Below are 57,671 nucleotides of genomic sequence, written 5' to 3'. Positions count from 1 at the left end.
AAGTTGCTTGAAAATACCGCTTATACTCAGCTTATCGATATATCAAGAGATGTTGGCAGCACTAACCATGTTGATACACCAAAGATGATAGTTCGTGTTTATCACGATGCTAAATTAGCAGAAGTGTTAACTAGTCGACAGATTTATCAACTCAGTCCAGTATATGATTATCCAAATATACGTATGCACCATCGTGATGAGAAGTTTCAGGTCAATGCTTTTCTTGAAGAGTTATTAAGGATTGATAACCACACGAGTGTTGTTTGTTTGGCTGAATCTTAGGGTTTATTTATAGTGTTAAAAGAGGCTATCTCTTATTCTCTTGGTGAGGATGCAAGTGTAAGAATCGTACAAGTTACGGATCCGCATCTTTTTGCCGATCCTAGCGCTCAACTTTTAGGGGTGAATACTGCTAAAAGCTTAGATTCTGTGCTTGATACTATCAGAGCTGTACATTATCCAGCGCACTTTATGCTTGCGACTGGCGATATCAGTCAGGACTACTCCGGTGAGTCGTATCATAATTTTGTGCGTGCAATAGAGCCCCTTGATCTCCCATGCCATTACCTACCTGGAAATCATGACGATCCAAGAGTCATGCGACTTAATATGCAAGGGCCTAGGGTATATGGACAGCGAAGAGTACTCGCTGGTCGTTGGCAAATTATCATGCTTGACTCTACGGTAAGAGGTAAGCCTGGCGGCCATATGGCCGATTCTGAAATTGAGATCATCAAAAGTGCTGTTGCTGATCAGCCAGATCGACATACCTTATTGGTTATGCATCACAACCCTATTTTGGTTAATTGCCAATGGCTAGATCAACATTGTATGGATAATGGTAGCGACTTTATCGAACAGGTTTCACAAATTCCTCAAGTAAAAGGTCTGCTATGGGGTCATGTTCATCAAGAGTTAGACCAAAATCATCAAGGCACTCATGGTCCTATTCGTTTGATGGCGACACCTTCAACCTGTATTCAGTTTAAACCGCAATCTTCTTATTTTGCGCTTGATGCACTACAGCCAGGTTATCGATTATTGGAGCTTAAAGCTGATGGCACTATGCTGACTAACGTTTACCGTGTGCCTGGTGAAATGTTTTCTCCAGACAGAGAGGCCAATGGTTATTGATCTTCTAGAAGCTTGAAGGTTCAATTTAATCCCTGTTGTTAAGTAAAAATTCGTGCATTACTCCCCCTTTGGTTGCTTTCTGCTTGGTAGAAACGTAAGCAAGTGTTAGCATTCTATTGATCATTTATTAAAAGTTACTCCTAACGCTCCTTCTATAGTGAACATGACTGTTATGTGATACTAGGAGTAACCCATATATGAGGAATTATGCTGCTTTATATCCATGGCTTTAATAGTTCCCCGTTGTCAGATAAAGGGGTGGTAACTGCAGAGTATTTAGCTGCTAATTATCCCAATCTCAAAGTTCATCAGCCTCAATTACCATCACAACCTGCTGAGGCTATGGCGTTACTCTCTAATTTAGTTGCTGATGCGGTCAGTCAGGGGGAGGATGTCACCTATATAGGCTCTTCTTTAGGTGGTTATTTTGCAAGTTTTCTTGCGGAAAAATACGGCGGACGAGCCGTGTTGATCAATCCCGCTGTGACGCCATTTGAGTTATTTGACGAGTTCATTGGCCCGCAGCACAACCCTTATACTGATGAACATTATCAAGTAATACCTGAACATAAAGAGCAGGTAGCAAGATTTAATACTGAAGTTATCATCAATCCAGACCGCTTTTTTGTATTATTACAGTCGGGTGATGAAGTCCTAGATTACCGGCAGGCCGTACAAAAGTACCATTGCTGTAAGTTGCTGGTTCAATCCGGTGGCGATCATAGCTTTCTAGGCTACGAAAAACAGATGCAGTCAATTTGCCAGTTTCTGTTTTCTTGACAAGTAACCATATAGGCCCGCAACATGGCCTTAATAACTATAAATTGTGTGTGCCATGACAAACCAATACACCTCTGATGCCATTGAAGTCCTTAACGGACTCGACCCTGTAAAACGCCGTCCAGGTATGTATACCGATACCACTCGCCCGAACCACTTAGGGCAGGAAGTCATCGATAATAGTGTCGATGAAGCCCTGGCAGGACATGCTAGTAAGATAGATATTATCCTACATAAGGATAACTCTTTAGAGGTTATCGATGATGGCCGTGGTATGCCTGTCGATATTCACCCTGAAGAGGGGATCTCTGGGGTGGAGCTTATTTTAACTAAGCTGCATGCTGGTGGTAAGTTCTCCAATGACAACTATCAGTTTTCTGGTGGTCTTCACGGTGTTGGTATCTCAGTTGTTAACGCACTTTCGAGTCGTGTTGAAATTACGGTTCGCCGAAATGGCATTGTGTATGATATTGCATTCGAGAATGGTGATAAGGTTGAAGATCTAAGAGAAACAGGAACTTGTGGTCGCAGAAATACTGGAACCCGAGTGCACTTTTGGCCAACGCCGAGTTATTTTGATTCTGCCAACTTCTCAGTATCTAAGCTAGTTTATCTATTAAGAGCGAAAGCCGTACTTTGCCCTGGGCTTAAAATTAAGTTCAATAATAAGCAAACTGGCGAAGTGCAAGAGTGGTTTTATGAAAGTGGTTTAACAGACTACCTAAAGTCAGCCGTTAAAGATGCCATCATGTTACCCGAAGAGCCATTCGTTGGTAGCCTGAAGGGAAATAGTGAAGCGGTTGATTGGGCTATTACTTGGCTGCCAGAAGGTGGCGAGTATCTGAATGAAAGCTACGTTAACCTTATCCCGACGCCATTAGGTGGAACACATGTCAATGGCTTTAGGCAGGGCTTGCTTGAGTCAATGCGAGAGTTTTGTGAGTTTCGGAACTTGATCCCTCGGGGAATCAAGTTAACCCCAGAAGATATATGGGATCGTAGCAGCTTCATTTTATCGATAAAGATGCAGGATCCCCAGTTTGCAGGCCAAACAAAAGAGAAACTTTCAAGTCGCCAAAGCGCAGCTTTTGTTTCCGGCATTGTACGAGATGCATTCAGTTTGTGGCTTAACACGCATACGGAGCAGGCAGAAGCACTCGCTGAAATGTGTATTAACAATGCACAGAAGAGATTAAAGTCAGCTAAAAAAGTTGCACGTAAAAAAGTGACTTCAGGCCCCGCTTTGCCTGGCAAGTTAACAGACTGTAGTGGGCAAGACCCTATGCGTGGTGAGCTTTTCCTTGTGGAGGGTGACTCTGCTGGAGGAAGTGCTAAACAAGCGCGCGATCGTGATTTTCAAGCGATTATGCCACTACGTGGTAAGATTCTGAATACTTGGGAGGTTGATGCGACTCAAGTGCTAGCTTCTCAGGAAGTCCATGATATTTCCGTCGCCATTGGTTGTGACCCTGATTGTGATAATATTTCAGAGTTAAGATATGGAAAGATCTGTATTTTGGCCGATGCTGATTCAGATGGTCTGCATATTGCGACCTTGTTATGTGCACTATTTATGAAGCACTACAAGGTACTTGTAGAAAAGGGGCATATTTATGTGGCGATGCCGCCTCTATTTCGAGTCGATGTCGGTAAAGAGATCTTTTATGCACTAGATGAAGCAGAGAAAGAGGGCATTCTCGATCGTATTGCGGCAGAGAAGAAGAAAGGCAAAGTTCAGGTGACTCGATTTAAAGGGCTAGGTGAGATGAACCCTTTACAGCTTCGTGAAACAACCATGGATCCGAACACTCGTAGGCTAGTACAGTTAACCATTGATGATGCCGAAGATACCCTAGCCATTATGGATATGTTACTTGCTAAGAAACGCTCAGGTGACAGGAAGACTTGGTTAGAGACAAAGGGCGATCTTGCTGATTTTTAGTGAACTGCCAATAATTAGAATAATTAGGCTATAAAATAATAATGTTGTTGAATCAGAAAAAAAATCAACGAATCTGGTGTGTATTTTTTGCTTGCGCTTCTGTGTTATTTAGTCAGCAGTTACTTGCATCTACACAGCCTATGATGATCACTGTAACCAAAGGCTTTGGTTTAACGCTCTATGCCTCTGAACTTGGCGATGCTAAGCAGATGGCATTAGGAGATATGGGAACCCTTTTTGTTGGTTCTCGTAAGAAAGGCACTATTCAGGCATTAGTCGATAGTAATGCTGACGGCCGCGTTGATAAGCGCTATATGATAGCCAAAGGGCTCGAAAACCCAGAGGCAATCGCTTTTCATAATGGCGACCTCTATGCTGCTGTCGATGAGCGGATTATTCGTTTTGTTGATGTTGAAAACCGACTGCGTCGACCTGGACGAGGTAAAGAGGTTTACGACCGCCTACCAGAAGAAACGAGTAAAAGTCGACGCGCGATGCATTTTGGCCCTGATGGACGTTTATATGTCGCTATCGGTGCGCCGTGTAATGTTTGTGAGGCAGAAGCACCATTCGGCAGCATAATCGCCATTGATATCAAATCAGGAAGCAGTGAGCAAGTCGCTACCGGTGTTCGCAGTGTTACTGGGTTTGACTGGTCTCCTAAAGACGGTGCTTTATGGTTTGCAGATCAGGGGCGTGACTGGATGGGCGATAGATTGCCGCCCGATGAGATAAATCGAGTTGAGCACAGTGGTGAGCATTTTGGTTTCCCCTACATACATGCATCATCAGTGGTTGAACCTGCATACGACAAACCCAAAAACTTAAAGGTATCGCTACCTGTCTTTGAACTCCCTGCGCACGTCGCGCCTATGGGGCTTCATTTTTATCGCGGTACTCAGTTTCCAGCTAAATATCACAACCAAATGTTTGTTGCCGAGAATGGCTCCTGGAATCGCTCCAGTAAGATCGGTTATCAGGTGGTAATGCTAGAGATTGAACAGAAAAAAGTGGTAAAGAGAAGCACTGTCGTTAGCTTTTTAGATGGTGAGTTTCCAGTTGCTAGACCCTATGCATTATTAACGGCCCCAGATGGTGCCATGTATATATCTGATGATCTTAAAGGTAATATTTACCGCCTTTATCATAAAGATATCGCCGAAGAAAAACAGCAAGCTGCTCAAGCACAGGATAATGAAAAATGAGTGATGCGATAGACTTAAGTTTAGATGGTGTAGAGCAGATGCCTATGCGTCGCTTCACCGAAGAGGCTTATCTAAACTACTCCATGTACGTCATCATGGACCGAGCTTTACCTCATATCGGTGATGGATTAAAGCCTGTTCAGCGCCGTATTATCTATGCCATGAGTGAGCTAGGTTTATCGGCCCAATCAAAGCATAAAAAGTCTGCCCGTACAGTCGGTGATGTTTTGGGTAAGTATCACCCCCACGGTGATAGTGCCTGTTATGAAGCTATGGTATTGATGGCTCAGCCATTTTCATATCGCTACCCTTTAGTAGACGGTCAAGGTAACTGGGGGGCACCAGATGATCCTAAATCATTTGCTGCGATGCGTTATACCGAGGCTAGGTTATCTAAGTTTTCAGAAGTATTGCTTAGTGAGTTAGGGCAAGGAACGGTTGATTGGGGCGTTAACTTCGACGGCACGATGAAAGAGCCATTGGTCCTTCCGTCTCGTTTACCTCATATTTTGCTCAACGGAATTACAGGTATTGCAGTTGGTATGGCTACAGATGTGCCACCGCATAATACCCGTGAACTTGTTTCTGCATGTGTTGAGCTTTTAGATAACCCAAAAACTGAACTTGAACGCCTGATGGAGCTGGTTCCGGGACCTGACTACCCCACTGAAGCGGAAATTATTACCCCTAAAGCGGATATCGCTAAGATCTACTCAACAGGCCGTGGCTCGATTAAGGCACGCGCTGTTTATACCATTGAAAATGGTGAAGTGGTTATTACAGCTTTACCACATCAAGCCAGTGGCGGAAAAATCTTAGAGCAGGTAGCCGCTCAGATGCAGGCAAAGAAGTTGCCAATGGTGGTGGATCTGCGCGATGAATCAGATCATGAAAACCCTGTTCGCATCGTTGTAGTACCAAGATCAAACCGAGTCGATTGCGATCAACTTATGGCACACCTTTTTGCCACAACAGATCTCGAGAAAAACTTCCGTGTAAACCTGAATATTCTTGGTTTAAATGGACGCCCTCAAGTTAAAGGTCTTAAACAGATTTTGACTGAGTGGCTGGAATACCGCTTTAACACTGTGACACGTAGGATAACTCACAGGCTTGATAAAGTTTTAGCGCGTTTGCATATCCTAGATGCCTTGATGGTGGCCTTTCTTAATATTGATGAAGTCATTGAGATCATTCGATATGAAGAAAACCCTAAAGCTGAGTTAATGTCACGGTTTAAGCTAACCGATGTACAAGCTGATGCCATTTTAGATCTTAAGTTACGTCACTTGGCGAAACTAGAAGAGATGAAAATTAAGACCGAGCAGAGTGAACTAGAAGCTGAGCGAGATAAGTTACAGCTATTACTGAGCTCAGATCGTCGAATGAAGACACTGATTAAAAAAGAGTTAGTACGTGACGGTGAAACATACGGTGATGATAGACGTTCGCCATTAATCGAACGTAGCGAATCTAAAGCGCTCACTGAGCAAGAGTTGGCGCCAGTTGAAGCTGTGACTGTAGTGTTATCTGAAAAAGGCTGGGTTCGTTGTGCTAAGGGCCATGACATTGATGGTACAGCACTATCCTATAAATCAGGGGATGCTTTCCTTTGTAGTGCTGCAGGTAAGAGCAATCAACCTTCGGTGTTTATTGGCTCTACTGGGCGTGCATTTGCTACTGAGACTCACACCTTACCTTCAGCAAGAAGCCAGGGGGAGCCGATTACAACACGCTTTAACCTATCGCCAGGTGAGGTGATGGAGCATTTGATTCTGGGAGATGATAGTAAATACTACTTACTGGCATCAGATGCTGGTTACGGGTTTGTCGGTTCCTATAAAGATATGGTATCGAGAAATAAAGCCGGTAAAGCTCTGCTTAGCTTGCCCGCAAACGCTAAAGTGATAAAACCTCAGCTAGTTAACAAAGATAACGTTGAGTCAATTCTAGCTATTACTAATGAGGGCAGGATGTTGCTCTTCTCGATGGAAGCTTTACCTCAGCTGTCTAAAGGTAAAGGTAATAAGATTATCGGTATACCGACTGAAAGATCTAAGTCTCGAGAGGAGTTACTGACTCACTTACACGTGGTGCCAGAGGATACTTCAGTAACCTTGTGGGCTGGTAAGCGTAAGCTGACTCTGAAGCCTAGTGACTTAGAACATTATCGCGGCGAGCGTGGAAGAAGAGGGGCAAAACTCCCTCGAGGGCTGCAGCGAGTTGATAGTGTAGAGCTCGGTGAAGGTACGAGTGATACGCTTGAGCCATAGGTATAATTTAAGAACAATAAAAAAGCTGCCATAGGCAGCTTTTTTATTGGGAGTTTTTGATGTTTATTATGCTTTAAGCGACTTCATAATAGTTTGGCTCAACATCAAGCTGCCTTTGAATGATCTGGCTTGCCATTTTAGTACATTTCCCACATTGACTACCCACACCAAGACGCTTTTTCACATCGGCCAAAGAGATATCACCCTGGCTAACGGCCTCTTTTATTTGTGTATCGGTAACAGCATGGCAAAGACAAACGTACATTTAATAGGCCTCCCTCAATAGATGACAGAAGTATAAATGAAAACGATTCTCAATGCTAATACCGAAAGAGAATAAGTCAAATTAGTTTATTCGATAGGGGTTATTAAAAATTGTGAACAGCTTCTAAAAATTAAGTAAAGTGGCTATTTGGTCTATTAATCAGCATTGATCAGTATATTTAAATGACACGGGAGACTCATTACTACAGCGAAAAAGTACAGTTAAGTAATTTTGAACTGAGATAAAAAGAAAATGAAGCCAGGTCTCGGCTTGAGGTATTACTAATAACCTCGTTCAAAGTTTACTTCATGGGAGAGTTGCTCGCCTTTTAATAGCTTGTGATAGTTATTGGTAAAAATCTCAACCACTTGCTCTGGAAAGCTGGGCGCAGCGATATGTGGGGTGATCACAACGTTATCTAACATCCATATTGGGTGGTTTTTTGGTAGCGGCTCCTGATTGAACACATCGAGTATGGCATGTTGCGATGTTTGGGTGCTCAGTTGTAGATATAAGGCATCAAGATCGAGTACATCGCCTCTACCTAAGTTAAACAAGATTCCATCGGTTTTCATTAATGACAAAGTTTGGCTATTCAGTGCGCCTCTGGTTTCAGGTGTGCTTGGAAGGATACTGGCAATCGCATCAGCACAAGATAAATATTTAGGTAGATTTGCAAGGGTATCAACCTGATCGAAGCCTCTTGTTGGTTTAGCTCCTCGATTAATCCCTGTGACATGCATGCCAAAGTGTTTTGCCGTTTGTGCTATATGTTTGGCAATATTCCCTGTGCCTAGTAAAAGAAGGTGTTGATTTTGTAGCGTTTTAAAACTGCCTGGCAACCAGAGCTGTCTCTCTTGCTGTTGTTTGTATTTGTGATGTTCTCTTTGGTGGGCCAGTAGATAGCCAAATAGATATTCACTCATTAAAGGACCGAAAATACCTCTTACATTGGTCAGTTGATAATCTTTTCGTTGCCTAGGTGTCACTAACGCATCTACCCCTGCCAGAGTGGATTGCATCCAAGAGATATGTGTTGCATGTGGCAGCAATGGTGCTGCAAGAGAGGGCTCTGCTAACCAGATATTTGCTTGTGACACGTTGCGTGTCTCATCCCCAAGGATCTCTATTTCGGGGAGGTGACAGGATTCAAGTAAACGTCTATATCGCTCATTATCACTGGTTAATAATAGTAGCTTGTATCTCTGCATCACTCCCCCTATGCTAACGGCTTATCCCGATTGGCATCACCACAATTATGGACCGTGTTATGGAACATATTATTTCAATTTTTCATCAGCTTGGCTCTTTGCTCTACCCCTGGCTTAATGAGATTGCTACTGCAATGGTTGCCTGCTTTTTGATCGTTTTCGCAACCGATATCAATCGCTTTCTAAGCCGAAAGCTTATCGGGCGTTCCTTTGTACTCAGAACACTGGCTTTTGTGTTGGTAAACGCTTTTGGTTATGGGTTGCTTATTGTGACTTTAAGTCCGTTTCTAGCTAAAAATATGGCGCAGCTTTCAGCTCACTGGTTGTTAGTTTTGGTCGTTAGTATATTTACCATTATTGGTGCTTGGGCGCAGCGGCATAAACAAATTTAGCTAGGCTCAGCTATAGTTTAGGATGAAATCGAATATTTGCTCAATAATTTCAATTCCAAAATGAAGGCGTGTAGCGAGGTGTTTTAACTTGAGCTTAAAAGTTTCATTGCTTTGTCTGGAAAGTTGGTGAAAATGCCATCGACTCCTATCTGTGCTATCTGCACCATATCAGCGCTATTATCAACCGTGTAAACAAACACCTTACTTCCCTCTGCATGAGCAAGGCTTATCATCTCTTCATTAATAAAGCTTAGGCTGAGATGGATTGAGTAAGCGTTTAATGCCTTAATCGTGTCGATATAATTGAGCGTTATCCCTTCAAAAAGTGGTGCTAAATAGGCGTGAGGAAATCGCTGGCGAAATTGGAGTAACTGCTGGTGATTAAATGATGAAATGAGCAGGTCTTCAGGGGGGAATTGTAGTTCTTCAATTAGCTTAGTGTAGATCGTGATGAAGGGGACTAAGCTATTCAAGCCCTTTAATTCAATATTAACTGTGCATTGATACTCACTAAGATACTCCATGACCTGCCACAGAGTTGGAATAGGCTCACCTGCTACATTAATTGAGTCTAGATAACTGCGACTTACCTTTTCAATCAAGCCTGTACCACTGCTGACATTATCTAGACGTCGATCATGAAAGACATACAGCTCTCCCTCAACATTGTGAATATCGAGTTCAATGGCACGGCTACCAAGCTCTATAGCTTTACGCATGGCTGCCATGGTGTTTTCTGGTGCATACCCGCTAGCACCTCGATGAGCAAAAATGATCATTAGCTTCTAATGAGCCCCTGCGTTTCCTTACTTTGTGGATTATTAATGTGCACTTCTAGCTGTGGGTAAGCAAGCTCAAGCTGGTTTTCTTGTAGCTTTTTACTGATCTTTTTATGAAGCTTATGCCTTAAGGGCCAGCGTGTGTTCATATCTTTCGCGTAGGCTCTGACTTCGTAGTCTTGGGTATGCTTACCAAAACCGGCAAACCACACTTCAGGCTCAGGGCTCTCTAGTGCATCATCACACTCTTTAACTGCTTGGTATAGCGCTGCTTCTACGCGAGCTGGATCTGAGTCTCTTGCAACAGACACATAAACTATAACCCTTGTGATGGGATCTGAGAGTGACCAGTTTATCAGCTGTTCAGTGATAAAGGCTTTATTAGGAATAATGATCTCTTTTCTATCCCAATCAATAATCGTGGTGGCACGTATTTGAATTTTACTGACAGTGCCAGTGAGATCTCGAATCGTTACTGTATCGCCGATTCTCACTGGCTTTTCAAAGAGAATGATTAAACCTGAGATGAAATTTGCAAAAATCTCTTGTAGACCAAAACCTAGGCCGAGAGAGAGTGCTGCAACTAGCCACTGTAATTTTGACCATTCCATCCCTAATGTCGAAAAGCCACTCAAAATACCGATGAAGATCACTAGGTAGCGGCTGACTGTAGTTATAGCAAACCCTGTTCCTTGTGTTAGGTCTAACCTTTGTAGGATCGTGAGCTCAAGTAAACCTGGAAGGTTGGTGGCAATCATCAATGAGAAACCGACAATGATTAAGCCTAGTAGCAGAGATTTAAAGGTTATAGGGAGTTGTTGCTCAATACCATTGACCATGCTGTTACTCGTCCAGAGTGTTATTCCGTCGAGAAGCGAGAAAAGTGCGGTATGGGTCTGAGTCCAGAGTCCGACTAAACTGGCTAAAAATGCAAGCAGTAGCAGTGAGCGAACCAGGCCTAGTGACTGACTCGAAATGGTCTCTAAATCAACGACTGGTTCTTCGTAAGTATCGAGTGAATCATTACTATTTTGCGGGTCTTCATCACGCTCACGTTGCAGTAAGATCTCTGCACGTCTAGCCTTTGCTCGATCAAAAGCGATTCTTCTGCGCTCAATTAGCATCCAACGTTTAATGAGTTGGTAGAGCAACATAAATCCTAATGATAGGAGTAGTGATAGCTGTAGCTGAAGTAACACCTGAAATGCGGTGTAGTAGTAGCCTCTAAATGCTAAGACTGCGCAGATAGGAGGCACGAGTAGTAACACTGCCCATAGGAAACGCTGCAACAGTTTTTTGTTTTTATCAGCTTGATGTTGATGCTTGTCTTTTTTGGATAAAGACAAAATATCTTTGTAGAAGCCGAAGAGAATAATACAAAAAACAATGAAGGCTCCTCTACCTAAGCTGTTTCGCAGTACTGAGTTGTCGATAAACTCAGTAAAGCCCATCACTGCCAAGAAAGGAATGGCCATCACAAAGAAGGTTTTAAAGCGGATTTGTCCGTCTCTAATTATCGATTGCTCACCTTTAAAGTGACCGATTAGTAGACCGCGATCAAGTGCTAGCAAGTAAGTGAAACGGTAGAGCAGATAAAGCAAACCAATAACCAAAGTTGCCATACCTATGGCAGCGGTTAAGTTCTTGCTAGAAAGAAGCAATATAGCCCCAGCTGCGATCACCGGTAGTGGTTTAATGACACTGTAGGCTAATGAATTAATTAAGGCTCTAAAGGTAAAGCTGAACTGATCTTGAGTAACATTACCGACATAGGTAATGTCATTTGCCATTGCCTTCTTGAATTTAGGCGTGACAAGATCTTGCGCGACTAAGCAAAGTACCAGCAAGATTATCCACCACGACCAATAGTGGCTTTGCTCATCAAATGATTTAAAGGTATCTGGCCAAATCGCTTGTCCTGCAAGCCATTTTACACTCTGAAATAGGTCAGTTACCCAGAGTTTATCAATTGAGTTCGCGTTCGGAACCCAAAACAGATGTTCATTCAAAATATTACTTAACGCGATATTTTGCTGAGTTAATTGCTCGTTGATCACTCTTAAGTCTGTGAGCTCACTGAGATAAAGATCTTGGCTCTGTATCAGCTGTGCAATTAAATCATGTTGAGAAGCTAACAGTTTTTTCTGAATGCTTGTATAGGATTCACTGCCGGCCTGTTGTTGCGTATTAAGGGTTTGATCTTGATCTAATTGGTATCTCGCTAACCTGGCTTGGGCAATCTTCGACTGTAGCTTTTCCTGATTAGGCGGAGAGGGTAAAGACTGTAGCATTTGCAAAAAACGTTCACCAAAAGCTGAGTTAAGCTTAATTAAACCGACTTGCTGTTGAATATTATTGAGTTGTTTAGCTTGAAGTTGATAGAGGTTTTCTGCATCTTCCTGCTCAAGTACGACTTCATTTGTTTTATGGGTTAAATCTTTTAATTGCTCCGCATAACCTTTATTTAGTCCACTTAAGGTTTGTGTTAAAGGGTCTACTTCTGTTGGTGTTTCAATAAGGCTGTTAGCTATGGTTGCATCGGTTCTTTTTAGGCGCTGCTCGGCAGTCGCTTTATTGATGCTTTCTATTAGCCCTTCCTGTTGAGAGAGTTGTTGCCTTACGAGCAGCATCTGCTGTTGGTTGAGGTTAATACGTTTTTGGCTGCTGGCTAGCTCAAGCTCCAGTGTTGATAGGGTTTGGGTATAGAGGTGGCGTTGTGCTTTTAATAACTGCGCTTGTATACCCTCTGAATCACTCAGTTGGTTTTTTTTGTGTTGAGCTAATGCTTTTCGAGCTGCTGAAATTTGAGATGGTAGCTGGTTATGCTGCTTAATGAGTTCTGTGACTTTGATATTGAGATCTGCATAGACCTCTTTCAGCTCAGAAAGTCGTAAATAAGCCAAAGAAGCTTGTTGGGTAAGCTGTCTTTTTTTAGAGCGAACTAAAGGGGCTTGTGCTTCTTTTAGTTGCTGCTCTAGGTTCTGTTTGTGCTCTTGATATTGATTAATTAGCGCTACATGGTTTTCTTCGAGTTGTTCCTGCTCTTTAATATTACGTTCAATATGCTCAAGCTTTTGCTCTGCCGTTAAGTTGGCTGAAGGTTGAGAAAGCCCTAGGCGCTTATTAATATCAAGTGGAGAACTAGCAAAGGCACTGAAGCTTAATAATGTGATAAGTAGTAGAAGGGCTGTGCGTATATTAGGAAGCATATTGGGATGCAGGCTGAAAAAGAGACAGGGGTATCTTAACAATAAACCATAAATTATATAGCTTCTTTTTTTTGGGAAAAGTTGTGATATTCATCAGAAAAAAAGAAATAAATACATATTTGCAGAGTATGCTTTGTATTTATGCTTACGGATTTAATTTCTCTTTGCTGATTTTCTACTTTGTGTTGTTTCGAATATCGCGGTTGCAACCACTAAGGTACCACCAATAGCCGTTTTTAGATCAAGCTGTTCACCTAAAAATATTAGGGCTAATACTGCACCATAAAAAGGTTGTAAACAGGAGACTAAGCTAACAGTTTTAGCACTCAGATGGCGAAGCGCTGAGGTAAAAAGCGAGTGGGGAGCGGCTGTGAATACAACACCTAATAATAAAATCAAACCCCATACGCCTTGCTCAACTTGAGTGATATCAACACTATGCCAAGGTGCTAAAAATAATACTGCTACAGCGGTTTGGTAGAACATTGCTTTAGTGCCTGAGTAGGCCGAAAAATATCTTTTATGAAGAATGTTTCGAGCAGTAAAGAGTGCTGCAGACAAGATCCCAATTGCTATGCCTAGTGTGACATCGTTTCCTAAGTTGGCTTCAGGTATGAGTAGCATTACGCCAATTAATACCGTTATCCCGCTGAGTATATCTACACCTTGTATTTTCTGACCTGTGAATAAGGGTTCAATGAGCACTGTCATAACAGGGTAAGTAAAAAAAGCAATCATACCGATAGCAACTGATGAAAGCTGCATTGAGGCAAAATAGGTCACCCAGTGAAGGCTGACAATAATGCCTAAGCCTATAGCGATAAAGTAATCTTTTGATGCTTGTAGTGAGAGGTTTCCCTTACTTGCTTTAACTATTATTGCTAATACGACTGCTGCAACAGCACAGCGAAGGACTGTGATATCGAGAGCGCTTAGGGGGATGAGCTTAGAGAAAAGCGCTGTGCCACCAAAAAGTAGCACAGCGAGGTGTAATTGGAGTAATCCTGAATGTTGAGTGTTAGTTGCTTGGTTCATCAAGGCTCCATCTATACCTAGGGAGTAAAAACCTGATGACCAGACTTAGTCAGGTTAATCCTCTATCTTTGCAAATGCTTGTCCCATTCGGGTAACAGCTTTAGGCTCTACATTATCGGCGAATTCGTCGAGTGCATCTTTGGCAAATAGCATGACCACAGTGCTGCCCAGCTTAAATCTTCCCATCTCTGCACCTTTATCTAATGTCAGTGCGTCTGGACCTTCAGTTGGGTATTCCCATGTGAATACGTTTTTACCCGTTGGTGGGGTCACAGTACCAGCCCATACCGTTTCGATACTGGCAACTATGGTTGCACCTACTAGTACCATAGCGATAGGGCCAATCTCAGTTTCGAATATTGCAACGACTCGCTCGTTACGAGCAAATAAGCCAGGAACATTTTCAGCAGTTAATGGGTTGACTGAAAAAAGCTCACCTGGGACATAAGTCATCTTAGATAACGTGCCCTTAACTGGCATATGTATGCGGTGATAATCTTTCGGCGCTAAATAGATCGTAGCAAAATCACCATCTTCGAAGCGTTTAGCATCATCGGCTTGATTACCAAGTAGTGCAAGTGATGAATATTCATGCCCTTTAGCTTGAAATATTTGTCCGTCTTTAATTGGCCCTAATTGGCTCACAGCACCATCGACAGGGTGAACAATATATTGTTCATTATCATATATTGGGCGCATGCCGCTTTTTAGCGGGCGGGTGAAAAACTGGTTAAACGTTTTGTAAGCTTCAGGCTCACTTTGTGCAGCTTCACTCATGTCAATTTTGTATTGCTTGATAAACCATTTTATACATGCGGTAGTCACCGCACCAAGCTCGGCTGCGGCAAGTTTACCAACAAGACGAGATACCAAATGCTTCGGCATGATGTATTGCAATGCAATTTTCACTTTATCCACGTTTTTCTTCCCTTAATTTTTTGAATGATCTTTGCATCAATTGAGTATTACTCATCGCCAGACCTGAAATGTCTCGCGTGACGTTGTTCATCCAGACTTGCAATAATTCTGTGATAATTGTTGTAACGATCTTCTGCTATGGCGCCATCTTTAAATGCTGCTGTGATGGCGCAACCAGGATCACTTTTATGTTTACAGTCTCTGAATTTACAGGTTCCTAGGTATTCTCTAAATTCGACAAAACACTCACTGACTCTTTCTGCTGGTAAATGCCAAAGGGCAAATTCACGTACACCAGGAGAGTCAATCAAGTCACCACCGCTAGCAAAATGCAAAAGCTTAGCTGTAGTGGTTGTATGCTGGCCTAAGCCTGAGTTTTGAGATACATCACCAATAAGTAATTCTGCATCTGGCATCATGGCGTTAATAAGCGAAGATTTACCCACGCCCGATTGGCCTACAAAGACGCTGACCTTCTTGTCTAACAGATCTTTGATCGCATCAACACCTAAACCTGATTTACTACTGACTTTATAGACGGAATAGCCAATATCTTGATAACGTTGAAGAGCAGCATCAACAGCGGGGCGCTCTTCATCCGTTAGAAGATCTGTTTTATTGAGTACGATGATGGGTGATATGCCAGTATCTTCGGCAGCGACTAAATAGCGATCGATGATCTGTGTCGTAAAGCTGGGTACAACCGAAGAGACAATTAAGATTTGATCGATATTGGCAGCGATAATCTTGATGCCGTCATAAAGATCTGGCCTAGAGAGTAAGGAATGCCTTGGATGAACGGCTTCAACAACACCAGAAATGCCAGAGTCAATATCTTGAGCTAGCCGAGCAATCACCTTGTCACCAGTGACTAGACTTTGAATATTTCTGCGGATATTACAGCGTACGACCTGACCCGTTTCAGTTTCAACATCTGCATGTTGTCCAAAACGTGATATAACAGTTCCGAGCTGTTCTGGCCCAAGTGAACTATCCTGTAGTTCAGGGGCGTTGTTAGCTGAATCTTTCTTTTGCAGCCTTTTTTCTTGATTGGCTCGCATTCGGCGTCTTTGACCCTGACTTAGGGGTTTCTTTTTGCTCACAGGTTTGTCATCGTAAATAAGGTGATTTTGCGTTACTTAAAAAAGCAGTATGATACACGGTCTTAAACAAAAAAGCCTGAATTTAGGCAAACAGGAAGAATAAGGCAGATCAATGGTTGCAGATGCAAACAATCTCATTTGGGTAGATTTAGAGATGACAGGGTTAGAACCCAATGTTGATAGAGTCATCGAGATCGCAACGATAGTGACAGATTCAGAGTTAAATATCCTCGCTGAAGGGCCTGTTATCGCCATTCATCAAACTGATGAACAGCTAGCAGTAATGGATGATTGGAATCAAAAGCATCATGGTGAATCTGGCTTAGTGGAGCGAGTGAAAGCTAGCCAATACAGTGAAGATGATGCTGTCGCAATGACAATTGAGTTTATTTCTAAATATGTACCACAAGGTGTATCGCCTATGTGTGGAAATAGCATAGGGCAAGACAGACGCTTCATGAATAAGTATATGCCCAAGTTAGAGGACTATTTTCACTATCGAAATATCGATGTCAGTACTATAAAAGAGCTAACCCGCCGCTGGAGCCCTGAGTTAATGGATGGCTTTACTAAGCAAGGAACTCACAAAGCCTTAGTTGATATCCAAGAATCCATTGCCGAATTGCAGTATTATCGCGCTAAAGTATTTAAAATTTGACCAATCAGTCAATTTATTTTCAAGAAGGGGTTGCAGCAATATGAAATTCTCATATAATGCGGCCTCAACTTTTACTGCTTGTGCAGAATAAAGTTGATATGCGACATTAGCTCAGTTGGTAGAGCGATACCTTGCCAAGGTATAGGTCATCGGTTCGAACCCGATATGTCGCTCCAAATTAAAAATTGAAGCGACATTCGCTCAGTTGATCTCCTCGAGAGAGTTGATACCTTCTTTTTGCCAAGGTATAGGTCATCGGTTCGAACCCACTCTTTATGAAAAGAATGGTCGCTCCAAATTAAAAACTTAGAGATTGACCAAGGTCTTTAAGATAAAAGTTTTAAGCGACATTAGCTCAGTTGGTAGAGCGATACCTTGCCAAGGTATAGGTCATCGGTTCGAACCCGATATGTCGCTCCAAATTAAAAGCTTAGAGATTGACCAAGGTCTTTAAGATAAAAGTTTTAAGCGACATTAGCTCAGTTGGTAGAGCGATACCTTGCCAAGGTATAGGTCATCGGTTCGAACCCGATATGTCGCTCCAATTTAAAAAGATTACGCGACATTAGCTCAGTTGGTAGAGCGATACCTTGCCAAGGTATAGGTCATCGGTTCGAACCCGATATGTCGCTCCAATTTTTCTTCTAATTTCATCTTTTCTGAAAATAATCATCCCAAAGCTTGTCAAAACTTCTTTAGCTCAGTTGTGCTTGTAGAAATAGTCGATACTCAACTTTTAGCTAAATTAAAGCTATCTTGAAATTATAATAGGTTCGAATCCACCTCTTTTAAAAAGGCTGACTCCAACCTCCATCTTTCTAAAGCCCCCTCAACCTAAACACTAACTCCTACAATTTCACTGCTTTCTACTCGTTAGGACCTGGTGTCCTAATTAAGTCTCATAGCTCTCATTATTTTATTAATTTCCGCTTGTATCACCTTATAGCCTTTTACGTGACGGACAACGAAACTCTTTAACAATCTCTAATGTAGCTGACTAAGAAGTAGCAAAGTTTGAACTTGTTCAAGTATTCATTTTCAATTTGTCCCCATAATGGTCACATAGATGATTAATTGAGCCAGCTTTTGGCAAGTATTTTTGGAGTGCGATAATGCGATTTCAACAGTTAAGCGAACTACTAGGTTATGTTGCAACTTGCCGAATTGAGATGGCTAAATTATATAGCCGTTTACAAGTTGAAGCCGATTCAACCAGAGTCAAAATGATGCTTGAATATTTTCAGCAGCATCAGAAATCAGTGTCTGAAAAGCTAGAGAATTATATAGATGAAGCGCCGAAGAAGGTGTTAGATACTTGGTATAAAGATATCAGCTTCGAAGACTTTGTTAAAAGGTGTCATGACACTGTATTGACAGCCAATATGTCCGAAGAGGATGTATTAGATCTTCATCTTAATTTGGATAATCGTTTGATTGACCTACTACAGAAAACTGCTGAGCACTCTTCATGTTCAGATATCGCTGGTGCACTTAATGACCTAGTTCGAGTTGAGAAGATCCAGCAGCAAAGACTCGTACACAGTAGCATTCGAATGGATGACCTATAAGCTCAATTTTAATGATTCTATAATGTAACTTGCGTTTTAATGCGTAACGAAAAAGGTGCCTAACGGTGCCTTTTTTTATTTGTTAATTAAAAAGTGCGTTATCGAAACATAGTTACAAAATCAAGTAATCGATAGATGAAACGAAGTTATTACTGGCAAGGTAAATCCTGTTAATGGGATTTATTGTTCAAGATCAACTTATGCGCATCTAACTAAGATTTTCAGTGAATCTATTTGAGAGTTTAGGCTCTAATTACACTAATCTTACCTTGTGTGTTTATTAACCATATTTCGCTCTTAAGGAGAGCTTTTAATGCTAGAGAACTGTTCAGTACTTCCCCACAATATGTATACCAGCAAGCAGATACAAGAGGCTGAGAACCAGTTCGTTAGCAGTGGTACATCTAGCGTTATTGACCTGATTGAATCTGCTGGTGCTGCTGCGTTTATGAAGGTGCAATCAATTTTCCCTGCTCCTTGTCACATATTAGTGATTGCAGGATATGGTAATAACGGTGCTGATGCATTTAGTTGTGCACGTAGATTACTTGAAGCGAGTTACTCAGTGGCTTTAGTTGCCATAGAGCCTGAGTCTAACTTGAGCAAAACTAGGCCAGAGCTTAATGAGGTGCGGCAGCAGTTTATAGATGCAGGTGGTGAAGTTTTATCTTTTTGTGGGGCGCTACCTATAGATGCCAAAGTTATTGTTGATGGCTTACTAGGTACAGGAATTACCCGGGAGTTACGGGATGGTATTAAGCAGCTTGTACAGCTGGTTAATGACAGTCCAGCATGGGTGTTGAGCTTGGATGTCCCTTCTGGGCTAAACCCAGACACAGGCAGTGGACTAACGACTATCAAAGCTGATATGACGCTCACTTTTGGTGGATTAAAGCGCGGCCTGCTCACAGGACATGCAAGGCATTGCTGTGGTGAACTAGCGCTAGCTGAGCTTGGCTTAAGTGAGTTTTTACCTAAAACTGATTTTTCAAGAGTATCCCTTAGCTACATTAACGATAGGCTAGCTCCGAGAGATAGAGATACTCATAAAGGCCTGTCAGGTAAGGTCACCGTTATCGGCGGTGATGTTGGCATGTCTGGAGCTGTGAGACTTGCTGGCGAAGCATGTTTAAGGTCGGGCGCTGGGCTAGTAACAGTAATATCGCGCCCTGAACATCAGCATACTGTAAATGCCAATCGACCAGAGCTTATGTTCTGGGGCTGTGAGCTTGTCGATATGGAGGTGTACTTAAGGCTTGGCTGGGCACACACATTAGTGATAGGTCCAGGGCTTGGTAAACAAACTTGGGGTTATAACTTACTAAAAGCTGTTGGACTAAGTGATAAGCCCTGTGTGATTGACGCCGATGCTCTGAACCTATTGAGCGAAGAACACACTAGGTGTGATGGCAGGGTGCTGACTCCTCATAGTGGAGAGGCTGCACGCTTACTAGGGGTTAGTATTGCAGAAGTTGAACGAGATAGGTTCGCAGCTGTTAGAGATATTCAGCAAAAATATGGTGGTGTTGTGGTCTTAAAAGGGCCTGGAACCCTAATTTATGATGGAAAGCATTATTATGTGGCTCCTGTAGGCAACCCTGGTTTGGCGAGCGGAGGTTGTGGTGATGTGCTTTCTGGCATTATTGGCGCTTTAATGTCTCAAGGTTTTTCGATATTAGATTCGGCTGTTATGGGGGTGGTTGTTCACGGAGAAGCTGCTGATAGAGCCGCCGTTGCGGGAGAAAGGGGCATGTTAGCGAGTGATCTTATGCCGCATATTCGTTCTCTGGTTAATAACCTTTAATAAACCAAGAGTGAAATCTGTTTAGCTGATAGGCTAATTGGTATAAAGTAACAGGTTAGAATTAGTTTTAGATAGGTAAACTCAACAACATGTCATCGGTTAAGGTTTTTTTGAATAGTGAGCTTGATACAGTCGAGCTTGGGACACGCTTAGCGCAGTTAGTTTCGCCCCCCTTAACACTGAACTTAGCGGGTGATCTTGGTGCAGGTAAGACGACCCTGAGCCGCGGTTTAATTCAGGGGTTAGGTCATACAGGCGCCGTTAAAAGCCCTACCTATGCACTTGTTGAGCCTTATGAGTTTGCAGATATAGATCTCTTTCACTTCGATCTTTATAGACTGAGTGATCCTGAAGAGCTTGAGTTCATGGGGATTAGAGATTATTTCACCGATCGTAGTATCTGTATTGTTGAGTGGCCTGATCGTGGCCATGGTTTAATGCCAACTGCTGATATCAGTATTGAAATTAAGTATGTTGATGCGAGTCGTGAGGTAGAGATAACCTCAGGCTCAGCTAAGGGACAAGCGTTGCTGAGTAAATTTAAATAATAATGATAAGAATCGATAAGCTTCTAAAATCTACTCTTGTTTTACTTTCACTAATGGCTTCTTTTTTTGCCCACAGTGCGAATAAGCTTGATGGTGTTCGTATCTGGGCGGCTCCAGAGTCGACACGTATCGTGTTTGACCTTAGCAAGACACCTGATTATACCTACTTTAATTTAACTGGGCCTTACCGGCTGGTCGTTGATCTTAAAGGGACTTCGACAGCATTTAACCTGAGTAAGCTTGCTAATAACAGTAAGCTCGTTAAAAAGGTCAGGATCAGCAAACCGCCTTCAAAGGGGACGCTGCGTTTAGTTATCGATCTTGTAAAGCCTGTTAAAGCGAGTCTATTTGCTCTTCCTCCAACATCACCATATGGGAATCGATTAGTTGTTGATTTGGACGATAGCGGCTCAAGTTCTGCGAGTAAGCAAAGTCAGCCGAGTCAATCAAAGCAGCAGCTTCGTGACGTTATTGTTGCCATTGATGCTGGGCATGGTGGTGATGATCCCGGATCTATTGGTCCTACAGGGATCTATGAAAAAACAGTTGTTTTGCAGATAGCCAAAAAAGTTGAAGCTAAAATTAATGCCACACCTGGTATGAGAGCTGTGATGACTCGTACGGGGGACTATTTTGTGAATCTTAATAAGCGTTCTGAGATAGCTAGAAATAGTAAGGCTGACCTTCTTGTGTCCATTCATGCTGATGCTTTTACATCTCCACAGCCAAGAGGTGCATCGGTATGGGTACTATCTATGCGACGAGCTAATAGTGAGATTGGTCGATGGCTGGAGCATAAAGAGAAACACTCTGAGCTGTTAGGCGGGGCTGGTGAGATTATTCAAAATACTGATAATGAACAGTATTTAGCAATGACTTTACTTGATATGTCTATGGATCGCTCAATGGCAATTAGTCATAATATTGCTGATGATGTCTTGTCTCACCTGGGGAAAGTCACCAAATTACACAAGCATAAGCCAGAGTCGGCAAGCTTTGGCGTATTAAAGTCTCCAGATATTCCATCAATATTGGTTGAGACTGGTTTCATCTCGAATCATAAAGAGGAGAGACTACTGTCACAAAGAGACCATCAAAACAATATTGCTAAAGCGGTGCAAAAAGGTGTGCTGAGATATTTCGAAAGCAACCCACCTGTGAACTCTTTAATGGCAAGCAAGGGCTCAATTAAACACAGTGTGCGTAAAGGTGAGTCTTTATCTGTGATTGCTCACAAATATCAAGTTACCGTTTCCAGTATAAAAAAAGCTAATAACTTGAAATCTAATAATATTCGAATAGGACAGAAGCTAGCTATTCCTCGTGCGTAGCTTATTAAGCTTGTGTTCGGTTCATGTACTAAATTTAGTACCTTAATTGAGAGCTGAAATTATGACAATTCAGATACTTCCACCTCAATTAGCTAACCAAATAGCAGCTGGTGAAGTTGTTGAGAGACCGGCTTCAGTCATTAAAGAGTTAGTTGAAAACAGCCTAGATGCAGGTGCAACTCGTGTCGACATTGAGATTGACAAGGGTGGAAGCAAGCTGATTAAAATCCATGACAATGGCTCAGGAATTCCTAAAGAGGAACTTGCGCTTGCACTGTCACGGCATGCTACTTCTAAGTTGAGCACATTAGATGACCTAGACGCTATTTTGAGTTTTGGTTTTCGTGGTGAAGCACTTGCCAGTATTAGTTCCGTCTCTAGGCTAACACTGACCTCTCGGACTGCCGAGCAAAGCGAAGCGTGGCAGGCCTATGCTGAAGGCTCTGATATGGCGGTTAAAGTCATACCCGCCGCTCATCCCGTAGGCTCTACCGTGGAAGCGGTCGACCTTTTTTTCAATACGCCGGCAAGAAGGCGCTTTCTAAAAAGTGATAAGACTGAGTTCACTCATATTGATGAGTGGCTTAAGCGTATTGCGCTTGTGAGAAGTGATATACATTTCACTTTAAAAAATGCGGGTAAGACAGTTAGAAACTATCGTCCAGCTAAATCATCAGAACAGTATTTACAACGCTTAGCTCAGGTCAGCGGTAAAAAGTTTGCTCAGCAAGCAATTGAAGTCAATTGCGAGCATGAAGGGCTTAAACTCAGTGGTTATATTCAGTCACCTTTCTTTGAGTCTCCTGCGTCAGATACGCAATACTTTTATGTTAATGGTCGACTTGTTCGTGACCGGTTAGTTAATCATGCTGTTAGGCAGGCGTTCTCTGAGCATGTTACAGGGCCCTCAGCGAGTTATGTGCTCATGTTAGAGCTTGACCCCCATCAAGTCGATGTGAATGTACACCCAGCTAAGCATGAGGTGCGTTTCCATCAAAGCCGCTATGTTCATGATTTTATACTGCAGGCGCTCCAATCTGCCTTAACTCAAGTTGGTGATAGCCAATCTGTTGGTCATTCGCCTATGGAAGAGCCAAGTTATCAGAGTATTAAGCCTCACCACTATGAGGTGAACGAGTCTAACTCCTATCAATTGACTCCGTCACAAGGGGAGCAGAGCCATAGGGTTAGTGAATCCTTACCAAGTATCACCGCAGCAACTCCAAAGGCGCATGGACAAACTGCCGCTTCAAGTTTTAATCGCTCAGTCGGTCGTCCTCAGGCTGAGCTGCCATCTGCAGCGAGTATTGCTTCATACCGTGCTCTGTTAACCACACCAGATGTGCCTGTTGCACGAACCGAGAAGCCAATAAGCAGTGAGGCAAGTCAAATGCCTCAAGTCCTAGCCGATAAATACTGGGTCATAGCAGAAGGCGAGAAGCTCTCTCTATTATCGATTTCGCAAGTATCCCAACAATTATTGCAATATCAGCTGCTGGCCAAGCTTGAAAGTGGCCTAATTAGTCAACCTCTATTGATGCCAGTATCAATTGCAATGGACAGTGACTGGCAAGAGACACTGGTTCAAAGAGAACAGGTGCTACGAAAACTTGGCATTGAGCTAACAATTCGTCTTGGGCAGTTGATTATAAAGAAAGTGCCCCCATATTTAAGGAAGAGCCAATTAGTCAGTGTTATCCCAGACTTATTGCAGTGGCTACGATTTGAAGAGCCTAGTCAAGAAGCACTAGCAGCTTGGTTCGCAAAACATGGTGAGTTACAGATTGAGTCTGTATTGCAAATATGGCAAGAGTTCCTTAAATGCAATACAGAAGAGCAACAAGCGTTATTTGAAAAAGCTATCTTTTTACCTTGGGGAACATGGTTAGAAGATAATCAGTAAATTATTGAGTCAATTTGGGTTGATTCCGAGTTATTGGGAATATTAAGCGAGTGACTGAAGCAAGATTACCAAAAGTGCTAACTCTTATGGGGCCGACTGCCTCAGGGAAGACCGCGTTAGCTATGGAGCTCGTCAAAGAACATAACTGTGAAATTATCTCAGTTGATTCGGCTTTGGTTTATCGAGGTATGGATATTGGTAGCGCTAAACCAACAGCTGAAGAGTTAGCGCTTGCGCCTCATCGCTTGATTGATATTCGAGATCCGCTGGAGACTTATTCTGCTGCAGATTTTCGTAATGATGCTTTAGAAGAGATTGCAGATATAGTGAAGATGGGTAAGACCCCTTTACTTGTCGGCGGCACCATGCTCTATTTTAAAGCCTTGCTTGAAGGGCTCTCTCCTTTACCTGCGGCTGATGAGAATATTAGAGCCGCGATTGTTGAGGAAGCTGATTTACACGGCTGGCAACAGTTGCATGACGAATTAAAACGACTGGATCCTATCTCGGCCGAGCGGATACATCCAAATGATCCTCAACGGCTCATTAGGGCGTTAGAAGTCATTAGGATCAGCGGCAAAACAATGACTGAGTTGACTCAAACTAAGAGTGAACCGCTGCCATATGATGTCGTTCAGTTTGCGATTTCACCAAAAGATCGAAAACTGTTACATCTTTCTATAGAAGAAAGATTCAAATTGATGTTAAATCAAGGATTCGTAGAAGAAGTTCAAGCCCTCAGAGATAGAGGAGATCTTCATCTAGCTCTACCATCAATGAGGTGTGTTGGTTATAGACAGTGCTGGCAGCACCTCGATGGTGATTATGACTATAATACTATGGTCGAAAAAGGGGTAATTGCTACTAGGCAATTGGCTAAGCGTCAATTAACATGGCTGAGAGGATGGCCAGAGTTAAATTGGTTGGAGAGTGGGTTAGATACTAATCTAACTAACATATTGCGACATTGTCGCTAGCTAATTCTTTCTCGCTATATAATACTAAATTTAAACAAGAAAGTTTGTTGTATTAGTTTTACTACTTATTATTAATAAAAAGGAAATTATAAAATGGCAAAGGGGCAATCTTTACAAGACCCGTTTTTGAACGCACTACGCCGTGAGCGCGTTCCTGTTTCAATTTATCTTGTTAATGGCATTAAGCTTCAAGGTCAAGTTGAGTCATTTGATCAATTTGTAATCTTGCTAAAGAACACTGTAAGTCAGATGGTATACAAGCACGCTATCTCAACAGTTGTACCAGCACGTCCATTTAATGTGAGCAATCATCACGCTACGCCAGCACAAAATGGCCAGCAAGATGAAGCCGGAGAGTAATTTTGTTAAGGAGTAAGCTTTTTGTTTGATCGTTATGAGGCGGGTGAGGATGCCGTTCTTGTCCATATTGATTTCTCCGATGAAGATCGCAGGGAAGACTTAGTTGAATTGCAGCTTTTGGTTGAATCAGCAGGTGCCCGACAAGTTGGAGTGATCACTGCGAGTCGCCGTTCACCAGACCGAAAGTTTTTTGTTGGTTCTGGTAAGGCTGATGAGCTTGCAGCTATGGTTGCTGCGACAGAGGCTAATGTAGTCATTTTTAATCATGCATTAAGTCCAGCTCAAGAGAGAAATCTCGAGATGGTATGCCAATGTCGAGTATTAGATCGTACAACGCTTATTCTAGATATATTTGCCCAGAGAGCACGAACCTACGAAGGTAAGTTACAAGTGGAGCTAGCGCAGTTGCGCCACATGTCGACTCGCCTTATTCGTGGGTGGACGCATCTGGAACGCCAAAAAGGTGGTATTGGGATGCGAGGGCCTGGGGAAACTCAGCTCGAGTCCGATAGACGATTACTCCGTGGTCGAATAGTTACCATTAATAAGCGTTTAGCAAAAGTTGATAAACAGCGAGAGCAGAGCAGAAGAGCGCGCCGTAGAAGTGATATGGCGACAGTTTCATTAGTTGGTTACACCAATGCGGGTAAATCAACTTTGTTCAACTCGCTGACAGTTTCAGAGGTTTATGCTGCTGACCAACTGTTCGCTACATTAGATCCTACCTTGCGAAAGCTGGATTTAAAGAACGGTGGAGTGATCTTAGCTGATACCGTAGGTTTTATTCGCCATTTGCCACATGATTTAGTGGCGGCGTTTAAAGCAACGCTACAGGAAACCCGAGAAGCGGATCTATTGCTCCATATTGTTGATTGTCATGACGAAAATATGGGGGATAACTTTGAGCAAGTGCAGAGTGTGCTGAAAGAGATTGGCGCAGAAGATATACCTCAACTTGTCGTCTGTAATAAGATTGACTTGTTAGAGGAGGTAAGCCCTAGGATCGATTATGATGACGAAGGCGTACCTACAAGAGTATGGGTTTCGGCCCAGCAGAAAAAAGGCTTGGAGCTCGTAAAAGAAGCTATCAATGTAATTGTTGGTAAAGTCGTTTTAGAGTTATCCTTGCGGATCCCGGCAAATGCTGGGCATTATCTTGGTCAGTTTTACCGACTTGACGTGATACAGCAGAAAACGTACGACGATCTGGGGAACTGTATTTTATCTGTTGATATACTCGAAGCCGACTGGCATCGATTGTTAAAACAGAGCGATGGAGAGTTAGAGACCTTTATTATTGAACCATCAGTAGTAGAGTAGTTTTTTTTAATCTCGTTTATTTCATACACCTATGGAGTGCTAAATGGCTTGGAACGAGCCCGGTAACAAGGGAAATAAAGACCCTTGGGGAAATAAAAGTGGTAACGATAAGGGACCACCTGATTTAGATGAAGTGTTTCGTAACCTTTCAAAGCGCTTTGGCGGCGGAAAAGGCAATGGTTCAGGACCAGCTGTAAGCTCATTCGGTCTTATCATTGTGTTGGGTATCGCTATTGTTGTGTGGGGACTTTCTGGTTTCTACACAGTAAAAGAGGCTGAGAAGGGCGTAGCACTAAGATTTGGCCAATATATTGGTGAAGTTGACCCTGGATTACAGTGGAAGGCGACATTTATCGATGAGGTGTTTCCAGTTAATGTGAGCACAGTTCGTTCGATCCCTGCTTCTGGCACAATTTTAACCTCAGATGAGAATGTGGTTTTAGTTGAGCTAGATGTTCAATATCGAGTGACAGATCCTTATCTTTTCTTGTTCAGTGCTGTTGATGCAAATGAAAGTTTGCGTGAAGCCACTGATAGTGCGCTACGTTATGTGGTCGGACACAATAAGATGGATGATATCTTGACCACTGGTCGTGATCAGATCCGTCGTGATACTTGGGAAGAGGTCGAAAGAATTATCGAGCCTTACAAGCTAGGTATCAATATTGTTGATGTGAACTTCTTGCCTGCACGTCCGCCTGAAGAGGTTAAAGATGCTTTCGATGATGCGATTGCAGCTCAGGAAGATGAGCAACGCTTTATTCGTGAAGCAGAAGCTTATGCACGTGCTATCGAGCCAAAGGCCCGTGGTCAGGTACAGCGCATGGAGCAGCAAGCTAATGCTTATAAAGAGCGTGAAATCCTAGAAGCTAAAGGTAAGGTTGCACGATTTGCATTGCTTTTACCTGAGTATAAATTGGCCCCAGAAGTGACGCGTGAGCGTATGTACCTTGATGCAATGCAAGAGGTAATGAGCGGCACGAGTAAGGTTTTAGTTGATGCTAAAAACAGTGGCAACATGATGTATCTACCACTGGATAAGTTGATGCAAAAAAGTCAGTCCGAAGGTCAGCCAAAAAAAGTAAGTAACAACTCAAGTGCGAGTTCGTCTGCAGCTTCATCTTATGGTTCACCTAGTCACGCTAGTATACCGTTAGATTCACGTCCAGCTCGTGGCGAACGTCAGGGGAGGAATTAATCATGGGTAGACTTGTTGCGATTATTGCTGCTGTCCTCGTTGCTGTATTCTTATCATCGATTCTAGTGGTTAACGAAGGTGAAAGAGCGATTGTTTCACGTTTCGGTAAGATCCTGAAAGATGAGGGTGTAACACGCATTTATGAGCCTGGCTTGCATCTTAAGATACCTATGATCGATAAGATCAAGTACCTTGATTCGCGTATTCAGACAATGGACGGCGCGGCAGACCGATTTGTAACTTCAGAGAAGAAAGATCTTATGGTCGACTCTTATGTGAAGTGGCGAATCAAAGATCACGAGAAATACTATCTTTCGACCAATGGTGGTATCAAAGCCAATGCCGAGTCATTACTCCAGCGTAAGATCAATAACGATCTTCGTACCGAGTTTGGCCGCCGTACCATTAAAGAGATTGTTTCGGGTAGCCGTGATGAACTTCAGGAAGATGCACTGAGAAATGCTGCTGAGAGTTCTGAAGATCTAGGTATTGAAGTGGTTGATGTTCGAGTTAAGCAGATTAACTTACCTTCTAATGTGAGCTCAAGTATTTACCAGCGTATGCGTGCTGAGCGTAACGCGGTAGCGAAAGAGCATAGAGCACAAGGTATGGAACAGTCTGAGATCATCAAGGCAAAGACTGACGCTAATGTGACCATCCTGCTTGCAGATGCACAGCGTCGAGCACTTGAGGTTCGAGGTGAAGGGGATGCAACAGCAGCTAAGATTTATGCTGATACATTTTCTCAAGATCCTGAGTTCTACAGCTTTGTGCGTAGCTTAGAGGCCTATAAGTCAAGTTTCGAAAATGATTCTAACGTGATGGTGCTTGAGCCTGATAGTGAATTCTTCAAATATATGAAGAGCCCACTGGCGAAATAAAGCTATTTGAATTAAAAGCCCGGCTTATGCCGGGCTTTTTTTTGCTTAATAGTGATAACTTACTAATTTAGTGAGATATGCTATTTCTTTTTTACCACTTATCTATGGGTTTATTTGTTTTATTTGTATAGGAAGCTGAATGTTTTTTGAGCTGGAACAGCTATTTTCATTACATAGTTAACTTTGTTATCTGATTTACTATGATCTGGTTCTAATTTTTGGCTATAATGAGCCCCGCCTCAAGTTTCGTTTTTGACTTTTGGGGTAAAACCCAAAGTTTAAAAATAATCTAAAACAAAAATTCCAACACTCTCTGGAGATAAGTGGATGAGCAATGCGCCAGTCGATACCGGACGTCGCAGATTTCTGACAGCAGCAACCGCCGTAGTAGGTGGTGCAGGTGCCGTCGCTGTAGCGGTTCCTTTTATAAAGTCATGGAATCCGAGTGCCAAAGCGAAAGCTGCAGGCGCACCGGTTGAAGTAAATATAAGCAAAGTAGAGCCAGGTCAGTTGATCCGTGTTGAATGGCGTGGCAAACCTGTCTGGGTTGTACGCCGTACAGAAGAGATTCTAAACAACCTTGCCACATTAGATAGTCAACTGCGCGACCCTGCATCAGCTGAGGAGCAACAGCCTTCTTACGCTCAAAACGCAGTTCGTTCAATCAATCCGGAGTTCTTTATCGCAGTGGGTTTATGTACTCACTTAGGTTGTTCTCCTACTTACTTACCAGATACGTTCGGTGAGCAGGTTGAAGGTGTTCCTTCAGGCTTCTTCTGTCCATGTCATGGCTCTAAGTTTGATATGGCAGGTCGTGTATTCTCAGGTGTTCCTGCACCATTGAACTTAGTTGTTCCACCACATCAGTATATCGATGAAGGCAATGTCATCATCGGTGTCGATAAAGGAGCAGCATAATGATTAAGAATGTTGTTGATTGGATCGATGCTCGCATTCCTATGACGGCGACGTATAACCGTCATGTTGGCCAGTATGCGACACCAACAAACTTTAACTTTTGGTACTTCTTCGGCTCACTAGCTATGTTAGTTCTGGTTAACCAGTTACTAACAGGTATCTGGTTGACCATGAACTATGTACCAACAGCTGAAGGCGCTTTTGCGTCAATTGAATATATCATGCGTGATGTTGAGTACGGTTGGTTGTTGCGTTATATGCACTCCACGGGTGCTTCAGCATTTTTCGTTGTGATCTACTTGCACATGTTCCGAGGTATCATCTACGGTTCTTACCAAAAGCCAAGAGAGCTTCTCTGGTTGTTCGGTATGCTGATCTTCCTCGTACTGATGGCTGAAGCCTTTATGGGCTACCTGCTTCCTTGGGGACAGATGTCCTACTGGGGTGCTCAGGTCATTATCTCTCTGTTTGGTGCCATTCCTGTCATAGGCGATGACCTGACTTTGTGGATACGAGGTGACTTTGTTGTCTCTGGTGCAACACTAAACCGCTTCTTTGCACTGCATGTTATCGCATTGCCTTTAGTGCTAGTGGTATTGGTATTCTTACACTTAATTGCGCTACATGAAGTGGGTTCAAACAACCCTGACGGTATCGAAATTAAGAAGAACAAGGATGAAAATGGTTGGCCAAAAGATGGTATTCCATTCCACCCTTACTACACAGTAAAAGATATCATGGGTGTCGCAGGCTTCCTGATAGTCTTCTGTTATGTATTGTTCTTTATGCCTGAAGGTGGCGGATACTTCCTAGAGAAGCCTAACTTTGAAGCTGCAAACCCTATGAAGACCCCTGAGCACATTGCGCCAGTTTGGTACTTCACACCATTTTACGCAATCTTGCGTGCAATCCCTGATAAATTATTAGGTGTTGTTGGTATGGGCTTAGCGATAGCTGTGCTATTCGTTCTTCCTTGGTTGGACCGCTGTAAGGTTAAGTCTGTTAGATACCGTAGCTTGACTCATAAGTTGAACATTGGTCAGTTTGCAGTTTCGTTTGTTATCTTAGGCTACTTGGGTGCAGTTCCTGCTACTCCAGCGCTTACGATTGCTGCACGAATATTCACAATCACTTATTTTGGGTTCTTCCTATTCCTATGGATCTACAGTAAGAATGAGAAGACTAAGCCTGTTCCAGAGAGGTTGACTCACTAATGAAAAAATTACTTATAGCATTAGTTACCTTAGTTCCATCTCTAGCATTTGCAGCAGGTGGTTCGAATGTGCACCTAGAGAGCGCTAATATCGATTTAAACGATAAAGAGTCTCTGCAGCGTGGTCTGGAACATTTCCAACATAGTTGTGCAGGCTGTCACAGCACGCAATACCAACGTTATAGCCGAGTTGCTGATGACTTAGATATCTCTATCGATGATATGCGTGCAAAGTATATGTTTGATGAGAATGCTAAGCCCGGCGATCTGATGGAAAATGCTATTCCTGAAGACGGCGCAGCTAAGTGGTTTGGTTCAACTCCTCCAGACCTTACTTTAGTGGCACGTGTGCGTGGTGAAGATTGGATCTATACTTATCTTAAAGGTTTTTATAAAGATGAGTCACGCCCATTTGGTGTAAACAATACAGTGTTCCCATCAGTGGGTATGCCACATGTACTTGAGCACCTTCAAGGTGTGCCAGTGAAACAAGAAGACGGTACACTAGTGTCAACTGGTGGTTCTTTGAGCGCTGATGAGTATGATCAAGTTGTTCGTGATATTACTGGCTTCCTGGTTTACTCAGGTGATCCAGTAAAACTTGAGCGTGAAAGCTTAGGTTGGTGGGTCATGGGCTTCCTGTTTATCTTCTTCATAATCGCTTACTTGTTGAAGAAAGAATACTGGAGAGATGTACACTAACGCTTATAAAGGTTAGACTGTATTATCCGCATAATGTAAACGGGGGGCTTTGCCCCTCGTTTGCTTTATGTTTTTTTGCTTTTGTCTTATAAATTTCGGAGGGTATCAATGGCTGTTGCTGCCAATAAACGTTCAATCATGACCCTGTATTCAGGTGGTGATGATCTATATAGTCATCAAGTCCGTATTGTCTTAGCTGAAAAAGGCGTTACTGTAGATGTACTACAGGTTGAGGCAAGTGAGATGCATGAAGACCTGATCGAACTGAACCCTTACAATACAGTTCCTACTTTAGTTGACCGTGAGCTAGTACTTTATAACTCACGTATCATCATGGAGTATCTGGATGAGCGTTTCCCGCACCCACCACTAATGCCTGTGTACCCAGTTTCTCGTGGTCAGACTCGTCTGATGATGCATAGAATTGAAAATGACTGGTATACCTTAGTTGATCGTATCAGAAGTGGTGATCGTGCAGATGCTGCTCGTAAAGAACTACAGGAAAGCCTAACCGCTATCGCGCCTGTGTTTAACGAGATGCCATACTTTATGGCTGAAGAGTTTGGTTTGGCTGATTGCTACCTTGGGCCGCTGTTATGGCGCTTGCCAGTATTGGGTATCGAATTAGATAACCGTACAGCGAAAGAAGTAAAAGCCTATATGACTCGCCTTTTCGATCGTGAATCATTTAAAGCTTCACTTACAGAGACCGAGCGCGAAATGCGCATGGGTATGTAATGAAACCTATGACCCCAAATCGCCCATACTTGCTGCAAGCATATTATGATTGGTTGATGGATAATGATTTAACTCCGCATGTTGTCGTTGACGCTTATGTGCCGGGTACCCAGGTTCCTCAACAATATGTTAAAGATGGTCAAATTGTACTTAATATTACTTCAACTGCAGTTGCTAACTTGCAGATAGGACATGATTCTATTGAGTTCAATGCCCGTTTTGGTGGCGTACCTCAGCAAGTTGTTTTGCCAATGGCTGCAATTGTTGCTATTTACGCACGAGAAAACGGTGCTGGTACAGTCTTCGATACTGAAGATGCTTACCAGCTTGAAGCTGAGCCAGAAGATGCTGGTTTATCAGTCGTTAATCCTGAGATGAAGGAACAGCTTGATGCTTCAAGTGACGAGCCTTCAGCTGTTGAAAGTACGCCTGATGAGAAAGCGCCTGAGCCAAAGCGACGTGGTCACCTCACACTTGTTAAGTAATACTTACATGTGCACATTAAAAGCCAGTCGTTTGACTGGCTTTTTTTTTGATTGTGAAGTGAAGTTCAATTGTGCGTGTGGTAGCATCTGCGACCTTAAAAAATAATAAACCTAGTCAGTATTGGGCAGCTCTATGGTCTTAATGATCGATAACTATGATTCTTTTACATTTAACTTAGTGCAGTATTTTCAGCAGTTAGGTCAAGAGATTGTGGTTAAGCGAAATGATGAGATTACCATAGAGGAAATTGAAGCGTTGGCGCCGCAATACCTAGTGATCTCCCCCGGTCCCTGTACGCCTAATGAAGCAGGTGTTTCTCTTGCTGCTATTGAGTATTTTTTTGGTAAATTGCCGATACTAGGTGTTTGCCTTGGGCATCAGGCTATTGCTCAGGTTTTTGGTGGTAGCGTTGTTCGTGCCGCTAGGGTTATGCATGGCAAAACCAGCCAAGTTAATCATCAAGGTCACCGTCTTTTCGAGTCATTAAATTGCCCGTTGACTGTTACCCGCTACCACTCATTGATTGTCGAATCTCTACCTGAAAATTTCATTTTAGATGCTTGGTTTGATGACCCTGAACATGGCCGAGAGATCATGGCTATGAGTCATAAAACTTTGCCTATAATGGGGGTTCAGTTTCACCCCGAATCAATACTTACTGAGCAGGGGCATGAGTTACTACAAAACTTCCTTAATGGCGGCGCTTACCCTAAGGATTAAGCTTAACTTACTCCTCACTATCTTCCTCCATGCTCTTTTAGTATTTGTTACAAGATTTCTAAAGATTAACAACTAATCCTTATCCCTTTTATGATATAAATATCGGCAAAATAATATCAATGACGTGGTATGACTTTCCATATCGGGAGATCAGGATCATTGAAAACAAAAGGAAGGATAATGACAAGTCTGCTTCGAAACTCAGGACTTAGTGTACTGGCAATCGCTATTTTAAGTGGTTGTGCGGTTACAGACTCCAATAATCAAACTGATTCTTTAGCCAATAACCTCGCAGCTTCCCCAGTACTTGCGACACCACCTAAAGTTAACGAGCAACTTACCCTGAAGCAGATTATGGCTAATCCTGATTGGATGGGTCTGCAAGCGAAGGGGGCTTATTGGAGTGATGATAGTCAATCTGTTTACTTTGCGAGACAAGCTCATAACTCTGCAACCAGAGATTACTATAAGCAGCCTGTATTGCAGGGAGCAGCTTCAAAGCTGACACTTGATCAGCTTCATCTTGCCGATCAGAAGCGTGGCGTCTTAAGTCATGACAGTAAGCGTAAGGCTTATATCTATCAGGGAAACTTGTTCGTAAAAGAGTTAGCCACAGGTAAGGTGTCTCAACTAACTCGGCAAAACGATGCTATCGATGGCGTGAGGTTTCTAAGCAGTGGAGATATCGCTTTTTGGCAAGGTGAGGATATATTCAGAATCCACCAAGATAGCGGCATGATTGAGCAATTAGCTAATATTAAAATGGCTAAAAAACCTGAAGGTGTGAAAGATCCTGATAGCTATATCGCCAAGCAACAACACAGATTAATTAAATATGTGGCCTTGCAACAAGACAAAGCGAAGCAGCAACAAGCGTATAAGCAGCAGCTAGAAAAAGTCGATCCCACTATTGCTTCAAAGACTTGGTACCTTGGTGATAGTGAGGTTGTTAGCGACCTCAGCCTTTCTCCTAATGGCCGCTACATCGTATTATCTTTAATCAATAAAGATTACAGTTGGCGCGCTGAGCACGACATTATGCCAAACTATTTAGGTCAGCAGGGTTATGTCGACGCGGTACCTGCTAGAGCTCGAGTCGCAGAGGACAAGGCACCTGGTGAGCGTTTGGTTTTACTCGACCTAAAGACTCATAAAAAGACTGATATTACTATTGAGGGGCTAACAGGCTTCGATGAGGATGTTCTAGCCACCGTTAAGCAGGAAAATGCTAAAGCGATTGGTGAAAAATATAAAAGTGAGACGACTCCACGCAAACTTCAATTGATGCAAGATTGGGGCTGGTCGCAAAGTGCTATTCAGTGGCAGACAGATGGCTCTGAAGTCGCAATTATGCTTGAAGCCGTTGATAACAAAGATAGGTGGATTGCCACACTTAACTTAGACAAGGGGACGCTAAATACTGAGCATAGGCTGCATGATAGCGCATGGGTTAATTATAACTTTAACCAATTTGGCTGGTTACCTAATAGTGAAAGCCTCTATTATCTATCAGAAGAGACTGGTTACTCTCATATCTACCTAAAACAACAGGGTGAAGAAGCTGAACCACTTACTCAGGGGCAGTTTGTTGTTAGTGATATCACCTTAGGCCCTAAGGCTGAGTTTATCTATTATAAGGCTAATAAGTCTCATCCTGGGATAGACAATGTTTATCGTGTGAATATAACCACAGGTAAAGATGAGCAGCTAACTCAGTGGGATGGTCAACTAGACTATGAGCTAAGTCCTGATGGGAGCTATTTATTGCTTAACGCATCACGACGTACAGAGCCCGCTGAACTGTTTATTAAACCTATAGGTGGTCAGCGTAAGCAGCTTACTCACTATACCAGTGAGGAGTTCCAAAACTATCCTTGGCAGGCACCAGAAGTTGTCGCAGTGCCGTCTACCCATGGTGCAGGTGAAGTTTATGCCCGTGTATTTTTACCCCAAGGATATGATAAGAATCGTGCAGAAAAATATCCTGCTGTGATTTTTAACCATGGTGCAGGCTATTTACAAAACGCACATTATGGCTTCTCAGGTTATTTTCGTGAGTTTATGTTCCATAACCTACTAACCCAGCAGGGCTATGTGGTGATGGATATGGATTATCGTGGTTCAAAGGGGTATGGGCGAGATTGGCGAACAGCGGTATACCGAAATATGGGTCACCCAGAAGTGGAAGATCTTAAAGATGGGGTGAGCTGGATGGCTGCCAATGCCAATGTTGATACAGATAAAGTCGGAACTTATGGCGGTTCATACGGTGGCTTCCTTACCTTTATGGCACTATTTACTGAGCCTGAGCTTTTTCAAGCTGGCGCAGCGCTTCGTCCTGTGACAGATTGGGCACATTATAATGCCCCTTATACGTCTAACATCTTAAATACACCAGATGTAGACGCTATCGCTTATGAGCGTAGCTCTCCTATCGAACATGCTCAAGGCCTAGAAAAACCATTGCTGATAATGAGTGGTGTATTAGATGACAACGTCTTTTTCCAAGACAGTGTACGTTTAGTTCAGCGCTTGATTGAGTTAGAGAAACCAATGTTTGAAACGGCTATCTACCCAGTTGAACCACACGGCTTTAAGCAGCCTTCAAGTTGGCTTGATGAGTATCGCCGCATCTATAAGTTATTTGAGCAAGAGCTTAAGTAAGTTTGATGAGGTAAACGCGCATAAATTAATTATTAGGCCTCCTTTGTGAGGCCTATTTTATCAGTGTGCTTCGTATTAAGGAGGGATGACTCATATGATAAGTAAACTGTTAATCAGTGTTATGTTAATGCTGACTCTAACGGGCTTATGTATTGCTGAAGATATAGCGATTGATGGCTTGTGGGCTGATATCAACAGTGCTGACTTTACGCGTGGTACCATGATAATAGCTCAAGATGGTGATGCTATTCACGTTAGTCACTACGTTGAGTATAAGGGAGTCGCTATGGTGGAGTACGGTATTGGTACACGGCAAGGTGACGAGTTAGATTATCAAGTTGTGGTAACGCGCCCAATCCCAGGTTGGGTAGAAAAAGGTAGGCATACACTGACCTTATCTGCTGATGGTCAACAGCTTAAAGGGCAATACCATTCAACAGCGGGTAGCGGGCCACTGCTTTTTGAGCGAGTAGGCAAGTAATACATCTAGGTATTTACAGATATTTAGCGGCGTTAGTTAATTGTAATTTCTGCAAAATATCGACAATTGATGCTAAATTATAGGTATAGGGTTTTAAGGGGAATAGCTGAAAGTGGCAATATCGGTTGCTGGCGGTGTTAGGCCAGGAAAAATTATTGAGATAGAGCATAGGTTGTACCAACAACTTATTGTTGGCAAACAAAAATCGAACTCTATGTTTGATGAGCTTGATGCTGAATTAGAGGCTGACGCGAATAAGCTCGCTATTGAAAGAGAGGCTGTTTTAGAGCGGTTAGCTAAGCAAATTGAAGCAAAGCAGGTTTTTGAAGAGGTTTCTGCTCAACTTATCAATACAGTCAGTAATGCTGTAGAGCATAGGTTAACCTCCCCTGAACAGGTCCTAACTCATTCAGGCATCAATGAAAATCAGTTGTTGATGTTAGAGCTATTACAGGCAAAAAATATCGACATCAATAGGCTAAGGCCTTTAATCGAGGAGCAGCAGTGGCTGGTAAGAGATCTTATCAATATGGTCAATAGCTCCTCTTTTAGGCATAGGCGTCCACAGCGCTCAGATGTTCAGGTAACTGATATTAAATTGGTTATCAATTTTATTGGTATTGAGAATATTAAACTGTTAATTCCATACTTCTGTATAAGAAACTGGCTACCTTCAGGGCATGCAAACCTGTTATGGACCACGAGAAAGCTATGGCGCTACTCAGTGGTAAGCGCTATTGCAGCCAGAGCCTTGGCCAAGCTTCATGAACAAGATGGCTCATTTGTATATACTTGTACGCTACTGAGCCAATTAGGGCCATCAGTCGTGCTTAAAAACAGTGCGAAGCTTTTCGAGCAGACATGGGGTACTTGGCTTAGGGAAGCGAGTGGCAGTAGAGATAAAGAGGTGTATGACGCGGTTGTGGCAACAGAGTTTCCTGCAGAAAAGGTCTATCAGCTAGTGCTTGAGCATGGTAATGCTTTGAACTGGCAACTGCTACACCACCTGAATTTTGAAGCGAGTCCTATGGCTAAGGTATTGGCTGAGCTTGATAATAACTTAAGTTATAAAGAGCTCTCAGTAGAGGCGGCAATGGTCGCTCGAGCAAACTGTTATGCCAAAGTCGTCTTATTGGAGGAGCTAAGAAAGATAACGCCTCATGAGCGAAGGATGATGTTTGATTATTATGAGTTATCTGAGCAGGAGGTGATACGCCTCAAAGGCCAAAACTTCCGTAAGCTTGATATTATCTAGTTCAGTGAACAGTACTTTCTGCTTAGCGAGCACAGAGATATATTTTTAAAAGGGCGTTAATTCTTGGCTTGCTAGTTAGCCATGAGATTTACTCTCTCCTTTCTGGTCTTTTTCTAATCAAAAAACATTTTACTGCTCGTTTATCATTACAAACCTAATGCTAACTATGCATATATCGTGAATAGTTAGTGTGTTTGGGTGTAAATAACTTTTTTTATGACTAGTTATGCTCTAAACCCCCGCTATAAACGCTTGTATAATTCTTATAGTCCAATCTTTATGCATTAAATATGCGAACGTGATCCAAGTTGAGTGTAAGAAACTGGTATTTTGATCACATTTTCGCTATTAATGTTCTTTAAGTAATGTAAACAAGCACCGCCACTAAGTGTTTTTATAATGAAAAAAGGCGGCAATAGTGGCTTATAGAGCCATTAACGATAATAAAGGATGAGAAGGTATGAGCGTCAACAATACACTGACAAGAGCCCAATTTGATGAAGTCATGGTGCCTAACTATGCGCCATCGGCAGTTATTCCTGTACGTGGTGAAGGTAGCCGAGTTTGGGATCAAGATGGTAACGAGTTCATCGATTTTGCCGGCGGTATTGCCGTTAACTGTTTAGGCCATTGTCATCCAGCTCTTGTTGGTGCACTAAAAGCACAAGGTGAGAAGATCTGGCACCTATCTAATGTTATGACCAATGAGCCAGCTCTTGAACTTGCGACTAAGCTCGTAGAGGCTACCTTTGCCGACCGTGTTTATTTTGCTAACTCAGGCGCAGAAGCAAACGAAGCAGCACTTAAACTTGTTCGTCGTTACGCTATGGATAAGTTTGGTGCAGAGAAAGATCAGATCATTGCTTTTGATAAAGCATTCCACGGCCGTACCTTTTTCACTGTGAGTGTTGGTGGCCAAGCTGCTTACTCTGATGGTTTTGGTCCTAAGCCTCAAAGTATTACTCATGTTCCATTTAACGATATTGCAGCGCTAGAAGCGGTTATTTCTGATAAAACCTGTGCAATTATGATGGAGCCTCTACAAGGTGAAGGCGGGATCATTGATGCCGACCCTGAATTCCTTAAAGCCGTTCGTGCACTTTGTGATAAGCACAATGCACTATTGGTATTTGATGAAGTGCAAACGGGTGTTGGCCGCTTAGGTGAGCTATATGCTTACATGCGTGGTGATGTCGTACCTGATGTGTTGACCACAGCTAAAGCGCTAGGTGGTGGTTTCCCTATCGCAGCCATGCTTACAACGAAAGAGATTGCAGATCACCTAAAGATTGGCACCCATGGTTCAACTTACGGCGGTAACCCGCTTGCTTGTGCTGTTGCAAATGCAGTAATGGATGTTGTTAATACTCCAGAAGTTCTTGATGGTGTAAAAGTGCGTGAGCAGCTTATCCGTGACGGTCTTAATAAGATTAACGATAAGTACCAAGTATTCTCAGAAGTGCGTGGTCAAGGGCTACTGCTAGGTGCTGTGCTTAATGACGAGTATCAAGGTCGAGCTAAAGAGTTTTTAGTTGCTGCGACTGGCGAAGGGCTGATGAGCCTAGTTGCTGGTGCCAATGTTATTCGTTTTACTCCTTCATTAGTTATACCTCAGGCAGATATCGCTGAAGGTTTAGTACGTTTCGAACGTGCTGTTGCTAAAGTCGTTGCCGGCTAAATGAGATTGAGGGTAGGGCGAATTGCTTCTACCCTTTTTTATCATTGGCATACTTGAACCTTAGCTCGTTAGGACTTGTCTTATATAGGTAGTCATACTAAAGACAAGCTTTCGGTTAAGCGACGAGTATCAGTGAGGAGATATAGATGTTAATCATACGTCCGATCCGATCTAGCGATTATGAAGCGCTTTATCAAATTGCCGAAGAGTCAGGTCATGGCTTTACCTCTCTTCCAGTAAACGAAGATTTACTGAGAAGCAAAATTGCCCGCGTTGAAGCCTCCTTTGAAAAGCAGATCGAAAAGCCGTTCGATGAAGGCTATTTGATGGTGCTTGAAGATACTGCAACGGGTGAAGTGGTTGGCACTTGTGGCTTAGAAGCTGCTGTAGGTATGGAGGATGCGTTTTATCATTACCGTTTAGGTACTGAGGTGTACCACTCCGAGCAGATTGAAGTCCGCAATGAGGTTGAAACATTAACCTTATGCCACGATTACACTGGTGCCGCGGAGCTTTGTACACTATTTTTGCGCGACACTTACCGTAAAAATAATAATGGCAGAATGCTATCTCGTAGCCGCTTCCTGTTCTTAGCGCAACATAGCGAACGCTTCGGGGAAACCGTTATTGCAGAGATGCGCGGTGAAAGTGATAGTGAAGGCAACTCTCCATTTTATGACTGGCTTCAAAAACACTTTTTAGGTATTGATTTCGTTGAAGCAGATTACCTTTCAGGCTTAGGTCAGAAAGCATTTATGGCTGAGATGATGCCTAAGAATGCTGTTTATGTGTGTTTGCTGCCAGAGGATGCTCAGAAGGTGATAGGTGAGGTTCATGCTAATACTCGACCTGCTTTAAACCTACTGCAAGCGGAAGGCTTTAGATGCCGTGGCTATGTCGATATTTTCGATGGTGGCCCCACAGTTGAATGTAATCTTAATGATATTCGATCTGTAAAAGAGAGCCGTTTATACACGATTAATATAGGCAATGCTCCGCAGTCTGATACCAGCTTTATTATATCAAATACTCAACTAGCTAATTATCGTGCAACCTCAGCTAAACTTCTGATCACAGAAGATAGCGATGAGGTGACTATCTCTGCAGAACTTGCTCAAGGTTTACTATTACAGCAAGGCGATCAGATCCGCGTTTTGGCGATGTAGGAAGAAAAAATGACACAATTTATCAAAGGTCAATGGGTAGAAGGCCTAGGTCATGAAGTGACCTCAACAAACCCTGCAAATAAAGAAGTGATTTGGACTAGTAAAACTGCAACTGCTGAACAAGTTAATAGTGCCGTTGATGCCGCTCGCGATGCACAGTTTGATTGGTTTATGCTAGGTTTTGAATCACGTCTTGCCATTGTTGAAGCATATAAAGCCCAGCTTGAAGAGAGTAAAGCTGAAATTGCTGAAGTTATTGCTCAAGAGACGGGTAAGCCTCAGTGGGAAACTGCAACAGAAGCAGGTGCCATGATAGGTAAGATTGGTCTGTCAGTTGCGGCGTACCACAAGCGTACCGGTAGTAGTGAAAATGATATCCCTGCAGGCCGTGCAGTACTACGTCATAAACCTCATGGTGTTGTGGCGGTATTTGGTCCTTATAACTTCCCTGGCCACCTTCCAAACGGTCATATTGTACCAGCGCTTCTTGCTGGTAATACCGTAGTGTTTAAACCATCAGAGTTAACCCCAAAAGTTGCGGAGTTGATGCTGAAGTTATGGGACAAAGCGGGTCTGCCTACAGGTGTAATCAACTTAGTTCAGGGCGAAGTTGAAACAGGTAAGGCACTGGCTTCGCATCCTCAAATTGATGGATTATTCTTTACGGGTAGCTCAAGAACGGGTCATATCCTGCATCAGCAATATGCTGGTGAGCCTGGCAAAATTTTGGCTCTTGAAATGGGTGGTAATAACCCGCTTATTATTAAAGGGGTTAAAGACACCAAAGCTGCAGTTCATGACATTATCCAGTCGGCCTTTATCTCTTCAGGTCAGCGTTGTACATGTGCACGCCGACTCTACGTTGAAAAGGGCAGTGAGGGCGATGAGCTACTTGTTCAGCTTACAGAAGCTGTTAAACAGATAAAAGTAGGCGCTTGGAATGCTCAACCTCAACCATTCATGGGCTCAATGATCTCAGAAACTGCTGCAAAAGGCATGGTTGAAGCACAACGTAATTTACTTAACCTAGGTGCAAGCTCTTTAGTTGAGTTGACTCATATCGAAGAGGGAACAGGGCTTGTTTCTCCTGGCCTTATCGATGTAAGTAAAGTTATTGAGTTACCTGATGAAGAGTACTTCGGCCCGCTTTTACAAGTGATACGATATAGTGATTTTGATGAGGCGATCAAACTTGCTAATGATACTCGATATGGTCTTTCAGCGGGTATTTTGGCTGATAGTCGCGATGATTATGATTACTTCTTAGCGCGTATTCGTGCTGGTATCGTCAATTGGAATAAACAGATAACAGGCGCTTCTGGTGCTGCACCTTTTGGTGGCGTCGGCGCCTCGGGTAACCATAGAGCGAGTGCGTTTTATGCTGCCGATTACTGTGCCTACCCTGTCGCTTCAGTTGAAGCCGATGAGGTTAGCTTACCCGCTAACTTGAGCCCAGGTTTAAGTTTATAAGCTGGTTACGAGTATATGGGGAACACCTTGAGGTGTTTCCCTTTTTTATGTACAGAAAGTATGAAGCTTTCTGGTTACTTTAAGCTGTATTTAGATCTTGAAAAATAAAACCAGCGTATGAATTGATGTCATTAAGGAAAAATGATGCACACAGATATTAATGAATTGTTTGAAAACCTTTGGAGTGATTACCTAAAGATGACGCCTTCAGCTGTTAAAGTTCATCAGCTGCTATCTAAAGGCGAAACCATCATCAATGACCATATCGCACTGCGTACCTTCAATATTGCCAAGGTTAATTTAAGTGTCTTATCTGCTCATTTTGAGGCATTAGGCTACAAAGATTGTGGTGATTATCATTTTGAAGCCAAGAAACTAAAGGCAAAGCATTTTGAGCACCCTGATGCGACACAGCCGAAAGTGTTTATCTCTGAGCTATTGGTTGAAGAGTTTAGTGACGAATTACAAGAAACGATAACCGCTTTGATTGAGCAGGTTGATGTTGAAGCGACTAAAGCGGATAACTTCATCTACTCAGGACGTCATTGGCAGCTGGACTCAGCGACTTATGATGCGTTGCTTGCTGAAAGTGAGTATGCGGCTTGGGTTGCAGCATTTGGTTATAGAGCGAATCACTTCACAGTGTCTATTAATCATTTACCAGAGTTTAGTAATATTCTGGATGTTAATGAGGCGCTTAAAAATGCTGGCTTCGTTCTGAACTCTGCTGGCGGAGAAGTAAAAGGATCTGCAGAAGTGCTACTGGAGCAATCATCTACAATGGCTGACCGTATTACAGTTGACTTCAGAGACTCTCAGAAAGAGATCCCAAGCTGCTTTTATGAGTTTGCACTACGTTACCCTAAAGCTGATGGAACGCTTTACACAGGCTTCGTGGCTGCTTCTGCAGATAAGATATTTGAGAGCACTAACGCCAGCTAGGTATATTGCTTAATCGCTTTATTAAAGAGGTGGCCTGAACGATGTGCAGGCCACCTCTTTAATACCAATTGCATTAAAGGAGTCTTTTACTAAAACGCTAAGCTGATTTTGAGCCCACCTAAGTCGCTGTGCGAAAAGGTCAGTTCAATTTCATATTGCTCTGCAATGTCTTTGACGATGGAAAGGCCAAGGCCGTGGCCCATCGTTGCTTCATCCATTCGTTTGCCACGATTGGTGAGTAACTCTAGCTCTTCAGTTTCAACCCCTGGCCCATCATCCTCAATGATTAAGGTGATAGCCTCTCCATGGGTCATGGCTGTAACGTCTACTCTGCTGCTCGCCCATTTATGGGCGTTATCAAGCAAATTACCGATTAACTCCATCCCGTCTTCACGATGAAGTGGTAGCCTAGGTATCGTTTCTGGAATGCTGATGTTGCATTGTAAGGCTTTGCTAAAGTGTACTTTACTCAAGGTATTACAGAGGTCTTGAAGATCTTTAGGCAGCTGCATTTGGGCTGCAGGCAGCATATCCCCAGTGATCCTCGCTGAAGCTAACTTACGTTCAATCATCTTATGTACGAGATCGAGTTGCTTTTGCATTGCAATCGCAGCTTCAGGATCTTTTAGCCCTAATGCTTCAACTTGCTGCTGCATCACTGCCAGAGGGGTTTTTAATCCATGACTTAGGTTACCAATATTATTCCGGCTACGTTCTATCTGTTTACTAGAGTATACAAGTAGCTCATTGTAAGTCGTCGCTAGTGGTCTAAGCTCCGGAGGAATATTGTTGACCTCTAATGAGGTGATCTCTCCCTCTCTCAACTTCGATAATACTTGTTGGATTTGATGGACAGGTTTAAAAGATTGTCTTAAAACAAGAAAGATCCCGGTTATCATAGCCAGCAGCATGGCCAAGTTGACACCCAGTTTTGTTCCATAGATTTGGGTGAAAATTTTGCGTCCAATACTAAGATCTTGTGCCACGGTTAGTGTCGCAACAACATCAAGTGAGTTAGAGCCCAAACCTAGTGATAACAGTTGGATATCATGGTTCTGCGGACCTTTGGTCTGCCAAACTCGGCTTTCCCCTTTCTCAAGCATTTTTATATCAAGCTTTTGATCCCAAAGGGAGCGGGATCGCACCTCTTGCCCAGCCATATTCAGTTGGTAATAACGGCCGGAGAAAACGGGTTTATAAAAACCAGAAAGTTGGGTTTGATCTATGGTCAGAGTATCGTCTTGAAATTGAGTTGCGAGTAGAACTTGCTCAAGATCTTCCTGTAATCTGGCGATGATGGAGTCATGAAACGCTTGCCTCAGCATCGTTTCGAAAAAACCGATGCCGATTGCAGTTGAAATAATAACTAAAGCAGTAAGCCATAGGCTCAGCTTAGTACGGATTGAGATCATTCTTTGATGCCGTGGAAGATATAACCTTGTCCACGTCTAGTCTCAATGGCTGTTTTACCAAGCTTTTTTCGTAAGTGGGTGACATACACTTCAACGACGTTACTCTCTTTCTCATCATCAAATTGATAGAGCTTATCGGTGAGTTGCGATTTAGAGAGTAACTTCTTAGGCGACATCAAGAATATCTTAAGTAGCCTAAACTCCATTGCTGTTAGTTCGAAGTTTCTGTCTTCTACCATCACAGACTGTTGGTTTTCATCAAGTGTGATGCCAGAAAAGCTAAGTTCTTTGGTTGGTGAGCTTGCTTTACCGTGGGCGCGGTGAATCAGTGCATGGATTCTGGCTAGTAGCTCCTGAGTGTGGAAAGGCTTCCCTAAGTAGTCATCTGCGCCTGCATTAAAGCCTTCAACCTTTTCATGCCATTGGCTACGAGCTGTCAGCATGATAACTGGAGTATTAAAGCCTTGGTTACGCCACTTTTCGAGTAGCTCTAGCCCATTACCGTCGGGAAGGCCGATATCTAGAATGACACAATCGTAATTTGTCTCTTTTAGGAGGTAGTCTGCTTCTGCTGCTTTATCGGTAACGTCAGTGACATAACCTGCAAGCTTTAGCTGCTTTTCTAGTTCTTCTACAAGTAGTGCATTATCTTCAACGAGCAGTAATTTCATAATAACCTGTCATTTCGTTATGGCCAGAGCTAGTCTTCAAAAGCTCTACAACCTGATGGCAATGGTTTATAGGGATCAGGGCGTCCAGTGCTTGCATCTAGACTCAGATCTATAATTTGGCCACGTTGGGATTTAATTTGCAAATCATAACGCCACTTTCCCTTTTCTTGATAGAGATGGGCATCGATGAGCTTACCATAACAGAAATGTTTACTCTTGGAGAGAGTGACATCTAAAGAAAGGATTTTTCCAGCGCTAACTAAGTGTTTTGCTTGGTAGTGTTCTAGCTCGATTAGGGCTGAACCTTGTGCTTTTTGAATTGAAAAAGACGCAAGAGCTAACAAGATGATGAACAGTGCCCTTGTCATTAAAATGTCTCCAAAAAAAATGGCCTGAGATTATCTCAGGCCACTTTATCGAAGCTGTCTTAAACCTAACTTAATGTTAGCTTATCGGGTACCGTATACCACGATGGTTTTACCATGTGCTTGTATAAGGCTTTGCTCTTCAAGCATTTTTAGGATTCGACCAACAGTCTCGCGAGAACAACCTACAATTTGACCAATTTCCTGACGTGTGATCTTAATCTGCATTCCATCAGGGTGAGTCATTGCATCTGGCTGCTTAGCCAAGTGCAGTAATGTCTGGGCAATTCTTCCAGCAACATCCAAGAAGGCTAAGTCACCAACTTTCTGACTTGTGCTGTGTAGGCGGTATGCCATCTGAGAAGAAAGTTTCATCAAAATTTCAGGGTTTACCTGAATAAGTTGTTTGAACTTCTTATAAGAAATTTCTGCAATTTCACATGGCTGTTTGGCGCGAACCCAAGCTGTACGTTCAGCTTGCTCTTCAAACAGACCTAGTTCACCGATGAAGTCACCTTGGTTTAGGTAAGAGAGAATCATCTCTTTGCCTTCTTCATCTTTAATTAAAACCGCTACAGAACCTTTGACGATGTAGTACAGCGTATCTGATTCTTCACCAGCGTGGATCAAAGTGCTCTTGGCTGGGTACTTATGAATGTGACAGTGTGATAAAAACCATTCCAAAGTAGGATCTGGTTTAGGCTTACCAATAAGAGCCATGCCTATGTTCCTCGACTGTTTAAAATTAATACAAGAATGTTCTTGTTGAGCAGTTTACGTTAGTTTACTCAGCAAAACCTAGATAAAGGTCTAACTTTAGAATAAATGAATCTTCGTAACTCACTTACAATAAAGTTTATTTTGATACATTAGTAATATATGTCAACTAATACCATGTAAATATGTATAAAACGGCTTGATTAGGCTATTAAAATGGGATAATTCAATGTTCTTGCCTAACTTAGGCTGGTAGTTAAAGTGATAATGTATGGAGAAATACGCTTTTTTCTCGACTTTGTCTTATAAATCTGGCTAACTCAATGAAATAGTATTTTTTGTGCTAATTGGCTTCTCAAATTTATTTTGTTATAAAGCTGATTTCACTATTGTTTTTGGGTCGTAGCATTACGCTTTATCACTTAGGCGTGTTTTATCAGGAGTTGAAAATGAAATTCTATCCAATTATTTTAACTGCAGGTCTTATCTCTACTTTGTTGACCAGTAGTGTTGCTCATGCATTTTCAATTCCTCAGCCTAAAACGGCCGTTTCAGCTAGTAAAGTCGCACATATTCAGCTCAAAGCGGCTGAAGGAGAGAAAGAGGCTGAGTTTCTACTTGGGCTGATGTATCTTTCTGGTCGATTTGTACTAGAAGATCAAAAGTTGGGCGTAGAGTGGATGGCTGCAGCTGCCCAACAGGGTCACCCTAAAGCTCAGCAAACGCTAGCAGACCTCTCTTTTGAAGGAAATATCATTGAACGCGATCTTGTTACAGCTGAACATTGGTATTTGTCATTAAGTGAGCAAGGCAACAAGTGGGCTAATTTCAGATTGGGCTTCATCTATGCTGCTGGTGGAGAGGGGATCGAAAGAAACTGCGGTAAAGCTGTAGAGCAGTTTAACTCAGTGGGTGATGAAGTCTCGCTAGGTAATGTTGCTTGGATTTTAGCGACATGCCCTGAAGCTCAATACCGTAACGGTGATAAAGCAGTAAAATTAGCGCAAAGCTTAGTAGAGCTTAATCATGAAGATCCAACGAATTTAGATAATCTCGCTGCAGCCTATGCTGAGACAGGGGATTACCATTCAGCTGTCGCTACGCAGCAAAGAGCTATTGACGCACTTAAGAACACTGAGATGGTAAATCGTTCAGATGAATTTGAGCAGAGGTTGCAAACATATCAGCAAAATAAGCCTTTTCGTGAAGTGATCCCTTTGATGGATTAAGCAAGGTCTTAGCAGCGAGTTAAGAGTTCCTAGGTGTCATTCACGGAGCATTATGTTGAGTTATTTATTAAGCCAGTTGGTGATCCTAACTGGCTTTTTTGATTTTCTTTATTGGATGAAGTCGCTAGTTTCAAGGATCTTCTTAGAAGGGAATAGTCAGCAAGTTCAAGAACTTTTTACTTCGAGAAGCAGATCAAGCATGAATATGGAATTTATTATTGAATGGAGTAGCTAGCTTCTAGGATCTTCTTAGAAGGGAATAGCCAGCACACTCAAGGAAACAAACAGATCAAGCATGAGCGTGGAATTTACTTAGAAATTAACAGTATTAGGAATAGCCAGCACACTCAAGGAAACAAACAGATCAAGATGGGGGAATTTACTCCCAAGAGCATGCTAACTCATCAGTCTTTCGCCTGAAATCCCGACGAGAGCTAGTCTACAAGATCTGTATTAAACGAATCTTAAGCTTTTGTATGAGCTAAATTAAGTCTCTTCATTATCAAGTGAAAGAAGTTGCTGACGTTTTTCCTGAAGGTCTCTAATGAGTGGGGTAAGTATCAACTCCATAGCAAGAGACATTTTACCGCCAGGTACAACCATAGTGTTTATACGTGACATAAATGAGCCCTCAATCATTTTAAGATAGTAAGGGAAGTCAACATTCTTAATACCGCGAAAGCGGATCACAACAAAGCTTTCATCTAGGCTAGGTATGTTCTTAGCGCTGAATGGATTAGACGTGTCTACAGTAGGGACACGCTGAAAGTTAATATGAGTACGTGAAAATTGCGGCGTCATATGGTTAATATAATCATCCATACTCCGCACAATTGAGCCCATTACTTTTTCTCTGCTATGCCCTCTATCGGAGGTGTCACGAATAATTTTTTGAATCCACTCTAAGTTCACAATAGGTACCATGCCAATAAGCAGGTCGACATGTTCAGCTACATTGCAACTATCGGTTTTCACTCCACCATGTAACCCTTCGTAATAAAGCATATCGGTATTTTCTGGCAGAGGGTGCCATTGAGTAAAAGTACCTGGCATTTGATTAAAAGGGACGGCTTCATCAAAGGTGTGTAGATAAGCACGAGTTTCGCCCTGACCTGTTGAGCTGTAATCGCTAAAACACTGCTCTAATCTTTCAAAGTCGTTTGCTTCAGGGCCAAAATAACTGATGTTTTTATTATCTGTTTGCGCCTGGCGAATCTTTAACTCCATTTCGGGTCGAGTGTAATGATGAAAACTATCGCCTTCAACAGTTGCGGCATTGATCCCTAGTTGGCGGAAAATATGCTTGAAAGCCGTTGTGGTTGTCGTGGTACCAGCCCCTGAGGAACCTGTTACTGCGATAATGGGATGTTTTGCTGACATGACATTTCCTAAAATGGAACTTGAATCTACTGGCCTTAAAGATCGACCTTAGCCAAGATAATAAAACTGCTGATTGCTATTTTTTTGTAAGCACTTAGTTATACGGTAATCACAGCTAGTAGGTCAAATTTACATTATCTGAGGTAAACTGTTTTATCGCTTAATATGCTCAGCCTGTCTGATGGCTATAGATTCATCATCTTCACTATATTCGACGATTAGCAGCCCTTGTTTTAGTCGGTCTTTACATTGATTGGTGGCGGAGATGAGTGCCATATCATCAGTATCAGAAAAGCCACCATCTTCAACTTGAGTGAGAAGGTATTCCTTAATTAAATTATCAACCGTTGTCTTAGGTAGCTGTATTAATGAGTCATAGGGGACAAGCATCTTGAATTCTCTTTATAGGTTAAGATGTTAAAAAATTAAGTATCCGCTGCTCTAGGTAATATCTAGGTTTAAAAGGGGTACCACCATCAATAAAGCCAACATGTCCTCCCTTGTTATGCAGCTCATAGGTCACTTTGCTGGCGCACTGGTTTATATTCGGAATGACATCTTCATTCATAAATGGATCGTCAGCAGCATGGATCACCAGAGTTGGACGATGAATATCCTGTAAGAAGCGCATGCCACTGGCTCTGTAGTAGTAATCATCTGCACCATTAAACCCGTGTAAAGGGGCAGTAATCCGGTGGTCGAATTCATAAAAGGTACGCAATTGAGGTATTTCAGATAATGACACCGGTATTTGATCTGCTAATAGTGGGTTATTGACCTTGTTTTTTACTTTCTGTTGCAGCTGTTTGATTAAGTAACTTTGATAAACCTTAGAGAAGCCTTTTTCTAGGCGCTTAGCACATGCCGACAAAGCGAGTGGGGCGGATACCACGACGGCTTTTTCTATTAAGCTTTGATCTGCATATTCACCTAAGTATTTAGTTAACACATTTCCACCTAAGCTATAGCCCACGGCAAAAAGTGGCGAATCAGGATAATGGCTTTTAATCCAAGTTAGGTGCTCTTGCAAATCTTGTGTATCACCGCTGTGATAGCTGCGTGCTTTACGGTTACTTTCACCAGAACAACTTCTATGGTGATGTACAACAGCGCATAGCGATTGCGCTGAACAATCGGCCAGAAGTCTACGCACGTAATGAGACTCTGAGCTCCCCTCTAAACCATGAATTATGACAATAATAGGTGCAGATTTTTTAGGCTTGCCTAGCCAATCTAGATCAATGAAATCGCCGTCGCTAAGCTCTAAGCGTTGTCGAGACAATACTGGTCTGTCCACCTTTGTAAGCACAGGTAATATCGTTTGAATGTGGGGGTTTCTAGCCCACCAAGGGGGAGAAAAGTTTCTCATCATATAAATTGGCTATTGCTGAAAATTAAAACGTGTGTTTAATTAATACTAAGTTTGTATTCTAGCATACCTGTAATTGACATTAATCTTCTCAATTTAGTTTGCTGTAATGCCCTGGTGCAATGACTTAGCTGAATGGTGTGGGTCTGTATCCTATATAAAAAATATTATGAAGGGATATCATGGAGCGACGTACTTTTTTAACCACTGCCCTAGTCGGTTCGGCTGCATTGGCACTCGGTGTAAATCTATATGAAGCCGATCATATTAAGGTCAACAAGGCCCTAGACAGTGAGCATCGGTTACTGTTTAGCGTCTTACTGCCCGTTTTTCTAGATGGGGCATTGCCTGAGGTTGAGAAACTCCGTATTGAAGCACAAAACCGTACCTTAGATGCAATTGCTCATACTATTTTGCTATTACCTGAAGATGGGCAAGCAGAGCTGGAGCAGTTATTAAGCATGCTTGAAAATAGACTCGGGCTACTTGTGTTAACGGGGAGCATGACTCCGTTAATGATGCGTAAGCCGGGTGAGCTGATTGATATGCTTGAGTATTGGAGAAATAGCTTTTTGGAGCTGATGGTCACAGCTTATCAAGGGCTGCGTGAGTTGGTTCTTGCGAGCTATTACTCCAGCCCTGAGCACTGGAGTCGCTTGAATTATGCCAAACCGACATTTCTAGCATCATAAATTATGTTGCAAATACATATGGCGACAAAGAGCCTTTCGATATTGAGCAATTGATAACAACAATAATAGTGTGAGCGGAGTAATTCAGTGGCAATACAAGATCCTATCAAAGAAGGTTTGTCCTCTGGCTGGAAACATATAGATGCTAGCAGCCTAAGCCAAGATCAGTCGTTAGAAGCTGATGTTGTTATTGTTGGTAGTGGTGCTGGTGGCGGAGTAGCGGCTGAAATTCTAACCGATGCTGGTTTGTCAGTGATTATTATAGAAGGTGGCCCCCTTAAATCATCCGAAAGCTTCAATATGGAAGAGCGCCGTGCTTATCCAAACTTGTATCAACAAGCTGCTGCAATGAAAACCAAAGATAAAGCGATTGGTATTTTCCAAGGGAGGGCTGTAGGTGGTTCTACAACGGTTAATTGGACAACTTCAATTAGGACGCCCAAAGCGGCCTTAGATTTTTGGGCCAAAGAGAAAGCTGTAAATGGCTTATCCAGAGACGCGCTTGATCCATGGTTTGAGAAGATGGAGCAAAGGTTAAATATCTCTAAATGGGAATACCAGCCGAATCGAAACAACCAAGCATTGCAGCAAGGCTGCGAAAAGTTAGGCTGGGAACATACAGTCATTAAGAGAAACGTGAAAGGCTGCTGGAATACTGGTTACTGCGGAATGGGCTGTCCAGTTAATGCCAAGCAATCTATGTTAGTGACCACCATACCTGCAGCATTAGATAAAGGTGCGATATTAGTCAGTAGAGCAAAGGTGAGTATGCTTGAACACCACAATGACAAAATCACAGCTGTGAAAGCCCTGGCTCTGAATGAGCAGCTTCAACCGACATCTGTACAATTAGTTTTTAAGGCTAAGCACTATATTTTAGCTGCTGGGGCAATACATACGCCGACTATTTTAATGCGATCTAAAGCGACCGATCCTAACCAACTATTGGGTAAGCGTACCTTTTTACATCCAACACTACTGAGTGGTGCTATTTTTAGCGATCCAATTAATGGGCATAGTGGTGCACCGCAATCGATATATTCTGATGAATTTGTCTGGAAACAAGGTGCGGGAGGCGAGCTAGGTTATAAACTAGAGGTTCCTCCGGTTCACCCTATTTTGATAGCTTCAAAAACTTTAGGCTATGGTAAGAGTCACGCAGCCTTAATGGAGCAGTTTAACCAACTTCAGGTAACCATAGCGCTAGTTCGCGATGGTTATCATGATCAAAGTCAGGGGGGAGAGGTTCAACTTACTGATAACGGTTTTGTTCTAGATTACCCGCTTACAAAAACTTTTTGGGATGCCGCTAGACGGTCTTTTTTGAGTATGGCTGAGTTACAATTTGCCGCCGGGGCTAAACAAGTTTTGCCTATTACTGAAGGTGCTGATTACCTCAATAGTTGGCAAGCGGCAAAAAGTGCAATAAGCCAATTAGATCTGGGGCCGTTAAAAACAGTCGTGGCATCAGCTCATGTCATGGGAGGGTGTCCACTTGGTGAAGATCTCAAGCTCTCTATGGTCAATAGTGAAGGTAGTTCGCACTATTATGAAAACTTATCGGTTATGGATGGTTCAGTTTTTCCAACTAGTTTAGGGGCTAATCCCCAGTTGTCTATTTATGGTATGACGGCTAGAAATGCAACCTTGCTGGCGCAGAGGTTAACATCTTAAACGCTAATGTTGAGCGGTTTCGATACTGGCACAGTAGAGGTAAATGATAAGAGCGGGTTTAGCGTTTTAAACCCGCCGTTATGAGCTAGCTTTCAAGTGAGGGGAAATCTGCCTTGTTCAAGTTAAATAAACTCAGATAAATGGCCAAATTTGATGATTCTCCACTATGAAGTAGCTGCTTAAGTTTATGCAAGATCCTACCTTGAGACTTTCTCTCTAACATTAACTCGACATCAAGCATTTGCTGATACTCTTCGGCGACTAAGCTATTTTTACTCAGCTTACGCAGCTTTCTATATGGGAGTAAAACACGCTCCTCCCAGTGCATTGTCTCTTGATGGAGTTGTGTCCAGTCTTTCAGGCTTAATAGGTAATCCTGTCTATCAAGCCAGATTGAAAGGAGTAGTAAGTTTACATTGAGCTGGTGTTCATCTTGTAATGACAAGCAAAGTGCTTGTTGTTGCAGATAATAGTCATCGCATGCTTGCCACAATGAAATATCAAAATGATTCACAAATGTCATGTCACTTCCTTGGATATAACCTAGCTAGCAATTAGTTAACTAGTCCACTCTCTATTATTTGGGTTATCTATCTAGAGTTCAGAACGTACTTGAAGTTCAATTTCTTCGATACTTTCTTGTACTTCTAGCCACTCCATTTCACTCTCTTCTAGTGCTTGAGTCAGTGCTGTTCGCTCAGTAAGAACTTGAGTTAACTTAGCTTTGTTTTCTTCATCGTACAAGCTCATATCTGCAAGCATCGTCTCGAGCTCACTTAAACGGTCATTGGCCTGTTGTTGAGCCTTTTCAAGTTTTAGCTGAACTTTACGCAGGGGCGATAGTTTCTGTCGAAGTTCGGCTTCAAGGCGCTTCTGCAGCTTCTTATCTTGAGCTGGTTTCACCTCTGTGCTGGCTTCTACTTTATTAGCGGCTTTTGCGGCATCGAGTAGCCATTGGTGGTAATCGTCAAGATCGCCATTAAAGCTGACAACTTTACCTTGGTCTACTAGGTAGTAATCGCTACAGCTAAGTCTTAATAAGTGACGATCGTGAGAGACGATAATCATAGCGCCTTCAAATGTCTGTAGTGCCATGGTTAGGGCATGTCGCATCTCTAAATCGAGGTGGTTGGTTGGTTCATCTAAAAGTAGCAAGTTAGGTCTTTGCCATACGAGTAATGCCAGAACCAAACGTGCTTTCTCACCACCAGAGAATGGACGGACTGGGGAAAGTACCATATCGCCATTGAAGCCATACCCCCCTAAAAAGTTTCTTAACTCCTGCTCACGGTGGGTAGGCGCTAAGCGAGTCAAATGCTGTAGAGGAGAATCATCTAAACGTAAGCTTTCTAATTGATGTTGAGCAAAGTAACCAATATTTAGACCTGGGTTAGTCTCATACTTGCCCTTCATAGGCTTAAGCTCTTCGGATAGCAACTTAATGAGTGTTGATTTACCTGCACCGTTACGACCAAGCAGACCTATGCGAGCACCTGGTACTAAATTCAGGTGCACACTCTTTAAAATTTCTTTGTCACCATAACCAACAGATACCTGCTCCATAGTGACCAATGGGTTCGGTAAGCTTTCTGGATCGCGAAACGCCATATGAAAGGGACTATCGGCTTGAGAAGGAAGAAGCTCAGTCATTCTTTCTAACGCTTTCAAGCGACTCTGTGCCTGTTTTGCTTTACTGGCTTTGTAACGAAACCGGTCAACAAAAGACTGCATATGAGCTCGTTCTTTTTGTTGACGTTCAAAAGCTACCTGCTGCTGAGCCATACGTTCAGCTCGAATACGCTCAAAAGCCGTGTAGTTACCTTTATAATAGTTAAGCTTATGGTGTTCAACATGGACAATTTCATCGACGATTCCATCGATAAAATCCCTGTCGTGGCTGATTAATATCAAGGTACCTTGATACGCTTTTATCCAGCCTTCGAGCCAGTACATAGTATCTAAATCAAGGTGGTTAGTAGGTTCATCAAGAAGCAGCAGATCAGAGCGGCATAAAAGAGCTTGAGCTAAGTTAAGGCGCATACGCCAGCCACCAGAAAAACTCTTAACAGGGTTACTTTGCTCTGGTTCACTGAATCCGAGTCCTGCTAGCAGGCTACCAGCTCTTGCACGGATAGCGTAGCCACCAATAGCATCAATTTTTCCATGAAGGTGAGCTATCTCGTTACCATTATCATCAAGCTGAGCTTGGTTTAATTGTGCTTCTAGTTCACGAAACTCAAAATCGCCATCAATAACATAATCTAGTGCAGAGACATCAAGTGCAGGAGTCTCCTGTGCTACGGTAGCAATTTGCCAACCACTAGGTAGAGAGATATCTCCCTTATCTAGGCTGATTTTTCCGAGTATGAGTGCTAGTAAAGAAGACTTTCCTGTGCCATTTGCACCGACTAAGCCAACCTTATGCCCAGGGTAAATAGTTAAAGAGGTTTCATCCAGAAGCGTTTTAGTGCCGCGGATCAGTTGAGCTTGTGAGATGGATATCATGAATTACGGTCTGATGATGTTCTGGGTAATATTGCGACAGATGATATCTCAGAATTGAACCACAGTGCTAGAAACAAAGTCATATTCCGTGATTATGAGGTTAATTGAATTAGATTGTGGCAAAATAGTTGAAATTGAAAGTATCCCCTTCATAAGTTTGATAGACAGTAGGTTGAGTAAAGTGACTGAAGTTAGGCTAAAAAAACGTTTTGTTGCAGGAGCTAAGTGCCCTAAATGTAAAGCAAGCGACAGTATTGTGCTATTTAAAGAGCAAGGTATTGAAACTGTTGAGTGCGTTGAATGCGATTATCGAGAACAGCAAACTGAAGATAAAGTAGCGGAAAAAGCGACTGGGGATGTGATTGGCGTCTTTAAACCCTAAGCTTACCTAGTTAAACATTCTGGTCTCATCTCAATCATTTTGGCTGTAGCCTGTAATGTGACAGCCCCTGCTTCAGCCAAAATGAGTTTGCCAATATTTTAATTATTGAGACGCTTCTCTAATACAAAGCCCATAATCCCCCCGCAAAACAGTAAAACACCAAATATCTGTAACCAAGCGTTGATAGCTCTCGGTATTTGTTCGACTTTATCTAGGCGGAATTGTCTTTTACCCATATCAGAGTTTTCGACAAATAATTGCCCTCGGTTTTCTTGGCTTAGTTTGATCACTTCATACTTACGTTTGGCGATCTCTACTCGAGTCGCATTTATAGCTGCTCTACCTTGGCTAGTGTTAGTATTGATAAGGCTATGCCAAGAGTGGAAGATATCATTAGGCTCACCCGCTAGAATAATGCCTGGTGATATGTATTGATAGCGAGACTCATTGAATAACTGTTTACCAAAACCTGTATAAAAAAGTGTTACTCCCAGAATAATCAGAGTACTTGCCATATATAGGTAGCGCCTAACATCCTTTAGTGCTCTTCGCTCCTTTTGAGAAAGCTTAAGCTCGATGTCAGGGATTTGAATGAGCTGCTTTCTATCTCTCACAAGATCAAATGAGTGAATAAATTGCTCGACAGTTATAGTTAGCGCACTTAATAGTGCGCGAAAGGTGTCGTTAGATGGGACGGACTTGTCGTTTTCAAGTTTAGACAAGTATGATTGCTCAATGCCGGCTAGCTCTGCAAGTTCTGGTTGGCTAAAACCTCTATCTGTTCTGAACTGCTTTAACTGTTGTCCTAACGTCATGTTCTAATCCTTATGAGTGCTACAAATATAAATACAAACTGATAGTGAAGATTAAGCGTTTGTATTGGTGGTTTTGCTTGCCGGCAATAGCACTATTCTTGAGTATTCCTTCATAAATATGAAGTGGAATATTTATCACTATCAAGGAATATCGCTGGTCATTGCTGATATACACGCCTATTTATCTGGTTTTGAATTGATCCCCTATCTCCAGGTGAAGCAATTGGTTAGGAAAGCGAATAAAAATCTACTAGGTTTAGAGGCATAGATGTATAGAAGTTTGAATATAGGAGCACTAGCGTTAGCCAGTTTGATAAAAGGCCTAACTAATGAGACTTGGAATAGAGTGTTAAATGTACAAACCCTCGTTGTTTGTGGGTAACTTTGGGGGTAACTAGTGAGTAATATGTGCTTAAATGCTAGCGGCTAAAAAACATCGATTTTTATCAAAAAAGCCCTTGCTATAGCGGCTGACATCCCTATAATGCGCTCCCACTGACACGGCAAACCAGTCTTCTTAAGCGATAAGCTAACTAAGATAAGTAGCTAGTCAGGGCTGCAAGAGCGCTAAATTAGTTTCTTCGTTTTAAACGTTTGAAATTAAGTTTTAAAAAGCACTTGACGCCAACAACGGGAAGTGTAGAATACGCCTCCCTAGCCAAGACGAATAGCCTTGGCAAGTAGCTCTTAATTGAGTGAATAAGCCTTCGACCTAGCGTCAACGGCGGTGCTACTTAGCACCAAGCTCTTTAACAATACGAAACAAGAAATCTGTGTGGACATTCACAGGTATTGAGTTATTCGAAATTGCTTCTTAGGAAGCAATCAAAAATTTACTCAATGAATGAATGTTCATAGATTCGAACTTAGTTCGAGTCACTTATATAAACAGTATAATTCATTGAGCCGTTCTTCATCCTTAATCGGGTGAGAACAAAAAACTTTAATTGAAGAGTTTGATCATGGCTCAGATTGAACGCTGGCGGCAGGCCTAACACATGCAAGTCGAGCGGAAACAGAAAGGTGCTTGCACCTTTGCTGTCGAGCGGCGGACGGGTGAGTAATGCCTAGATATCTGCCTAGTCGTGGGGGATAACAGTTGGAAACGACTGCTAATACCGCATACGCCCTACGGGGGAAAGGAGGGGACCTTCGGGCCTTTCGCGATTAGATGAGTCTAGGTGGGATTAGCTAGTAGGTAAGGTAATGGCTTACCTAGGCGACGATCCCTAG

General features: G+C 42.6%; 52 protein-coding genes, 4 tRNA genes and 1 rRNA gene (1 of these 57 running past the window's edge). 40 read left to right on the top strand and 17 right to left on the bottom strand.

From position 1 onward, the window contains the following. The 6 genes from BM736_RS20915 to parC form a co-directional block, all read left to right on the top strand. On the top strand, positions 1-282 hold the 3' portion of the coding sequence (locus BM736_RS20915) for a DUF1249 domain-containing protein (RefSeq protein WP_076415791.1). 165 nt of this gene lie to the left of the window's left edge; the window shows 282 of its 447 coding nt (coding positions 166-447); its start codon lies beyond the left edge, outside the window; the stop codon is at positions 280-282. Between the two features lie 12 nt (positions 283-294). After that, on the top strand, positions 295-1,134 hold the full coding sequence (cpdA, locus tag BM736_RS20910; protein WP_076415789.1) for a 3',5'-cyclic-AMP phosphodiesterase: 840 nt from the start codon (positions 295-297) through the stop codon (positions 1,132-1,134). Positions 1,135-1,341: 207 nt separating this feature from the next. Next, positions 1,342-1,914, top strand: a complete 573-nt coding sequence (locus BM736_RS20905; protein ID WP_076415787.1) for a YqiA/YcfP family alpha/beta fold hydrolase — start codon at positions 1,342-1,344, stop codon at positions 1,912-1,914. A 55-nt stretch (positions 1,915-1,969) separates the two neighbouring features. Beyond that, positions 1,970-3,856 (top strand): DNA topoisomerase IV subunit B, encoded by a 1,887-nt coding sequence (parE, locus tag BM736_RS20900; protein WP_076415785.1) that lies wholly within the window; start codon positions 1,970-1,972, stop codon positions 3,854-3,856. 41 nt (positions 3,857-3,897) lie between these two features. Next, complete coding sequence (locus BM736_RS20895; protein WP_076415783.1) at positions 3,898-5,061, top strand: PQQ-dependent sugar dehydrogenase; 1,164 nt, start codon at positions 3,898-3,900, stop codon at positions 5,059-5,061. Continuing rightward, positions 5,058-7,334 (top strand): DNA topoisomerase IV subunit A, encoded by a 2,277-nt coding sequence (gene parC, locus BM736_RS20890; RefSeq protein ID WP_076415781.1) that lies wholly within the window; start codon positions 5,058-5,060, stop codon positions 7,332-7,334. The genes BM736_RS20895 and parC overlap by 4 nt, the downstream gene beginning before the upstream one ends. Positions 7,335-7,407: 73 nt before the next feature. Here the strand turns inward: parC and BM736_RS20885 are convergent, their stop codons facing one another. Both BM736_RS20885 and BM736_RS20880 read right to left on the bottom strand, forming a co-directional pair. Beyond that, the gene (locus tag BM736_RS20885; protein ID WP_076415779.1) at positions 7,408-7,599 is read right to left on the bottom strand and encodes a bacterioferritin-associated ferredoxin; all 192 of its coding nucleotides are present in this window, start codon (positions 7,597-7,599) and stop codon (positions 7,408-7,410) included. A gap of 281 nt (positions 7,600-7,880) precedes the next feature. After that, entirely contained in the window at positions 7,881-8,810 is a 930-nt protein-coding gene (locus tag BM736_RS20880) for a D-2-hydroxyacid dehydrogenase (RefSeq protein WP_076415777.1), read from the bottom strand. Between the two features lie 59 nt (positions 8,811-8,869). Between BM736_RS20880 and BM736_RS20875 the strand changes: the two genes are divergently transcribed. Further along, complete coding sequence (locus BM736_RS20875) at positions 8,870-9,202, top strand: DUF3392 domain-containing protein (protein ID WP_076415775.1); 333 nt, start codon at positions 8,870-8,872, stop codon at positions 9,200-9,202. Positions 9,203-9,285: 83 nt separating this feature from the next. Here the strand turns inward: BM736_RS20875 and BM736_RS20870 are convergent, their stop codons facing one another. From BM736_RS20870 to rsgA, 5 genes are all read right to left on the bottom strand, one after another. Further along, on the bottom strand, positions 9,286-9,981 hold the full coding sequence (locus tag BM736_RS20870) for a glycerophosphodiester phosphodiesterase family protein (protein ID WP_076415773.1): 696 nt from the start codon (positions 9,979-9,981) through the stop codon (positions 9,286-9,288). Continuing rightward, a complete protein-coding gene (locus BM736_RS20865) occupies positions 9,981-13,190 on the bottom strand; it encodes a mechanosensitive ion channel domain-containing protein (protein ID WP_076415770.1) in 3,210 nt (1,069 codons plus the stop codon). Before BM736_RS20865 ends, BM736_RS20870 begins: the two co-directional genes overlap by 1 nt. 153 nt (positions 13,191-13,343) lie before the next feature. Next, on the bottom strand, positions 13,344-14,225 hold the full coding sequence (locus BM736_RS20860) for a DMT family transporter (RefSeq protein ID WP_076415768.1): 882 nt from the start codon (positions 14,223-14,225) through the stop codon (positions 13,344-13,346). Positions 14,226-14,279: 54 nt separating this feature from the next. Further along, positions 14,280-15,143, bottom strand: a complete 864-nt coding sequence (asd, locus tag BM736_RS20855; protein WP_076415766.1) for an archaetidylserine decarboxylase — start codon at positions 15,141-15,143, stop codon at positions 14,280-14,282. 47 nt (positions 15,144-15,190) lie between these two features. Then, positions 15,191-16,246 carry a small ribosomal subunit biogenesis GTPase RsgA gene (rsgA, locus tag BM736_RS20850; protein ID WP_076415764.1) on the bottom strand — a complete coding sequence of 352 codons (1,056 nt, stop codon included), beginning with the start codon at positions 16,244-16,246 and terminating at the stop codon, positions 15,191-15,193. A gap of 112 nt (positions 16,247-16,358) precedes the next feature. On the opposite strand from rsgA, the gene orn reads away from it, so the two are divergent. The 28 genes from orn to BM736_RS20710 all read left to right on the top strand — a co-directional run bounded on the left by orn (position 16,359) and on the right by BM736_RS20710 (position 43,227). Then, positions 16,359-16,904 carry an oligoribonuclease gene (gene orn / locus BM736_RS20845; protein ID WP_076415762.1) on the top strand — a complete coding sequence of 182 codons (546 nt, stop codon included), beginning with the start codon at positions 16,359-16,361 and terminating at the stop codon, positions 16,902-16,904. A gap of 100 nt (positions 16,905-17,004) precedes the next feature. Then, positions 17,005-17,080 (top strand) — tRNA-Gly (locus BM736_RS20840). Between the two features lie 168 nt (positions 17,081-17,248). After that, positions 17,249-17,324, top strand: a tRNA-Gly gene (locus BM736_RS20835). A 48-nt stretch (positions 17,325-17,372) separates the two neighbouring features. Then, a tRNA-Gly gene (locus BM736_RS20830) sits at positions 17,373-17,448 on the top strand. A gap of 15 nt (positions 17,449-17,463) precedes the next feature. Beyond that, positions 17,464-17,539: transfer RNA gene (locus tag BM736_RS20825), tRNA-Gly, on the top strand. A 477-nt stretch (positions 17,540-18,016) separates the two neighbouring features. Further along, positions 18,017-18,472 carry a hypothetical protein gene (locus BM736_RS20820; protein ID WP_076415759.1) on the top strand — a complete coding sequence of 152 codons (456 nt, stop codon included), beginning with the start codon at positions 18,017-18,019 and terminating at the stop codon, positions 18,470-18,472. Positions 18,473-18,785: 313 nt separating this feature from the next. Further along, positions 18,786-20,276, top strand: a complete 1,491-nt coding sequence (locus BM736_RS20815) for a bifunctional ADP-dependent NAD(P)H-hydrate dehydratase/NAD(P)H-hydrate epimerase (RefSeq protein WP_076415757.1) — start codon at positions 18,786-18,788, stop codon at positions 20,274-20,276. 89 nt (positions 20,277-20,365) lie between these two features. Next, positions 20,366-20,824 carry a tRNA (adenosine(37)-N6)-threonylcarbamoyltransferase complex ATPase subunit type 1 TsaE gene (gene tsaE / locus BM736_RS20810; RefSeq protein WP_076415754.1) on the top strand — a complete coding sequence of 153 codons (459 nt, stop codon included), beginning with the start codon at positions 20,366-20,368 and terminating at the stop codon, positions 20,822-20,824. 2 nt (positions 20,825-20,826) lie between these two features. Next, complete coding sequence (locus tag BM736_RS20805; protein WP_076415753.1) at positions 20,827-22,155, top strand: N-acetylmuramoyl-L-alanine amidase; 1,329 nt, start codon at positions 20,827-20,829, stop codon at positions 22,153-22,155. A 61-nt stretch (positions 22,156-22,216) separates the two neighbouring features. Continuing rightward, positions 22,217-24,058 (top strand): DNA mismatch repair endonuclease MutL, encoded by a 1,842-nt coding sequence (gene mutL, locus BM736_RS20800; RefSeq protein WP_076415751.1) that lies wholly within the window; start codon positions 22,217-22,219, stop codon positions 24,056-24,058. 50 nt (positions 24,059-24,108) lie between these two features. Next, a complete protein-coding gene (miaA, locus tag BM736_RS20795; RefSeq protein ID WP_076415748.1) occupies positions 24,109-25,035 on the top strand; it encodes a tRNA (adenosine(37)-N6)-dimethylallyltransferase MiaA in 927 nt (308 codons plus the stop codon). A gap of 93 nt (positions 25,036-25,128) precedes the next feature. Then, on the top strand, positions 25,129-25,395 hold the full coding sequence (gene hfq, locus BM736_RS20790) for an RNA chaperone Hfq (protein ID WP_076415747.1): 267 nt from the start codon (positions 25,129-25,131) through the stop codon (positions 25,393-25,395). Between the two features lie 21 nt (positions 25,396-25,416). Continuing rightward, a complete protein-coding gene (hflX, locus tag BM736_RS20785; RefSeq protein ID WP_076415745.1) occupies positions 25,417-26,715 on the top strand; it encodes a ribosome rescue GTPase HflX in 1,299 nt (432 codons plus the stop codon). Positions 26,716-26,758: 43 nt separating this feature from the next. After that, on the top strand, positions 26,759-27,913 hold the full coding sequence (gene hflK, locus BM736_RS20780; RefSeq protein ID WP_076415743.1) for an FtsH protease activity modulator HflK: 1,155 nt from the start codon (positions 26,759-26,761) through the stop codon (positions 27,911-27,913). Positions 27,914-27,915: 2 nt separating this feature from the next. After that, on the top strand, positions 27,916-28,794 hold the full coding sequence (hflC, locus tag BM736_RS20775) for a protease modulator HflC (RefSeq protein WP_076415742.1): 879 nt from the start codon (positions 27,916-27,918) through the stop codon (positions 28,792-28,794). A 327-nt stretch (positions 28,795-29,121) separates the two neighbouring features. Beyond that, positions 29,122-29,712 (top strand): ubiquinol-cytochrome c reductase iron-sulfur subunit, encoded by a 591-nt coding sequence (gene petA / locus BM736_RS20770; protein ID WP_076415740.1) that lies wholly within the window; start codon positions 29,122-29,124, stop codon positions 29,710-29,712. Next, complete coding sequence (locus BM736_RS20765) at positions 29,712-30,926, top strand: cytochrome bc complex cytochrome b subunit (protein WP_076415738.1); 1,215 nt, start codon at positions 29,712-29,714, stop codon at positions 30,924-30,926. Before petA ends, BM736_RS20765 begins: the two co-directional genes overlap by 1 nt. After that, positions 30,926-31,627 (top strand): cytochrome c1, encoded by a 702-nt coding sequence (locus tag BM736_RS20760; protein WP_076415736.1) that lies wholly within the window; start codon positions 30,926-30,928, stop codon positions 31,625-31,627. Before BM736_RS20765 ends, BM736_RS20760 begins: the two co-directional genes overlap by 1 nt. 108 nt (positions 31,628-31,735) lie before the next feature. Continuing rightward, complete coding sequence (sspA, locus tag BM736_RS20755; protein WP_076415734.1) at positions 31,736-32,365, top strand: stringent starvation protein SspA; 630 nt, start codon at positions 31,736-31,738, stop codon at positions 32,363-32,365. Continuing rightward, a complete protein-coding gene (locus BM736_RS20750; protein WP_076415732.1) occupies positions 32,365-32,850 on the top strand; it encodes a ClpXP protease specificity-enhancing factor in 486 nt (161 codons plus the stop codon). Before sspA ends, BM736_RS20750 begins: the two co-directional genes overlap by 1 nt. A 133-nt stretch (positions 32,851-32,983) precedes the next feature. Then, the gene (locus BM736_RS20745) at positions 32,984-33,571 is read left to right on the top strand and encodes an aminodeoxychorismate/anthranilate synthase component II (RefSeq protein ID WP_076415730.1); all 588 of its coding nucleotides are present in this window, start codon (positions 32,984-32,986) and stop codon (positions 33,569-33,571) included. A 180-nt stretch (positions 33,572-33,751) separates the two neighbouring features. Beyond that, positions 33,752-36,235: a prolyl oligopeptidase family serine peptidase gene (locus tag BM736_RS20740; protein WP_076415729.1), complete on the top strand. Its 2,484-nt coding sequence runs from the start codon at positions 33,752-33,754 to the stop codon at positions 36,233-36,235. Between the two features lie 94 nt (positions 36,236-36,329). Further along, the gene (locus tag BM736_RS20735; RefSeq protein ID WP_076415726.1) at positions 36,330-36,716 is read left to right on the top strand and encodes a hypothetical protein; all 387 of its coding nucleotides are present in this window, start codon (positions 36,330-36,332) and stop codon (positions 36,714-36,716) included. 112 nt (positions 36,717-36,828) lie between these two features. Next, a complete protein-coding gene (locus tag BM736_RS20730; RefSeq protein ID WP_076415724.1) occupies positions 36,829-37,971 on the top strand; it encodes an HDOD domain-containing protein in 1,143 nt (380 codons plus the stop codon). 460 nt (positions 37,972-38,431) lie between these two features. After that, positions 38,432-39,649, top strand: a complete 1,218-nt coding sequence (locus tag BM736_RS20725) for an aspartate aminotransferase family protein (protein WP_076415722.1) — start codon at positions 38,432-38,434, stop codon at positions 39,647-39,649. Between the two features lie 146 nt (positions 39,650-39,795). After that, positions 39,796-40,815: an arginine N-succinyltransferase gene (gene astA / locus BM736_RS20720; protein ID WP_076415720.1), complete on the top strand. Its 1,020-nt coding sequence runs from the start codon at positions 39,796-39,798 to the stop codon at positions 40,813-40,815. Between the two features lie 9 nt (positions 40,816-40,824). Then, the gene (gene astD, locus BM736_RS20715; protein WP_076415718.1) at positions 40,825-42,285 is read left to right on the top strand and encodes a succinylglutamate-semialdehyde dehydrogenase; all 1,461 of its coding nucleotides are present in this window, start codon (positions 40,825-40,827) and stop codon (positions 42,283-42,285) included. Between the two features lie 144 nt (positions 42,286-42,429). Beyond that, entirely contained in the window at positions 42,430-43,227 is a 798-nt protein-coding gene (locus BM736_RS20710) for a DUF1338 domain-containing protein (RefSeq protein WP_076415716.1), read from the top strand. A gap of 89 nt (positions 43,228-43,316) precedes the next feature. On the opposite strand, the gene BM736_RS20705 is transcribed toward BM736_RS20710, so the two are convergent. From BM736_RS20705 to crp, 4 genes are all read right to left on the bottom strand, one after another. Beyond that, positions 43,317-44,639, bottom strand: a complete 1,323-nt coding sequence (locus BM736_RS20705; RefSeq protein WP_076415714.1) for an ATP-binding protein — start codon at positions 44,637-44,639, stop codon at positions 43,317-43,319. Continuing rightward, a complete protein-coding gene (locus BM736_RS20700; RefSeq protein WP_076415711.1) occupies positions 44,636-45,310 on the bottom strand; it encodes a response regulator transcription factor in 675 nt (224 codons plus the stop codon). Before BM736_RS20700 ends, BM736_RS20705 begins: the two co-directional genes overlap by 4 nt. Before the next feature lie 29 nt (positions 45,311-45,339). Continuing rightward, on the bottom strand, positions 45,340-45,678 hold the full coding sequence (locus BM736_RS20695) for a PepSY domain-containing protein (protein ID WP_076415708.1): 339 nt from the start codon (positions 45,676-45,678) through the stop codon (positions 45,340-45,342). A gap of 81 nt (positions 45,679-45,759) precedes the next feature. After that, on the bottom strand, positions 45,760-46,395 hold the full coding sequence (gene crp, locus BM736_RS20690) for a cAMP-activated global transcriptional regulator CRP (protein WP_012144207.1): 636 nt from the start codon (positions 46,393-46,395) through the stop codon (positions 45,760-45,762). A gap of 446 nt (positions 46,396-46,841) precedes the next feature. Here crp and BM736_RS20685 point away from each other — a divergent pair, with 446 nt between their 5' ends. After that, positions 46,842-47,621 (top strand): tetratricopeptide repeat protein, encoded by a 780-nt coding sequence (locus BM736_RS20685; protein WP_076415705.1) that lies wholly within the window; start codon positions 46,842-46,844, stop codon positions 47,619-47,621. Between the two features lie 486 nt (positions 47,622-48,107). On the opposite strand, the gene BM736_RS20680 is transcribed toward BM736_RS20685, so the two are convergent. The 3 genes from BM736_RS20680 to BM736_RS20670 all read right to left on the bottom strand — a co-directional run bounded on the left by BM736_RS20680 (position 48,108) and on the right by BM736_RS20670 (position 50,373). Beyond that, a complete protein-coding gene (locus BM736_RS20680) occupies positions 48,108-49,001 on the bottom strand; it encodes a phosphoribulokinase (protein WP_076415703.1) in 894 nt (297 codons plus the stop codon). Positions 49,002-49,154: 153 nt separating this feature from the next. Continuing rightward, on the bottom strand, positions 49,155-49,391 hold the full coding sequence (locus tag BM736_RS20675; protein ID WP_076415701.1) for a YheU family protein: 237 nt from the start codon (positions 49,389-49,391) through the stop codon (positions 49,155-49,157). Between the two features lie 19 nt (positions 49,392-49,410). After that, positions 49,411-50,373, bottom strand: a complete 963-nt coding sequence (locus BM736_RS20670) for a hydrolase (RefSeq protein WP_076415699.1) — start codon at positions 50,371-50,373, stop codon at positions 49,411-49,413. A gap of 179 nt (positions 50,374-50,552) precedes the next feature. Between BM736_RS20670 and BM736_RS20665 the strand changes: the two genes are divergently transcribed. Together BM736_RS20665 and BM736_RS20660 are read left to right on the top strand one after the other, a co-directional pair. Next, positions 50,553-51,062: a TAT leader-containing periplasmic protein gene (locus BM736_RS20665; RefSeq protein WP_076415697.1), complete on the top strand. Its 510-nt coding sequence runs from the start codon at positions 50,553-50,555 to the stop codon at positions 51,060-51,062. 87 nt (positions 51,063-51,149) lie between these two features. Further along, positions 51,150-52,736, top strand: coding sequence for a GMC family oxidoreductase (locus BM736_RS20660; RefSeq protein WP_076415694.1), 1,587 nt, complete (start codon positions 51,150-51,152; stop codon positions 52,734-52,736). A gap of 85 nt (positions 52,737-52,821) precedes the next feature. On the opposite strand, the gene BM736_RS20655 is transcribed toward BM736_RS20660, so the two are convergent. After that, entirely contained in the window at positions 52,822-53,259 is a 438-nt protein-coding gene (locus tag BM736_RS20655) for a TIGR02444 family protein (RefSeq protein WP_076415692.1), read from the bottom strand. Between the two features lie 71 nt (positions 53,260-53,330). After that, positions 53,331-55,241, bottom strand: coding sequence for an ABC transporter ATP-binding protein (locus BM736_RS20650; protein WP_076415689.1), 1,911 nt, complete (start codon positions 55,239-55,241; stop codon positions 53,331-53,333). A 181-nt stretch (positions 55,242-55,422) separates the two neighbouring features. On the opposite strand from BM736_RS20650, the gene BM736_RS20645 reads away from it, so the two are divergent. After that, positions 55,423-55,623: a YheV family putative zinc ribbon protein gene (locus BM736_RS20645; RefSeq protein ID WP_083700423.1), complete on the top strand. Its 201-nt coding sequence runs from the start codon at positions 55,423-55,425 to the stop codon at positions 55,621-55,623. Between the two features lie 98 nt (positions 55,624-55,721). On the opposite strand, the gene BM736_RS20640 is transcribed toward BM736_RS20645, so the two are convergent. Then, positions 55,722-56,438: a helix-turn-helix domain-containing protein gene (locus tag BM736_RS20640; RefSeq protein ID WP_076415687.1), complete on the bottom strand. Its 717-nt coding sequence runs from the start codon at positions 56,436-56,438 to the stop codon at positions 55,722-55,724. Positions 56,439-57,382: 944 nt separating this feature from the next. On the opposite strand from BM736_RS20640, the gene BM736_RS20630 reads away from it, so the two are divergent. Continuing rightward, a 16S ribosomal RNA gene (locus BM736_RS20630) occupies positions 57,383-57,671 on the top strand; the annotation flags it as partial.

The organism is Shewanella sp. UCD-KL12, assembly GCF_001957125.1.
In the GTDB taxonomy this organism is placed as follows: Bacteria; Pseudomonadota; Gammaproteobacteria; order Enterobacterales; family Shewanellaceae; genus Shewanella.
Note: the sequence above shows the minus strand (reverse complement) of the source record. Positions and strands in the feature narration are given on the sequence as shown.

Bases quoted from the DNA above. Each gene is read 5' to 3' on its own strand.
- BM736_RS20905 (WP_076415787.1), top strand. From the start codon at position 1,342: ATGCTGCTTTATATCCATGGCTTTAATAGTTCCCCGTTGTCAGATAAA.
- parC (WP_076415781.1), top strand. From the start codon at position 5,058: ATGAGTGATGCGATAGACTTAAGTTTAGATGGTGTAGAGCAGATGCCT.
- astA (WP_076415720.1), top strand. From the start codon at position 39,796: ATGTTAATCATACGTCCGATCCGATCTAGCGATTATGAAGCGCTTTAT.
- BM736_RS20640 (WP_076415687.1), bottom strand. From the start codon at position 56,438: ATGACGTTAGGACAACAGTTAAAGCAGTTCAGAACAGATAGAGGTTTT.
- hfq (WP_076415747.1), top strand. From the start codon at position 25,129: ATGGCAAAGGGGCAATCTTTACAAGACCCGTTTTTGAACGCACTACGC.
- orn (WP_076415762.1), top strand. From the start codon at position 16,359: ATGGTTGCAGATGCAAACAATCTCATTTGGGTAGATTTAGAGATGACA.
- BM736_RS20750 (WP_076415732.1), top strand. From the start codon at position 32,365: ATGAAACCTATGACCCCAAATCGCCCATACTTGCTGCAAGCATATTAT.
- BM736_RS20740 (WP_076415729.1), top strand. From the start codon at position 33,752: ATGACAAGTCTGCTTCGAAACTCAGGACTTAGTGTACTGGCAATCGCT.
- sspA (WP_076415734.1), top strand. From the start codon at position 31,736: ATGGCTGTTGCTGCCAATAAACGTTCAATCATGACCCTGTATTCAGGT.
- hflC (WP_076415742.1), top strand. From the start codon at position 27,916: ATGGGTAGACTTGTTGCGATTATTGCTGCTGTCCTCGTTGCTGTATTC.
- BM736_RS20865 (WP_076415770.1), bottom strand. From the start codon at position 13,190: ATGCTTCCTAATATACGCACAGCCCTTCTACTACTTATCACATTATTA.
- BM736_RS20665 (WP_076415697.1), top strand. From the start codon at position 50,553: ATGGAGCGACGTACTTTTTTAACCACTGCCCTAGTCGGTTCGGCTGCA.
- BM736_RS20685 (WP_076415705.1), top strand. From the start codon at position 46,842: ATGAAATTCTATCCAATTATTTTAACTGCAGGTCTTATCTCTACTTTG.
- astD (WP_076415718.1), top strand. From the start codon at position 40,825: ATGACACAATTTATCAAAGGTCAATGGGTAGAAGGCCTAGGTCATGAA.
- BM736_RS20705 (WP_076415714.1), bottom strand. From the start codon at position 44,639: ATGATCTCAATCCGTACTAAGCTGAGCCTATGGCTTACTGCTTTAGTT.
- BM736_RS20655 (WP_076415692.1), bottom strand. From the start codon at position 53,259: ATGACATTTGTGAATCATTTTGATATTTCATTGTGGCAAGCATGCGAT.
- hflK (WP_076415743.1), top strand. From the start codon at position 26,759: ATGGCTTGGAACGAGCCCGGTAACAAGGGAAATAAAGACCCTTGGGGA.
- BM736_RS20895 (WP_076415783.1), top strand. From the start codon at position 3,898: ATGTTGTTGAATCAGAAAAAAAATCAACGAATCTGGTGTGTATTTTTT.
- BM736_RS20670 (WP_076415699.1), bottom strand. From the start codon at position 50,373: ATGATGAGAAACTTTTCTCCCCCTTGGTGGGCTAGAAACCCCCACATT.
- BM736_RS20765 (WP_076415738.1), top strand. From the start codon at position 29,712: ATGATTAAGAATGTTGTTGATTGGATCGATGCTCGCATTCCTATGACG.
- crp (WP_012144207.1), bottom strand. From the start codon at position 46,395: ATGGCTCTTATTGGTAAGCCTAAACCAGATCCTACTTTGGAATGGTTT.
- BM736_RS20675 (WP_076415701.1), bottom strand. From the start codon at position 49,391: ATGCTTGTCCCCTATGACTCATTAATACAGCTACCTAAGACAACGGTT.
- BM736_RS20760 (WP_076415736.1), top strand. From the start codon at position 30,926: ATGAAAAAATTACTTATAGCATTAGTTACCTTAGTTCCATCTCTAGCA.
- BM736_RS20650 (WP_076415689.1), bottom strand. From the start codon at position 55,241: ATGATATCCATCTCACAAGCTCAACTGATCCGCGGCACTAAAACGCTT.
- BM736_RS20745 (WP_076415730.1), top strand. From the start codon at position 32,984: ATGGTCTTAATGATCGATAACTATGATTCTTTTACATTTAACTTAGTG.
- parE (WP_076415785.1), top strand. From the start codon at position 1,970: ATGACAAACCAATACACCTCTGATGCCATTGAAGTCCTTAACGGACTC.
- BM736_RS20805 (WP_076415753.1), top strand. From the start codon at position 20,827: ATGATAAGAATCGATAAGCTTCTAAAATCTACTCTTGTTTTACTTTCA.
- BM736_RS20680 (WP_076415703.1), bottom strand. From the start codon at position 49,001: ATGTCAGCAAAACATCCCATTATCGCAGTAACAGGTTCCTCAGGGGCT.
- BM736_RS20860 (WP_076415768.1), bottom strand. From the start codon at position 14,225: ATGAACCAAGCAACTAACACTCAACATTCAGGATTACTCCAATTACAC.
- petA (WP_076415740.1), top strand. From the start codon at position 29,122: ATGAGCAATGCGCCAGTCGATACCGGACGTCGCAGATTTCTGACAGCA.
- BM736_RS20880 (WP_076415777.1), bottom strand. From the start codon at position 8,810: ATGCAGAGATACAAGCTACTATTATTAACCAGTGATAATGAGCGATAT.
- BM736_RS20710 (WP_076415716.1), top strand. From the start codon at position 42,430: ATGCACACAGATATTAATGAATTGTTTGAAAACCTTTGGAGTGATTAC.
- BM736_RS20820 (WP_076415759.1), top strand. From the start codon at position 18,017: ATGCGATTTCAACAGTTAAGCGAACTACTAGGTTATGTTGCAACTTGC.
- BM736_RS20725 (WP_076415722.1), top strand. From the start codon at position 38,432: ATGAGCGTCAACAATACACTGACAAGAGCCCAATTTGATGAAGTCATG.
- tsaE (WP_076415754.1), top strand. From the start codon at position 20,366: ATGTCATCGGTTAAGGTTTTTTTGAATAGTGAGCTTGATACAGTCGAG.
- BM736_RS20875 (WP_076415775.1), top strand. From the start codon at position 8,870: ATGGAACATATTATTTCAATTTTTCATCAGCTTGGCTCTTTGCTCTAC.
- BM736_RS20695 (WP_076415708.1), bottom strand. From the start codon at position 45,678: ATGACAAGGGCACTGTTCATCATCTTGTTAGCTCTTGCGTCTTTTTCA.
- BM736_RS20700 (WP_076415711.1), bottom strand. From the start codon at position 45,310: ATGAAATTACTGCTCGTTGAAGATAATGCACTACTTGTAGAAGAACTA.
- BM736_RS20870 (WP_076415773.1), bottom strand. From the start codon at position 9,981: ATGATCATTTTTGCTCATCGAGGTGCTAGCGGGTATGCACCAGAAAAC.
- mutL (WP_076415751.1), top strand. From the start codon at position 22,217: ATGACAATTCAGATACTTCCACCTCAATTAGCTAACCAAATAGCAGCT.
- BM736_RS20815 (WP_076415757.1), top strand. From the start codon at position 18,786: ATGCTAGAGAACTGTTCAGTACTTCCCCACAATATGTATACCAGCAAG.
- BM736_RS20735 (WP_076415726.1), top strand. From the start codon at position 36,330: ATGATAAGTAAACTGTTAATCAGTGTTATGTTAATGCTGACTCTAACG.
- BM736_RS20885 (WP_076415779.1), bottom strand. From the start codon at position 7,599: ATGTACGTTTGTCTTTGCCATGCTGTTACCGATACACAAATAAAAGAG.